61 protein-coding genes are annotated in these 54,011 nt (G+C 64.6%); 38 read left to right on the top strand and 23 right to left on the bottom strand.

The genetic code is table 11. The features are described 5' to 3' along the window. Nucleotides 1–212: 212 nt before the first annotated feature. From nifH to QX135_RS27040, 11 genes are all read left to right on the top strand, one after another. Nucleotides 213–1,100, top strand: coding sequence for a nitrogenase iron protein (nifH, locus tag QX135_RS27090; protein WP_316186527.1), 888 nt, complete (start codon nucleotides 213–215; stop codon nucleotides 1,098–1,100). Nucleotides 1,101–1,183: 83 nt separating this feature from the next. After that, nucleotides 1,184–1,918 carry a nitrogen fixation protein NifQ gene (locus QX135_RS27085; RefSeq protein ID WP_316182351.1) on the top strand — a complete coding sequence of 245 codons (735 nt, stop codon included), beginning with the start codon at nucleotides 1,184–1,186 and terminating at the stop codon, nucleotides 1,916–1,918. Between the two features lie 17 nt (nucleotides 1,919–1,935). Then, complete coding sequence (gene irr, locus QX135_RS27080; RefSeq protein WP_315756201.1) at nucleotides 1,936–2,430, top strand: Fur family transcriptional regulator Irr; 495 nt, start codon at nucleotides 1,936–1,938, stop codon at nucleotides 2,428–2,430. Between the two features lie 316 nt (nucleotides 2,431–2,746). Further along, the gene (gene nifV / locus QX135_RS27075; RefSeq protein WP_316182348.1) at nucleotides 2,747–3,886 is read left to right on the top strand and encodes a homocitrate synthase; all 1,140 of its coding nucleotides are present in this window, start codon (nucleotides 2,747–2,749) and stop codon (nucleotides 3,884–3,886) included. A gap of 2 nt (nucleotides 3,887–3,888) precedes the next feature. Beyond that, nucleotides 3,889–4,680: a serine O-acetyltransferase gene (gene cysE, locus QX135_RS27070; RefSeq protein WP_316182346.1), complete on the top strand. Its 792-nt coding sequence runs from the start codon at nucleotides 3,889–3,891 to the stop codon at nucleotides 4,678–4,680. Beyond that, complete coding sequence (gene nifW, locus QX135_RS27065) at nucleotides 4,677–5,015, top strand: nitrogenase stabilizing/protective protein NifW (RefSeq protein ID WP_315740990.1); 339 nt, start codon at nucleotides 4,677–4,679, stop codon at nucleotides 5,013–5,015. The genes cysE and nifW overlap by 4 nt, the downstream gene beginning before the upstream one ends. A gap of 262 nt (nucleotides 5,016–5,277) precedes the next feature. After that, nucleotides 5,278–6,123: an electron transfer flavoprotein subunit beta/FixA family protein gene (locus QX135_RS27060; protein WP_315740991.1), complete on the top strand. Its 846-nt coding sequence runs from the start codon at nucleotides 5,278–5,280 to the stop codon at nucleotides 6,121–6,123. Nucleotides 6,124–6,159: 36 nt separating this feature from the next. Beyond that, entirely contained in the window at nucleotides 6,160–7,266 is a 1,107-nt protein-coding gene (locus QX135_RS27055; protein WP_315756198.1) for an electron transfer flavoprotein subunit alpha/FixB family protein, read from the top strand. A 22-nt stretch (nucleotides 7,267–7,288) separates the two neighbouring features. Continuing rightward, nucleotides 7,289–8,596, top strand: coding sequence for an FAD-dependent monooxygenase (locus QX135_RS27050; RefSeq protein ID WP_315740993.1), 1,308 nt, complete (start codon nucleotides 7,289–7,291; stop codon nucleotides 8,594–8,596). A gap of 41 nt (nucleotides 8,597–8,637) precedes the next feature. Next, nucleotides 8,638–8,934, top strand: coding sequence for a ferredoxin family protein (locus tag QX135_RS27045; protein ID WP_172112536.1), 297 nt, complete (start codon nucleotides 8,638–8,640; stop codon nucleotides 8,932–8,934). A 169-nt stretch (nucleotides 8,935–9,103) separates the two neighbouring features. Continuing rightward, complete coding sequence (locus QX135_RS27040) at nucleotides 9,104–9,310, top strand: molybdopterin-binding protein (protein ID WP_315741026.1); 207 nt, start codon at nucleotides 9,104–9,106, stop codon at nucleotides 9,308–9,310. A gap of 27 nt (nucleotides 9,311–9,337) precedes the next feature. Here QX135_RS27040 and QX135_RS27035 read toward each other — a convergent pair whose 3' ends face one another. Further along, nucleotides 9,338–9,901, bottom strand: a complete 564-nt coding sequence (locus tag QX135_RS27035; RefSeq protein WP_316182441.1) for a DUF2478 domain-containing protein — start codon at nucleotides 9,899–9,901, stop codon at nucleotides 9,338–9,340. A 73-nt stretch (nucleotides 9,902–9,974) separates the two neighbouring features. Between QX135_RS27035 and modD the strand changes: the two genes are divergently transcribed. Continuing rightward, nucleotides 9,975–10,850: a ModD protein gene (gene modD, locus QX135_RS27030; protein WP_316163556.1), complete on the top strand. Its 876-nt coding sequence runs from the start codon at nucleotides 9,975–9,977 to the stop codon at nucleotides 10,848–10,850. Between the two features lie 13 nt (nucleotides 10,851–10,863). Here modD and QX135_RS27025 read toward each other — a convergent pair whose 3' ends face one another. From QX135_RS27025 to QX135_RS26995, 7 genes are all read right to left on the bottom strand, one after another. Continuing rightward, the gene (locus QX135_RS27025; protein ID WP_316182343.1) at nucleotides 10,864–13,209 is read right to left on the bottom strand and encodes an ABC transporter substrate-binding protein; all 2,346 of its coding nucleotides are present in this window, start codon (nucleotides 13,207–13,209) and stop codon (nucleotides 10,864–10,866) included. A 103-nt stretch (nucleotides 13,210–13,312) separates the two neighbouring features. Next, a complete protein-coding gene (locus tag QX135_RS27020; protein ID WP_315740996.1) occupies nucleotides 13,313–14,230 on the bottom strand; it encodes a sel1 repeat family protein in 918 nt (305 codons plus the stop codon). A gap of 503 nt (nucleotides 14,231–14,733) precedes the next feature. Next, nucleotides 14,734–15,279 carry a carboxymuconolactone decarboxylase family protein gene (locus tag QX135_RS27015; protein WP_316182341.1) on the bottom strand — a complete coding sequence of 182 codons (546 nt, stop codon included), beginning with the start codon at nucleotides 15,277–15,279 and terminating at the stop codon, nucleotides 14,734–14,736. A gap of 2 nt (nucleotides 15,280–15,281) precedes the next feature. Then, on the bottom strand, nucleotides 15,282–15,836 hold the full coding sequence (locus tag QX135_RS27010) for a peroxiredoxin (RefSeq protein WP_315713058.1): 555 nt from the start codon (nucleotides 15,834–15,836) through the stop codon (nucleotides 15,282–15,284). 645 nt (nucleotides 15,837–16,481) lie between these two features. Beyond that, nucleotides 16,482–17,192, bottom strand: a complete 711-nt coding sequence (locus QX135_RS27005) for a DUF1045 domain-containing protein (protein WP_316182337.1) — start codon at nucleotides 17,190–17,192, stop codon at nucleotides 16,482–16,484. Nucleotides 17,193–17,198: 6 nt separating this feature from the next. Then, nucleotides 17,199–18,383: an alpha-D-ribose 1-methylphosphonate 5-triphosphate diphosphatase gene (locus QX135_RS27000; RefSeq protein WP_316182335.1), complete on the bottom strand. Its 1,185-nt coding sequence runs from the start codon at nucleotides 18,381–18,383 to the stop codon at nucleotides 17,199–17,201. Beyond that, nucleotides 18,380–19,042 (bottom strand): chloramphenicol acetyltransferase, encoded by a 663-nt coding sequence (locus QX135_RS26995; protein ID WP_316182333.1) that lies wholly within the window; start codon nucleotides 19,040–19,042, stop codon nucleotides 18,380–18,382. Before QX135_RS26995 ends, QX135_RS27000 begins: the two co-directional genes overlap by 4 nt. A gap of 181 nt (nucleotides 19,043–19,223) precedes the next feature. On the opposite strand from QX135_RS26995, the gene phnC reads away from it, so the two are divergent. The 9 genes from phnC to QX135_RS26950 all read left to right on the top strand — a co-directional run bounded on the left by phnC (nucleotide 19,224) and on the right by QX135_RS26950 (nucleotide 27,601). Beyond that, nucleotides 19,224–20,033: a phosphonate ABC transporter ATP-binding protein gene (gene phnC, locus QX135_RS26990; protein ID WP_315741001.1), complete on the top strand. Its 810-nt coding sequence runs from the start codon at nucleotides 19,224–19,226 to the stop codon at nucleotides 20,031–20,033. A gap of 79 nt (nucleotides 20,034–20,112) precedes the next feature. Beyond that, nucleotides 20,113–21,045: a phosphonate ABC transporter substrate-binding protein gene (gene phnD / locus QX135_RS26985; RefSeq protein ID WP_315741002.1), complete on the top strand. Its 933-nt coding sequence runs from the start codon at nucleotides 20,113–20,115 to the stop codon at nucleotides 21,043–21,045. Between the two features lie 95 nt (nucleotides 21,046–21,140). Further along, a complete protein-coding gene (gene phnE, locus QX135_RS26980; protein WP_316182332.1) occupies nucleotides 21,141–22,025 on the top strand; it encodes a phosphonate ABC transporter, permease protein PhnE in 885 nt (294 codons plus the stop codon). After that, nucleotides 22,022–22,870: a phosphonate ABC transporter, permease protein PhnE gene (gene phnE / locus QX135_RS26975; protein ID WP_315756190.1), complete on the top strand. Its 849-nt coding sequence runs from the start codon at nucleotides 22,022–22,024 to the stop codon at nucleotides 22,868–22,870. The genes phnE (QX135_RS26980) and phnE (QX135_RS26975) overlap by 4 nt, the downstream gene beginning before the upstream one ends. 159 nt (nucleotides 22,871–23,029) lie before the next feature. Then, nucleotides 23,030–24,037 carry an ABC transporter substrate-binding protein gene (locus QX135_RS26970; protein WP_316182331.1) on the top strand — a complete coding sequence of 336 codons (1,008 nt, stop codon included), beginning with the start codon at nucleotides 23,030–23,032 and terminating at the stop codon, nucleotides 24,035–24,037. A gap of 52 nt (nucleotides 24,038–24,089) precedes the next feature. Further along, on the top strand, nucleotides 24,090–24,905 hold the full coding sequence (locus tag QX135_RS26965; RefSeq protein ID WP_315796507.1) for an ABC transporter permease: 816 nt from the start codon (nucleotides 24,090–24,092) through the stop codon (nucleotides 24,903–24,905). Between the two features lie 4 nt (nucleotides 24,906–24,909). After that, the gene (locus tag QX135_RS26960) at nucleotides 24,910–25,695 is read left to right on the top strand and encodes an ABC transporter permease (RefSeq protein ID WP_315741007.1); all 786 of its coding nucleotides are present in this window, start codon (nucleotides 24,910–24,912) and stop codon (nucleotides 25,693–25,695) included. Between the two features lie 5 nt (nucleotides 25,696–25,700). Continuing rightward, nucleotides 25,701–26,762 carry an ABC transporter ATP-binding protein gene (locus QX135_RS26955; RefSeq protein ID WP_316182440.1) on the top strand — a complete coding sequence of 354 codons (1,062 nt, stop codon included), beginning with the start codon at nucleotides 25,701–25,703 and terminating at the stop codon, nucleotides 26,760–26,762. Continuing rightward, nucleotides 26,759–27,601 carry a phosphodiesterase gene (locus tag QX135_RS26950; protein WP_316182329.1) on the top strand — a complete coding sequence of 281 codons (843 nt, stop codon included), beginning with the start codon at nucleotides 26,759–26,761 and terminating at the stop codon, nucleotides 27,599–27,601. Before QX135_RS26955 ends, QX135_RS26950 begins: the two co-directional genes overlap by 4 nt. A gap of 36 nt (nucleotides 27,602–27,637) precedes the next feature. Here QX135_RS26950 and phnF read toward each other — a convergent pair whose 3' ends face one another. Further along, on the bottom strand, nucleotides 27,638–28,363 hold the full coding sequence (phnF, locus tag QX135_RS26945) for a phosphonate metabolism transcriptional regulator PhnF (protein WP_316182328.1): 726 nt from the start codon (nucleotides 28,361–28,363) through the stop codon (nucleotides 27,638–27,640). A 118-nt stretch (nucleotides 28,364–28,481) separates the two neighbouring features. Here phnF and phnG point away from each other — a divergent pair, with 118 nt between their 5' ends. From phnG to QX135_RS26900, 9 genes are read left to right on the top strand one after another with little or no spacing between them, the layout of a single operon-like run. Further along, nucleotides 28,482–28,937, top strand: a complete 456-nt coding sequence (phnG, locus tag QX135_RS26940; protein ID WP_316182437.1) for a phosphonate C-P lyase system protein PhnG — start codon at nucleotides 28,482–28,484, stop codon at nucleotides 28,935–28,937. After that, entirely contained in the window at nucleotides 28,937–29,548 is a 612-nt protein-coding gene (gene phnH / locus QX135_RS26935) for a phosphonate C-P lyase system protein PhnH (RefSeq protein ID WP_316182327.1), read from the top strand. The genes phnG and phnH overlap by 1 nt, the downstream gene beginning before the upstream one ends. 3 nt (nucleotides 29,549–29,551) lie before the next feature. Then, on the top strand, nucleotides 29,552–30,655 hold the full coding sequence (locus tag QX135_RS26930) for a carbon-phosphorus lyase complex subunit PhnI (protein WP_316182325.1): 1,104 nt from the start codon (nucleotides 29,552–29,554) through the stop codon (nucleotides 30,653–30,655). Then, complete coding sequence (locus tag QX135_RS26925; protein ID WP_316182323.1) at nucleotides 30,652–31,536, top strand: alpha-D-ribose 1-methylphosphonate 5-phosphate C-P-lyase PhnJ; 885 nt, start codon at nucleotides 30,652–30,654, stop codon at nucleotides 31,534–31,536. The genes QX135_RS26930 and QX135_RS26925 overlap by 4 nt, the downstream gene beginning before the upstream one ends. Then, a complete protein-coding gene (phnK, locus tag QX135_RS26920; RefSeq protein WP_315756180.1) occupies nucleotides 31,529–32,323 on the top strand; it encodes a phosphonate C-P lyase system protein PhnK in 795 nt (264 codons plus the stop codon). The genes QX135_RS26925 and phnK overlap by 8 nt, the downstream gene beginning before the upstream one ends. A 19-nt stretch (nucleotides 32,324–32,342) precedes the next feature. Then, nucleotides 32,343–33,041, top strand: a complete 699-nt coding sequence (phnL, locus tag QX135_RS26915) for a phosphonate C-P lyase system protein PhnL (RefSeq protein ID WP_316182321.1) — start codon at nucleotides 32,343–32,345, stop codon at nucleotides 33,039–33,041. A 15-nt stretch (nucleotides 33,042–33,056) separates the two neighbouring features. Beyond that, entirely contained in the window at nucleotides 33,057–34,214 is a 1,158-nt protein-coding gene (locus QX135_RS26910) for an alpha-D-ribose 1-methylphosphonate 5-triphosphate diphosphatase (RefSeq protein WP_315756178.1), read from the top strand. Beyond that, nucleotides 34,211–34,852 carry a phosphonate metabolism protein/1,5-bisphosphokinase (PRPP-forming) PhnN gene (phnN, locus tag QX135_RS26905; RefSeq protein WP_316182320.1) on the top strand — a complete coding sequence of 214 codons (642 nt, stop codon included), beginning with the start codon at nucleotides 34,211–34,213 and terminating at the stop codon, nucleotides 34,850–34,852. Before QX135_RS26910 ends, phnN begins: the two co-directional genes overlap by 4 nt. Beyond that, entirely contained in the window at nucleotides 34,830–35,441 is a 612-nt protein-coding gene (locus QX135_RS26900) for a pyridoxamine 5'-phosphate oxidase family protein (RefSeq protein ID WP_315785889.1), read from the top strand. Before phnN ends, QX135_RS26900 begins: the two co-directional genes overlap by 23 nt. A 46-nt stretch (nucleotides 35,442–35,487) precedes the next feature. Here the strand turns inward: QX135_RS26900 and QX135_RS26895 are convergent, their stop codons facing one another. From QX135_RS26895 to QX135_RS26885, 3 genes are all read right to left on the bottom strand, one after another. Continuing rightward, nucleotides 35,488–35,709 (bottom strand): hypothetical protein, encoded by a 222-nt coding sequence (locus QX135_RS26895; protein ID WP_315741029.1) that lies wholly within the window; start codon nucleotides 35,707–35,709, stop codon nucleotides 35,488–35,490. 1,288 nt (nucleotides 35,710–36,997) lie between these two features. Next, nucleotides 36,998–37,321 (bottom strand): multidrug efflux SMR transporter, encoded by a 324-nt coding sequence (locus QX135_RS26890; protein ID WP_316182317.1) that lies wholly within the window; start codon nucleotides 37,319–37,321, stop codon nucleotides 36,998–37,000. Between the two features lie 177 nt (nucleotides 37,322–37,498). Beyond that, complete coding sequence (locus QX135_RS26885) at nucleotides 37,499–37,759, bottom strand: hypothetical protein (RefSeq protein WP_316182315.1); 261 nt, start codon at nucleotides 37,757–37,759, stop codon at nucleotides 37,499–37,501. 213 nt (nucleotides 37,760–37,972) lie between these two features. Here QX135_RS26885 and QX135_RS26880 point away from each other — a divergent pair, with 213 nt between their 5' ends. Beyond that, on the top strand, nucleotides 37,973–38,947 hold the full coding sequence (locus QX135_RS26880) for a quinone oxidoreductase (protein ID WP_316182313.1): 975 nt from the start codon (nucleotides 37,973–37,975) through the stop codon (nucleotides 38,945–38,947). A gap of 95 nt (nucleotides 38,948–39,042) precedes the next feature. Here the strand turns inward: QX135_RS26880 and QX135_RS26875 are convergent, their stop codons facing one another. The 3 genes from QX135_RS26875 to QX135_RS26865 form a co-directional block, all read right to left on the bottom strand. Then, entirely contained in the window at nucleotides 39,043–39,318 is a 276-nt protein-coding gene (locus tag QX135_RS26875) for a hypothetical protein (protein WP_315741022.1), read from the bottom strand. A gap of 217 nt (nucleotides 39,319–39,535) precedes the next feature. Further along, nucleotides 39,536–40,372 (bottom strand): hypothetical protein, encoded by an 837-nt coding sequence (locus QX135_RS26870; RefSeq protein WP_316182436.1) that lies wholly within the window; start codon nucleotides 40,370–40,372, stop codon nucleotides 39,536–39,538. Between the two features lie 1,110 nt (nucleotides 40,373–41,482). Beyond that, nucleotides 41,483–42,100, bottom strand: coding sequence for a helix-turn-helix transcriptional regulator (locus tag QX135_RS26865; protein WP_315739119.1), 618 nt, complete (start codon nucleotides 42,098–42,100; stop codon nucleotides 41,483–41,485). A gap of 151 nt (nucleotides 42,101–42,251) precedes the next feature. On the opposite strand from QX135_RS26865, the gene QX135_RS26860 reads away from it, so the two are divergent. After that, a complete protein-coding gene (locus QX135_RS26860) occupies nucleotides 42,252–42,782 on the top strand; it encodes a GcrA family cell cycle regulator (RefSeq protein WP_315771519.1) in 531 nt (176 codons plus the stop codon). A 52-nt stretch (nucleotides 42,783–42,834) separates the two neighbouring features. Next, nucleotides 42,835–43,434, top strand: a complete 600-nt coding sequence (locus QX135_RS26855) for a DUF6456 domain-containing protein (protein WP_316182310.1) — start codon at nucleotides 42,835–42,837, stop codon at nucleotides 43,432–43,434. Between the two features lie 69 nt (nucleotides 43,435–43,503). Here QX135_RS26855 and QX135_RS26850 read toward each other — a convergent pair whose 3' ends face one another. Then, nucleotides 43,504–43,860 (bottom strand): hypothetical protein, encoded by a 357-nt coding sequence (locus tag QX135_RS26850; protein ID WP_315739114.1) that lies wholly within the window; start codon nucleotides 43,858–43,860, stop codon nucleotides 43,504–43,506. Between the two features lie 249 nt (nucleotides 43,861–44,109). On the opposite strand from QX135_RS26850, the gene QX135_RS26845 reads away from it, so the two are divergent. After that, nucleotides 44,110–44,526 (top strand): hypothetical protein, encoded by a 417-nt coding sequence (locus tag QX135_RS26845; RefSeq protein WP_316182308.1) that lies wholly within the window; start codon nucleotides 44,110–44,112, stop codon nucleotides 44,524–44,526. Between the two features lie 36 nt (nucleotides 44,527–44,562). On the opposite strand, the gene bamA is transcribed toward QX135_RS26845, so the two are convergent. Beyond that, nucleotides 44,563–46,887, bottom strand: a complete 2,325-nt coding sequence (gene bamA, locus QX135_RS26840) for an outer membrane protein assembly factor BamA (RefSeq protein ID WP_316182306.1) — start codon at nucleotides 46,885–46,887, stop codon at nucleotides 44,563–44,565. A 231-nt stretch (nucleotides 46,888–47,118) separates the two neighbouring features. On the opposite strand from bamA, the gene QX135_RS26835 reads away from it, so the two are divergent. Beyond that, nucleotides 47,119–48,174, top strand: coding sequence for a hypothetical protein (locus QX135_RS26835; protein WP_316182304.1), 1,056 nt, complete (start codon nucleotides 47,119–47,121; stop codon nucleotides 48,172–48,174). Between the two features lie 223 nt (nucleotides 48,175–48,397). Here QX135_RS26835 and QX135_RS26830 read toward each other — a convergent pair whose 3' ends face one another. Both QX135_RS26830 and QX135_RS26825 read right to left on the bottom strand, forming a co-directional pair. Further along, nucleotides 48,398–48,631 carry a DUF6894 family protein gene (locus QX135_RS26830; protein ID WP_315712992.1) on the bottom strand — a complete coding sequence of 78 codons (234 nt, stop codon included), beginning with the start codon at nucleotides 48,629–48,631 and terminating at the stop codon, nucleotides 48,398–48,400. 224 nt (nucleotides 48,632–48,855) lie between these two features. Next, the gene (locus QX135_RS26825; RefSeq protein ID WP_315739109.1) at nucleotides 48,856–49,086 is read right to left on the bottom strand and encodes a hypothetical protein; all 231 of its coding nucleotides are present in this window, start codon (nucleotides 49,084–49,086) and stop codon (nucleotides 48,856–48,858) included. Between QX135_RS26825 and QX135_RS26820 the strand changes: the two genes are divergently transcribed. Then, entirely contained in the window at nucleotides 49,067–49,255 is a 189-nt protein-coding gene (locus tag QX135_RS26820; RefSeq protein ID WP_315782872.1) for a hypothetical protein, read from the top strand. The two genes, QX135_RS26825 and QX135_RS26820, sit on opposite strands and share 20 nt — an antisense overlap. Before the next feature lie 2 nt (nucleotides 49,256–49,257). Here the strand turns inward: QX135_RS26820 and QX135_RS26815 are convergent, their stop codons facing one another. The 4 genes from QX135_RS26815 to QX135_RS26800 form a co-directional block, all read right to left on the bottom strand. Then, nucleotides 49,258–49,584: a cupin domain-containing protein gene (locus QX135_RS26815; RefSeq protein ID WP_315739106.1), complete on the bottom strand. Its 327-nt coding sequence runs from the start codon at nucleotides 49,582–49,584 to the stop codon at nucleotides 49,258–49,260. Beyond that, complete coding sequence (locus QX135_RS26810) at nucleotides 49,581–50,243, bottom strand: YqcI/YcgG family protein (protein WP_315782868.1); 663 nt, start codon at nucleotides 50,241–50,243, stop codon at nucleotides 49,581–49,583. The genes QX135_RS26815 and QX135_RS26810 overlap by 4 nt, the downstream gene beginning before the upstream one ends. Nucleotides 50,244–50,359: 116 nt before the next feature. Continuing rightward, on the bottom strand, nucleotides 50,360–51,652 hold the full coding sequence (locus tag QX135_RS26805) for an MFS transporter (RefSeq protein ID WP_316182301.1): 1,293 nt from the start codon (nucleotides 51,650–51,652) through the stop codon (nucleotides 50,360–50,362). Then, nucleotides 51,652–52,362 carry a hypothetical protein gene (locus tag QX135_RS26800; protein WP_316182299.1) on the bottom strand — a complete coding sequence of 237 codons (711 nt, stop codon included), beginning with the start codon at nucleotides 52,360–52,362 and terminating at the stop codon, nucleotides 51,652–51,654. Before QX135_RS26800 ends, QX135_RS26805 begins: the two co-directional genes overlap by 1 nt. A 65-nt stretch (nucleotides 52,363–52,427) precedes the next feature. Between QX135_RS26800 and QX135_RS26795 the strand changes: the two genes are divergently transcribed. Next, the gene (locus QX135_RS26795; RefSeq protein ID WP_315739102.1) at nucleotides 52,428–53,447 is read left to right on the top strand and encodes a GlxA family transcriptional regulator; all 1,020 of its coding nucleotides are present in this window, start codon (nucleotides 52,428–52,430) and stop codon (nucleotides 53,445–53,447) included. A 197-nt stretch (nucleotides 53,448–53,644) separates the two neighbouring features. Continuing rightward, a complete protein-coding gene (locus tag QX135_RS26790; protein ID WP_315812938.1) occupies nucleotides 53,645–53,884 on the top strand; it encodes a hypothetical protein in 240 nt (79 codons plus the stop codon). Nucleotides 53,885–54,011: the final 127 nt, after the last annotated feature.

Here is a 54,011-nt window from a genome sequence, read left to right as displayed (position 1 = left end):
GAAACATGATCGTTTTGGCGCTGTGCGCGTGCTGGCACAGCGGTTGCAAAACTGCGCTCAGGCAATGGTTGAGGGCTGAGTGCACGCCGACGCTTCGGACGAGCGATGCTCTCCTTCCCAACAACCCGTCTGCCGGTTCGGACACAAAGAGGACGCGGTCACGCTCTGCTGCAAGCGGACGGGACATAGGCAATCGGTTGATGGAGAGCAGAATGTCATCACTGCGACAAATCGCATTCTACGGCAAAGGCGGCATCGGCAAGTCGACGACGTCGCAAAATACCCTGGCCGCGCTGGCCGAGATGGGTCACCGGATCCTGATCGTCGGCTGCGATCCGAAGGCGGATTCGACCCGCCTGATCCTGCACGCCAAGGCGCAGGACACGATTCTGAGCCTGGCCGCTGCCGCCGGCAGCGTCGAGGACCTCGAGATCGAAGAGGTCATGAAGGTCGGCTATCGCGACATCCGCTGCGTCGAGTCCGGTGGTCCGGAGCCGGGCGTCGGCTGCGCCGGCCGGGGCGTCATCACCTCGATCAACTTCCTGGAAGAGAACGGCGCCTATGAGGACATCGACTACGTGTCCTACGACGTGCTCGGCGACGTGGTCTGCGGCGGCTTCGCGATGCCGATCCGCGAGAACAAGGCGCAGGAGATCTACATCGTGATGTCCGGCGAGATGATGGCGATGTATGCCGCCAACAACATCTCCAAGGGCATTCTGAAGTATGCCAACTCCGGCGGCGTGCGCCTGGGCGGCCTGGTCTGCAACGAGCGTCAGACCGACAAGGAGCTGGAGCTGGCGGAAGCGCTGGCCAAGAAGCTCGGCACCAAGCTTATCTACTTCGTGCCGCGCGACAACATCGTGCAGCACGCCGAGCTGCGCCGCATGACGGTGCTGGAATATGCGCCGGATTCGGTCCAGGCCGGCCACTACCGCTCGCTGGCGGAAAAGATCCACAACAACGCCGGCAAGGGCATCATCCCGACCCCGATCACGATGGACGAGCTCGAAGACATGCTCATGGAGCACGGCATCATGAAGGCGGTCGACGAGAGCCAAATCGGAAAGACTGCCGCCGATCTCGCCGCAACGGCTTAAGCAGTCTTGGTACCGGCCTTCCTCCCGTCGGAAGGCCGGTACCTCATTGCATGTCCCGCCGGCAGGCGGCAGGGGATCACGCTATGACCATCGCAATCGCGGGCGTCTCGGAGTCCGTTGCCGCTGGCCTGCAACCGTCGCCGCGCAACGGATCCTTCGAAGAGGACAGGCGGCACCACGGCCGCCAGATTTACCGCCTGCTGACCGGCGTCGATCCCGACGATGCGCTGATCGACAGCGACATCGGTTTCGACCGTCACGTCATCGCATCGATCCTCGCCGTTTCAGCGATGGAGCATGGCGCGCTGGCGGAGCGAGCCGGGCTTTCAACCGTCGAGCTGATCGCACTGCTGGCGCAGCTGTTTCCTGCAGCCTCGATCGACTCCTCATGGCTGCCGATCACCGGGGCCGTGGCCGCGCCGGACGACGACGAAATCGCGATGGTGCGCGATCTGCTCGCCGCGCAGTGCTCCACGGACGGCGAGGTCGGCCGCTGGCTCGCAGCCATGGTGGCGCGTCGCGCGATGGAGCCCAACCATCTCTGGGAAGACCTGGGCCTGCGCGAGCGCTCCGAGCTGTCGCGGCTCCTGACGCGTCATTTCGCGCCGCTCGCAAGCCGCAACACCAGGAACATGCGCTGGAAGCGCTTCTTCTACCGCATGCTGTGCGAGGACGATGGCTTCGTCATGTGCACGACGCCGGTCTGCACCCAATGCAACGATTTCGCGCTCTGTTTCGGCGAGGAGAGCGGCGAGAGCCGGATGGCCGAGCGGCGACGCGAGGTGGCGCTGCAGGAGGCGGCGGGCGCCGCGATGTGAGTTCGAGGACCGTGACGATGTTGATGGACAGCCAGCTTCGATCCCCGTGCAACTCCGACGGCGGACCTTGTCCCCAGGCAGAGACCTGCGAAGCTGGCGAGATCCTGATGCGTCGATGCGAGGACGCGCTGCGTCGGGCCGGGTTGCGTCCCACCCAGCAGCGTCAGCAACTGAGCCGGATTCTGTTCGGCAGCGGTGACCGCCACATCACCGCCGATGCGCTCTATGGCGCCGCCGTCGCCACCGGCATGAAGATCTCGCAGGCCACCATCTACAACACGCTCAATCAGTTCGTGGAGCTCGGGCTACTGCGGCAGATCGGCGTGGACGGCTCGAAATCGTTCTTCGACACCAATACGACCGTGCATCCGCACTTCTTCTATGAGGATGAAGGCGAGCTCGTCGATGTGCCCGAGCATGTCGCGTTCGAGCAGCTGCCCGAGCCGCTGCCGGGCTATCGCATGGAGCGGATTGACATCGTCATCCATCTGCGCCGCAGGCGCCACGCCTGACGGCAGCGCAGGTCGCCGCGGCTTGGCGCTGGGCGACCGAGTCACTTCACCTCGACGTCTGATTCCCGACCCTGTTACGAATCCGACAATCCGTTTTCGCGCAAAAAGTGAAGTAAATTCAATTTATTAGCTTCGGGTCCGGCGGTGGCATGGCCGTTGCTGAGTGAATTGCTGGCCGTGATGGAGCGTCGTGCTTCTGGCGGCCGCACACAGGTTGCGACGGAGCGAGTGAATGCCAGACGTCTCCGGACAGCGCGGGCCCAGGAATGCCCGAGAGGCCGGCTCTGCCCACGGGGGCACGGTCTCGGGGAGCCCGATGCCCCGGGTCATCCTGAACGATACCACGCTCCGCGACGGCGAGCAGGCGCCGGGCGTCGCCTTCGCCCTCGGAGAGAAGGTCGCGATCGCCCGTGCGCTCGCCCGTGCCGGTGTTCCCGAGATCGAGGCCGGCACCCCGGCGATGGGGGCCGACGAGATCGCTGCGATCAGGGCGATCGTCGAGGCCGGTCTGCCGGCGACCATCATCGGCTGGTGCCGGATGCGCGAGGCGGATGTCGATGCGGCGATCGCGGCGGGCGTCTCGATGGTGAATGTCTCCATCCCGACATCCGATGTGCAGATCGCCGCCAAGCTCGGTGGCAGCCGCAGCGCCGCGTTGGAGCTGGTCAAGCGCGTGGTCGGCCATGCGCGGAGCCGCGGACTGGCCGTTGCCGTCGGCGGTGAGGATTCGTCGCGCGCCGATGTCGGCTTTCTCGCCGAGGTGATCGCGACCGCGAAGTCGCTCGGCGCCCGGCGCTTCCGCGTTGCCGATACCCTGAGCGTGCTCGATCCCGAGGCGACGTCGGCGCTGGTCGGCGCCTTGCGAGCGACCACGGACCTGGAGATCGAGTTTCACGGCCATGATGATCTCGGTCTTGCCACCGCCAACACGCTGGCGGCGGTCAAGGCGGGCGCGACCCATGCATCGGTCACCGTGATCGGCCTCGGCGAGCGCGCCGGAAATGCTCCGCTGGAGGAGGTCGCGGTCGCGCTGCGGCAGCTCTATCGGCGTGAGACCGGCATCGTGCTGGCCGAACTCGATCACGTCGCCAATGTCGTGGCGGCCGCCGCGGCGCGCGCCATTCCACTCAACAAGGCCATTGTCGGCGAGCACGTCTTCACCCATGAATCCGGCATTCACGTCGACGGGCTGCTGAAGGATCAGCGCACCTATCAGGCCCTCGATCCGGGACTGTTCGGCCGCTCCAACCGGATCGTGATCGGGAAGCATTCCGGGCTGTCGGCGATCACCTCGCTGCTGTCGGATCTACGCCTGCCGGCGAGCGTCGACCAGGCCCAGCGCATCCTGGCGCGCGTGCGCAGGCATGCCGTCACTCACAAGGGGCCAGTGCCGAAAGAGGCCGTTGCGGCCATCTGGCGCGAAGTCTGCGATCACCCGCTGGCGAGCTTTGCCTGATCATGAGCGACATCGTCGACACACCCATTGCAAAGCCGATCGTCGCAGAGGCGAGCCGGCCTTCGCTGCTCCGCCTGATCCGCGAGGACATTGCGTGTGTCCGCTCGCGCGATCCGGCGGCGCGCAGCGAAATCGAGACGCTGCTGACCTATCCCGGCATTCACGCGCTGATCTGGCACCGCCTGGCGCATCGGCTGTGGATTCGCGGCTGGCGTTTTCCGGCACGCTTGTTGTCGTGGCTCGGACGTTTCCTGTCGAATGTCGATATCCACCCGGGCGCGGAGATCGGGCGCCGCTTCTTCATCGACCACGGCGCCTGCGTCGTGATCGGCGAGACGGCAGAGGTCGGCGACGACGTCACGCTCTATCACGGCGTCACCCTGGGCGGCACGTCGTGGTCGCCGGGCAAGCGGCATCCGACGCTGGAAAGCGGCGTCGTCGTCGGCGCCGGCGCCAAGATCCTCGGACCGATCACGATCGGACCGCGCACCCGCGTCGGTGCCAACTCCGTCGTCATTCAGAGCACGCCGCCCGACGTCACCGTGGTCGGCATCCCCGCCAAGGTGGTGCGGCCGGAGTTTACCCATCGTCGAACCGTCGGACGCATCGACCTGGATCATCATTTGATGCCTGATCCGGTCGGTGAGGCACTTTCCGTGATGCTGGACCGGATCGAATTCCTCGAAGCGCAGCTCGCTCACATCAGGCAAAAGATGCGCCAGGGACCGCCGCTTCCGGCGCCGACCTCTTTCTGCGAGGTTGATCCGATTTTGAGCCAAGGAGCAAAGCAATGACTGCGGCATCGCCGAACGTTCTGGACGAACTGAAGAAGACCTCCGCTGCCGAGGAGTTCTTCAAGCTGCTCGGTGTCGACTACGATCCGAAGGTGCTCAACGTCTGCCGGCTGCATATCCTCCGGCGAATGGGGCAGTATCTCGTCAGCGAGGACTTCTCCGACGTTTCCAACGAGGATGTCGCAGCCCGCTGCAAGTCGTTCCTGGAGCAGGCCTATCAGGACTTCCTCGTCTCCACGCCGCTCGATCAGCGGGTGTTCAAGGTGCTCAAGGAGGCGGTGGCGCCGCCGAAACCGGCTCCAAAGCCGTTCGTGTCACTGACGACGCTCAAGTAACGGACGAACTGAGGATCACTCCTACGAGCGCCGCCAGCACGACTGGCGGCGCTTCTGCTTTCAGGCGAGCCGTGCGCTTTCAAGCTCCTGTCGCATTCCCGACGCGTGTTGCTTGCGACGTGTCGGGCCTTGGCGGCGAGTTCTCAGCAACAGAGATCAGGTTCATGCGCCAAGGTGTTGAATCCGTGCCGATAATCATTGCGGCCGAAACTGGTACGACAATTGCTGTCCTGATCGCAGACCTACACACCGGAGTGATCGCATGCATATCGTCGTCTGCATCAAGCAGGTTCCGGACTCCGCGCAGATCCGCGTTCATCCGGTGACCAACACCATCATGCGCCAGGGTGTGCCGACCATCATCAACCCCTACGACCTGTTCGCGCTTGAGGCCGCGCTGCAGCTGCGCGACAAGTTCGGCGGTGAAGTGACCGTGCTGACCATGGGACCGCCGTCCGCCGAGGACTCGCTGCGCAGAGCGCTGACCTACGGGGCTGACCGCGCCGTGCTGCTGACCGATCGCTTCTTCGCCGGCGCCGATACACTGGCGACCACCTATGCGCTGGCGACAGCCATTCGCAAGGTCAGCGAGACCTTTGGCGCGCCCGACATCGTGTTCACTGGCAAGCAGACGATCGACGGCGACACCGCGCAGGTCGGCCCGGGCATCGCCAAGCGGCTGGGCCTGCTGCAACTCACCTATGTGGCGAAGATCAGCGAGGTCGATCCGGTGGCGCGCACGATCGAAGCCGAGCGTCGCTCCGAGGGTGGTGTTCAGGTGCTGAAGACCAAGCTGCCGTGCCTGGTGACGATGCTGGAGGCGACCAACGAGATCCGCCGCGGCGCCATGGCCGATGCGCTCCGTGCAGCGCGCGCGCAGATCGTCACCTGGAGCGCCAAGGACGCCGGCGTCGAGGACATCTCGAAGTGCGGCCTGAAGGGCTCGCCGACCATCGTGAAGCGGGTATTCGCGCCGTCGGCCCGGGCGGAGAAGGCAACCATGGTCGACTTCTCGAGTCGCGCGCCGGCCGACGCCCTGATCGAGGAATTGTTCAAGCGGCAGCCGAAGCTCGAAGCCGAACTGACGACGTCAGCGCACGGCTTCTGATCCATACGGCTTTTGACGGACCAAGGGACGACGATCATGAGCGAACCCACCAAAGCACCGCCCGCCGCAGCCGGTCGCGCCGCGACCAAGAAGGAGCTGCCGGAGCATTTCAAGGCCTACAAGCACGTCTGGGTATTCATCGAGCAGGAGCGCGGGCAGGTTCACCCGGTGTCCTGGGAACTGATGGGCGCCGGACGCAAGCTTGCCGACAAGCTGAAGGTCGATCTCGCGGCCGTCGTGATCGGGCCTCCCGGAGAAGCCGTGCAGCACGCTGCCGCGGAGTCGTTCTGCTATGGCGCCGATCTCGCCTACATCGTCGCGGACAGCGTTCTCACCGACTATCGCAACGAAGCCTACACCAAGGCGCTGACCGACGTCGTCAACACCTTCAAGCCTGAGATCCTGCTGCTCGGCGCCACCACGCTCGGCCGCGACCTCGCAGGCTCCGTTGCGACGACGCTGCTCACCGGTCTGACCGCCGACTGCACCGAGCTCGACGTCGATGCCGACGGCTCCCTGGCCGCGACGCGGCCGACCTTCGGCGGCTCGCTGCTCTGCACGATCTACACGCTGAACTATCGGCCACAGATGGCGACCGTCCGCCCGCGCGTGATGCCGATGCCGGACCGCGTCGAGAAGCCTGCGAGCCGCATCATCGAGCACAAGCTCGGTCTCGTGGAAGAGGATATCGTCACCAAGGTGCTGTCCTTCATTCCGGATCGCGATTCGGCCAAGTCCAATCTTGCCTATGCCGACATCGTCGTGGCCGGCGGGCTCGGGCTTGGCTCGCCGGAGAACTTCCAGCTCGTCAAGGGGCTCGCTTCGGTGCTCGGCGCCGAATTCGGCTGCTCGCGGCCGCTGGTGCAGAAGGGTTGGGTGACCTCCGATCGGCAGATAGGCCAGACCGGCAAGACCATCCGGCCCAAGCTCTACATCGCCGCAGGCATCTCCGGCGCGATCCAGCATCGGGTCGGTGTCGAGGGTGCCGACCTGATCGTTGCCATCAACACCGACAAGAACGCGCCGATCTTCGACTTCGCGCATGTCGGCATCGTCACCGATGCGATCCGGCTGCTGCCGGCGCTCACCGAGGCATTCCGCGCACGTCTGTCGCCGCATTCGCGCGACCGCATCGCGAGCTAGGCACCAGAGAGGGAGCAGGGCAATGATCGAGGAACGGTTCGACGCGATCGTCGTGGGGGCCGGCATGGCCGGCAATGCTGCTGCGCTGACCATGGCCAAGCGCGGCATGAAGGTGCTGCAACTCGAGCGCGGCGAGTATTCCGGCTCGAAGAACGTGCAGGGCGCGATCCTCTACGCCGACATGCTGGAGAAGCTGATTCCGGACTTCCGCGAGGAAGCACCGCTGGAGCGGCATCTGGTCGAGCAGCGCTTCTGGATGCTCGACGACAAGTCGCATGTCGGCCTGCACTACAAGTCGGACGACTTCAACGAGGAGAAGCCGAACCGTTACACGATCATCCGTGCCCAGTTCGACAAATGGTTCTCGTCCAAGGTCAAGGAAGCCGGCGCCACCGTGCTGTGCGAGACCACTGTGACCGAGCTGGCGCAGGATGCCTATGGCAAGGTGATCGGCGTCAAGACCGACCGGCGCGATGGCGAGATCCATGCCGACGTGGTCGTGCTCGCGGAAGGCGTCAACGGCCTGCTCGGGACTCGCGCCGGCCTGCGTGAGCGGCCGAAGCCGGAGAACGTCGCGCTGGCTGTGAAGGAGATGCACTTCCTGCCGCGCGAGACGATCGAGGCGCGCTTCAACCTGAAGGGCGACGAAGGTGCCGTCATCGAGGCCGTCGGCACGATTTCCCGCGGCATGACCGGCATGGGCTTCATCTATTCCAACAAGGAGTGCATTTCGCTCGGCATCGGCTGCCTCGTCTCCGACTTCCAGAAGACCGGCGAGACGCCCTACGGCCTGCTCGAGCGGTTCAAGCAGCACCCGTCGGTGGCGCCGCTGATCGAGGGGTCGGAAGTCAAGGAGTACTCGGCGCACCTGATTCCCGAGGGCGGCTATAATGCGATCCCGCAGCTCTGCGGCGATGGCTGGGTCGTGGTCGGCGATGCCGCCCAGCTCAACAATGCTGTTCACCGCGAGGGCTCCAATCTCGCGATGACTTCCGGACGCATCGCGGCTGAGGCGATCTTCCAGGTCAAGTCGCGCCGCGATCCGATGACCAAGGAGAACCTCTCACTTTACAAGAAGATGCTGGAGGACTCCTTCGTCATCAAGGATCTGAAGAAATACAAGGACATGCCGGCGCTGCTGCACAACCAGTCGCAGAACTTCTTCCTGACCTATCCGCAGCTCGTCTCCAAGGCGATGCAGAACTTCGTGCGCGTCGACGGGACACCGAAGAAGGAGAAGGAGAGCAGCACCGTGCGCTCCTTCGTGAATGCAAGGTCATGGACCGGCCTGTTCGGCGACGCCTTCAGGTTTGCTCGGGCGTGGCGATGATTGGTGAATGAACGAAACAGCTTAGGCGAGGGAGATCAGACATGAGCACGGACGTCGCAGTCAGGGTCGAAGACAAGCTGTTCTACAATCGCTATCAGGTCGATCCCGGCCGGGCCCATATCAAGGTCCGTCCGCATACGACGCCGACGCCGCAGTTAAAGGCGCTTCTCAAGGCCTGCCCGGCACGTTGCTACGAGCTCAACGACAAGGGCCAGGTCGAGATCACGGTGGACGGCTGCATCGAATGCGGCACCTGCCGGGTCATCGGCGAGGCCAGCGGCGATATCGAGTGGAGCTATCCGCGCGGTGGCTACGGGGTGCTGTTCAAGTTCGGCTGATGTCCGGCCGCCTGAGAGCGCCCCCGGGGCGGCGTGCTGTCGCAAATGCGACAAACGTTCCGCCGGTCGTCAATGCTATATCGTGACTGATATAGGTCATTGAGTTCGGTCGAGCTTTCTGTTTACATCTCGTTGCAGCAACGACGCTGCAATGGATGAGGAACAGCACGTGAAGCTGAGTGCACGAAACGTCTTGCCGGGAAAAATCATCTCTGTTGAGAAGGGCGCGACCACGGCCCACGTCAAGGTGGAGCTCGCCCCGGGACTCACGGTCTTCTCGGCGATCACCAACGAGGCGGTGGAGGAGCTCGCGCTTGCCGTCGGCGACAGCGTCTCCGCCGTCATCAAGTCGTCGGATGTGATGATCGGAAAATAGGAACGTGGTGCCGAATCGCTGCGCCGATCAGCCGGTCGACGCGTGGTGCGCGCGCAGGTCGAGCCACCAGGTTTCCATCGCGGAACGTGACGGCTGCAGCAGCGTGCCGAAGTCGCCCGCAAAGGTCCGCCAGTCGTCGATGCATTTCTGCGGCACGGCCGTCAGCACCGGAATCCCCGACGTGATTGCGTCGGCCAGCTCGCCACGCAACCCGCTTCCCGAGGCCTCCTGCTTGGAGAACTTGTTGATCACGATGAGGTCGGCGTGGGCCGCGATGGCGCGGTGAACGGCCATGCCGGCTTCGGCAAGGCCCGCAGTGTCGAGCTTGCAGGCGGTCGATCCGGTGCCGAGGTCCTGACAGATCGAGATCGTGTCGCCATTGGCGAGATCGATCACGTCCATTCCGCTTTTCTTGCCGACTTCGTCTCTCGTATTGCGCTGAACGATGCCGCCGACGCGGACGCCCCGTTGCAGCAGCTCCTGGGCAAAGGCGTCCAGCAAGGCATCGGCATCGTCGCCCGGTCCGTAGAGAATGGCGGCGAGACGGGGCTGATTGGGCTCAGCGGAAGCAGGAAGATCGTGCGGGATCATACGGGGCCTGGCGATCGGGGGCGGGCGGCGACCAGGGTTTATATAGAGAATGCAGCCTGTGGAGAAAGAGCAGATGTCGCGCGCGCCGACCACCGCTACGCACCATGATCTGGAAGCGCTGCTCCGCGACGATGTCCCCTATGGCGACCTGACGACGGAGACGCTCGGGATCGGCGCCGAGCCGGGCCTGATGCACTTCGCTGCGCGCGACCGCATGGTATTGGCCCTGGCCGAGGATGCGGCGGCCTTGATCGAGCTCACGGGCTGCCATGTCGAACTATTCGCCGGCAGCGGAACGGTGCTGGAGGAGGGGGCCCCGATCCTCCGTGCAGAGGGCGCGGCGGCAGGCCTGTTGCGGAGCTGGAAGGTGGCGCAGACGCTCATCGAGATCTGGTCCGGCGTCGCCACCGGGGCGGCTGCGATCGTCGGCGCGGCGCGCGCGATCAAGCCTGGCATTGCGGTCGCCTGCACGCGCAAGAGCGTCCCCGGAACCAAGCCGTTCGCCGTTGCCGCGGTGAAGGCGGGTGGCGCGGTGATGCATCGGCTCGGCCTGTCGGAGACGGTGCTGGTGTTTCCGGAACACCGGGCGTTTCTCGGCGATGCGCCGCTTGCCGATGTCGCCGAGCGGTTGCGGCGGAGCGCGCCGGAGAAGCGGCTCGTGATCGAGATCACCACGGTCGAGCAGGCCGTCGCCGCCGCCGTGGCCGGCTTCGACGTCATCCAGGCCGAGAAATTTTCGCCTGCCGACATCGCTGCGCTGACGGAGCGTATCGCCATCAGCGCGGCGCTGCCGCGGCGGCCGATCATTGCGGCCGCGGGTGGCGTGAATGCGCAGAACGCCGCTGCCTATGCTGCGGCGGGGGCAGACGTGCTGGTCACCTCGGCGCCCTATCTCGCGCGTCCCTGCGACGTGCAGGTGCGGATCAGCCCTGCCTCGGCCACGGCTTGACCGCGCGACCCGGCTACTGTGGGTGCCGCGGAGCGGCGCGCTTCTGGCGGTTGGCTCGCCATTCCATGAATTCACGGAACAGCCGGGGATCGGCTGAAACGCCGCTCGCCTGCAGATCGTTGGCCTGTGCATTCGCCCCCAGCATCTGGGCGGGCGGTGTATTGCGATCGAGCCAGTCCTGTGCCGTCTTGAATCTTGTCCAGCCCGCGATCGGCGCCAGCGGCGCCACCTCCTGCCATTTCGGGTGATATGGCGGCCGTTGCAGCGCCTGCATATTGCTGAAGAAGGCCTCGACGAGCAGAGACAGCCGGCGGTGACGGTCGCTGCCTGCCGGCCAGTTGAACGACGCCAGCACGGCCTCGGCCGCGATCGTGTTCACCGGCGCCGAGGCGCCGACGAGGTTCGGATAGTCCTCGGCGGACAATTGCGCCGGCAGATAGTCGTCGTGCAGAGCCTTGTCGTAGTCGACGGGCACGAGATGCAGATTGGGATCGCTGACCTGGCTCAGCCATTGCACTGGCTTGCCCTCGACCGTGATGATCGCGTCGATGTCGCCCTTGCGCAGCATGTCCAGCGCCAGCCGCGGCTCGATATAGAGCAGATGCGGCCTGATCCCGAGGCGCTCGAACACGTTGATCGAGGTGACGAAGGTGCCGCCGTCGGGCAGGTCGACGGCGATGGTCTTGCCGTCGAGCTCGTTCAGGCTGGTGATCGATCTCGGCGCCAGCACGTGCATCTCCTCGTTGAACAGCTTGGCGACATAGACCAGTTGTTCGCGGATGTTGTTGGCGAAGTCCTTGCGCTCGAGAAAGGCCAGGGTGTCCTTGCGGATGATGCCGGCGTCGACGCCGCGCAGCAGCAGGATGTCGGCGACCGATTGCACCGAGCCGCGGCCGATCACGGGAAGGATGCGCAGCTCCGTCCCCTTGTCGAGCGCGGATGCGAGGTCCGCGCCCATGTTGGCGTAGGTGCTGCCGAACGAGCCGGTCATCAGCGTGACGGTATTGGCATTCAGCTGGTTGGCCAGATCGCGCTTCGCCGTGCCGTAACGGAAGATGGTCTTGAAGGAATCGCTGACGCTGCCGGGATCGATACCGCTCCGGACCGGACCGAAGCGCTGCCACTTGCCGCCGGTAAACTGCATCATCTGCATCTGCTCCAGCGGCGCGTGATCATGGGTGCTGGTGTTGACGGTGATGCCGGGCGTCAGCATCGGCAATTTGAGGCTCTTCAGGGATGCCGCCTGCTTCATGATATTGTTGCGCGACAGGTCGTCGCCGCAACTCCGCAGCACTGCGACCATCGCGTTTGCCGCGAGGTAGCCGAAGGTCGCAAGACCATTGCTTCTCGGTACGTCGGGCAAATAGCGGTCCATGAAGGTGGACCATTCGCGGTAGGATGGATCGCCTGCAGCCGCGGCCTCCTCGCCCTCGTAGTAATAGCCCGCGGATAAGATGCCTTCGGCATTCTGCAGGCCGGCCGGCTGCATCACGGCGGAGACCGATTCCGAGACCGTCGAGATGATGTGGTCCGGACGCCAGCCGAGCTCGGCCGCGCGGCGGATCGCCATCACGGCGAACTTGGGCGTGGTCACGTCGAAGAAGATGTCGGCGCCGGATGCCTTCAACGTGGCGATCTGCTGATTGACGTTGGCGTCCGTCACCTTGTAGGTGGCTTCCGCGACGATCGGAAGCTTGCCACCCAGGCCGTCCTTCAATCCCTTGACGTAATCCTTGCCGAAATCATCGTCCTGATAGAGAAGCGCGATCTTGCCGCGGCTGTGGGTCTCCAGCAGGTACTGGGCATAGACGTGCGCCTCGGCCTGGTAGCTCGGCTGAAAGCCCATGGTCCACGGAAAGTCGTGGGGCTGGTCCCATTGCGAGGAGCCGGATGCCACGAACAATTGCGGAACTTTGTTGGCGTTGAGATAAGGGCGGACCGCCAGGTTGGGAGCCGTGCCCAGGCTGGCGAACATCAGGAGGACATTGTCCTCCTCGACGAGCTTGCGGGTCATCTCGACCGTCTTCTGCGGCGCATAGCCGTCGTCGTAGGAAATGAAGTTGACGCGCCGGCCGTTGATGCCGCCTTCGGCATTGATCTTGTTGAAGTAGGCCGCGATCGTCTTGCCGATGACGCCATAGGCGAGAGCCGGGCCGCTGTAGGGCATGGTGTTGCCGATGCGGATCTCGTTGTCCGCGGCGACCGCTTGATGTCCGGTCAGCGCCAGCGGAGCGGACAGAGCCAGCGCGAGGCATGCGGCTGCTCGAGGGGGGCTGTTCTTTGCATCCCGTGGTCTGCGACGTCGGCTCCATCTGGCGGCCAAGCAGGCGCGAACTGCAGCATGGATGCCGTGCATCATCAGTCCTCCCATCGATATTTGGTTCTCGGGCGCAGCAGATCGCGGCCGACCGTCTCGCAGGGAGCGGTCCGGGTCGCGTCTCGAGCGCTTCGAGATTTATGCGTTAGCGCGCAGCCGAGATGCGTCGGCTGGCTTCCGGCGATCCTTGCTCCGCAGCCCTGAGATACCAGGCGCGCGCCTTGGCTGCGTCGGGAACGGCACCGAGCAACCGCGATTTCGTTAGTTCGGCCGGGTCATAGGTGCGTGCGAGCAGGAGGGAGGCGTCCGCAATCCCGGCGTCGGAAAGCCGCGTCAGGATCAGGCGCGCGCTGGCGACGTCGCCCGCGGCGAGCAGGTCGCGTCCGCGCTTCATCAGGGCATCGACCTCGTCTCGCGGCAACGGAACGGTCGGGCGAGGCGAGGCCATCGGGAGCGCAGGGGAGGGGGGCGAGACCGTCGGTGCTGCCGCGGCCGGCGCAGGCGACGTGGGCGCCGAGGGCCATGGCCGCATCGTCAGTTCTGTACTGCTGGGAGCCGCGAGCGCGGCGACCGTCTGCGGCGGGTCTTCCTGGGCGACCTTGGCTTCCGCGGGATCGATCTGGGCCAGGCTTTCCAGCACGGCGGTCGGCATGATCGGGCTCTTGCCGCCCGGCGTCGGCCCGCCGTTCTCGAAGGAGACCATGTTGACCACCATCAGGGCAATGGAGGCCGCGATGCCGACGGCGGCGCCGATCTTGATGATGCTGCCCAGCCGCAACGATTTGTCCGGATCCTCCGGCGGCAGGGGCATCACCACGGGATCGAGCTTCGCGCTCCAGGCGCGGTGCACCTCCTCATCGTCGAGGTCAAGGGCCGCTGGCCGCGCCGGCAGGAAGCTTGGCCGGGACACCAGATGATGCGGCAGGGGGACGCCGTCGGCGGGCGGATCGAATGCCGTCGGGCCGGCCTCCGTCTGGCGGCGGCGCGGCGCATATCTGCGGAGCTCTTCGTTCGCCCAGGGCGGCGCTGGTTTCGCCGGATCGTTCTGATCTGGAGCACTCATCACTAGCCTCCTGTCTCCGACGAACGTGTCGTGGGAGATAGCTTCAGGACGTCGGGCGCGCGCGGTCCAACCGAAGCGCGCATGATGCGACATCGGGGACATTGCATCAACGCTTCCGTCGAGACCGACAGGTCCGGTTTCCTTCCGACATGCACGCCATCGTTTTCGCGCGCCCTGGTCACAATCGATGTTGCTTGGTCTCTAAGCTGATCAATGTTCTTGTCGGGAAGGGTGAGTAGGTAAGGCTATTTGATGGAAATTTCCCGGCGCGCCGCATCGGTGATTGCTCGCGATGCGCGAGACCGAGGCCGAGTTCTGCGCTTTGCGGAAAGATCGGCTGGAGTATCAGGATGCCGCAGTCATCTCGACTTTGCCGCGAGGTCAGGGGCTTAGCGGACCGAGGAGTTGCAGGCGTGCCGCGAAACTCTGCAACTCAGGCGAGAAAGCGCGAAAAACAAATGCGGCCGGACAATGCCGGCCGCATTCACATATCCGATCGATTTTTATTCCGCCGCCAACGCGACGGACACACAAGCGGCTTCGATCGCAACGGCAACCGACTGGATGATGGCGGCAAAGCGTACGGCGGTCTGGATCGTGGCCGCGGGCACGCCCGCGTCCTGCAGGACCTTCTCGTGCGAATCGATGCAGGTGCCGCAGCCGTTGATGGCGGACACCGCGAGCGACCACAGCTCGAAATCGGCCTTGTCGATGCCGGGGTTGGCGATGACGTTCATCCGCAGCCGGGCCGGCATCGTCGCGTACTCCTTGTTCGAGGCAAGGTGCACGAAGCGGTAATAGACGTTGTTCATGGCCATGATCGCGGCGGCCGATTTCGCCGCCGCCAAAGCGGCGGGCGACAGCTGCGCGGCCGCAACCGATTCCAACGCCGCCACGACGCTCGGATTGCGAGTCGCAATCGCGCAGGCGACGAACAGGCCGTACTTGGCCTGCGGCGGCAGCGTCTCGTCGGACGCCATGGACGACAGGTTGAGCCTGACGTCCTTGGCGAAGTCCGGGATCTGGTCCTTCAGCTGCTCGATCGACATGATCAGGCGACCTTCAGGGTCTCGCCGCCGACTTCGCGGTTGCACGGGCAGAGCTCGTCGGTCTGCAGCGCGTCGAGCACGCGCAGCGTGTCCTTCGGAGCGCGGCCGACATTCAGGTTGGTCGCATAGACGTGCTGGATCGTGTTGTCGGGATCGACGATGAAGGTGTAGCGGTAGGCGACGCCGTCGGGCGAGCGGACGCCGAGGCCGTCGACCAATGCGCCCTTGGTGTCGGCGAATTGCCAGATCGGCAGCTTGTGCAGATCCTTGTGGTCGCGCCGCCAAGCCAGCTTGCAGAACTCGTTGTCGGTCGAGCCGCCGAGCACGACGGCGTCACGATCCGCGAAATCCTTCGCAAGGCGCGCGAACTCGGCGATCTCGGTCGGGCAGACGAAGGTGAAGTCCTTCGGATAGAAGAAGATGATCTTCCATTTTCCGGGGAAGCTGGTCTCGGTCAGGGTCTCGAAGGCGCTCTCGCCCTTCTCTTCCTGAAGATGAAAGCCGGGTTTCACGCCGACGATTTCAAACGATGGCAGCTTGCTTCCGATTCCGAGCATTGGGGCACTCCAAGAAAATTATTGCGCTGCAATAGCGAGGCTCATTGTGCATTGCAAGCGATATGCCATTCGTTTTTAGTAGCAGTGGATTGTCGAAAACCCGACACTTGGCGGCAACATGCTGCAAGTGCGAGGTCGTGGCGATGGGGAGCTTGTGGATGGAGCTGGCTTAGAGCGTCGGCTTCGTGACATTGCGATCGGGCATCGAGCGACGACAGCCGGAGCGTGCGCGTCGTCGCCACGGCAAAAGGAGGTTGATGTCCCGCTGAGTCGGAGTGCCATGCGACCTCGTGTTGACGGTCTCGACGGCGGCCGACGTGCAATTTCTTTGTGCGGCCGAAGTGGCAAAATTGACATTATCGCCTTAGTAGCGATGCACGTTTGACCACGGCGACTCCTGAAGCGGCAGCAAGGCGACAAGCCGTCGGCAGATCGCGGCGCGGCACGGCGCAAGGTGTCGCACAGCGCACAGTGTTGTCAGCTTTTCAGCAGATCGCGTCTGTTATTTCGCCTTGCTGCGCGATGATCTGACCATAGTCTCCTCGCAGATTTTCATCACCATGAGCGAAACTGTCTCGGCATCAAAATCAAGCGCGAGCCTGTCGATCGATCGACAATGATTTCTCGCGACCTCAGCCGCGCTCGCTAGCTGCCTTGGACGGTCGTGAGCGGCCAGTCTCCGATGATGCGGAAACGCTGGTGGGCATTGGGCTGGCGGAACAACACAATCCTGTCGATCCGGAGCTCTGTCAGTGACAGTGCCGCGAATCTCTCCTGCAGCATCGTCAGGATCGGCCGGCGCCGTTCGTCGGACAGCCGGCAGGTCAGCGTCATGTGGAAGCGGAAATCCTCCATGACATAGGGATAACCCCAACGATCGAGATGATCGCGCTGCCGTGGTGTCAGCAGATCCGGCTTGCGCCGAGCACGGTCGTCGGCGGTCATCGGTGCGCGAAACGGCTCGAAGGCCTGGACACAATCGGCCGCGAACTGCTGCAGGATGGGGGACAGCTCGCCAGGGATCATCGCGATGAATCCGCTGATCGCGTCCACGATCGGACGGATGGCCGGGACGGCTCGCGGCGTGGCCGCGAACTCAGCGCAAGCGGCGCAGAGCGCGGCTTCGCTCTCCGCATCCGCCAGCTCGAACGGAGCCTTCAAGGTCGCGTGAAAGCCGTATTTGCGCGGGTCTGCGGTCAGCTCAGCCCAGTCTGGAACCGTGCGGACGATCTCGCTCGGAAAGCTGCGGTCATCGCCGCTCCACGCGTCGTAACCGAGCAGGCGCGCGCCGAATTCCGCCAGGTCGGCTGTTGCTGGTGGAGCATAGTAGATCGCATAGCGCGGAAATTTGGCCATGGTTCGCTACTCCGCCGCCATGGCACGCGCCGGCCGGGCGTTCAGCCGGTCCATCTCGGTGAGATAGACCAGCCGGCCGGACGCGATCACAGCGACGACGCGGGGGCGCAAAGGCATGCGGTCGTCGACCAGAATGATATCGGCGCGGCGGCCCTCGGCGAGCACGCCGCGGTCCGCCAGCCCGGCTGCGCGTGCAGGGCCGCCCGAGATCAGATCCCAGGCGCGCACCAGCGGAAGAACGCCGTCGGCCGCAAGCCGGTACGCTGCCAGCAGCGGCGCGGGATAGTAGTAGTCGGAGGCCAGCACCGAGCAGAGGCCCTTGGCGATCATGTCGCTGGCCTTCGTCCACCCGGTATGGCTGCCGCCACGGACGACGTTGGGCGCGCCGAATACGATCGCGTCGCCCCCTTGAGCGGCCTCGCGTGCAGTCTCCTCGTTGACCGGAAATTCTGCAATGGTCACTCCCTGGCTGCGAAACGCCTTGCGCATGGCCGGGCTGTCGTCGTCGTGCGACAGCATGCGGACACCAGCCTTGCGTGCGATCTCGGCCAGCCGCGCGATCGAGGCCGGAACAGCATCGGCGCGAGCGGCGATGCGCGCGACCAACCGGTCGAACTCCGCGCCGGGCAGGCCGGTGCGATCGACCATGCGCTGGCGCTTGTGCGGCTTGTCCAGACTCGCCACCGTCGAGTCCATGTGATCGTTGAAGGCGAACAGGTCGACGCGCCGGTCGGCGAGCCATTGCCAGATCTCCTCCTCGTCGTCGAGATTGAAGGTCTCGTGGCGCAGATGGAAGCGCGTGTCGGCTGCGAGCCGCGGGCGAAGCGCTTCGATCGATTCGAGCAGGCGCCGCGCATTGTCGGCGCTGCGCAGGCCCGGCTCCCATGACCAGGTCGTCGCGTGAAAGACCGTGGTGATGCCATTGCTGATGGCCTGGCGGTCGCTGTCGATCAGCGCAACGTCTGTCGGGAAATCGACCCCGGCGCGCGGCATCATCTGGCGCTCGAACGCATCGCCGTGGATGTCGACGATGCCGGGGAGCACGGTGAGCCCCTCCGCATCGAGTTCGAGACCCGACCGGCGTCCCGGTGTCCCGATGCCAGCGATCACGCCGCCGGATATGATCAAGGAAGTGTCTACGAGGTCGGTATCGGCGAGGCAGCGGCCCCGCGAGATGGAGATATCGGTCATGGGGCGGCACTCTGCCGCACCGCGACGCGCGCGTCGAGGGCAGCCTCGTATTTGTCCAGGAAGTCGGTGATCTCGAGCTTGCGGAAATCGGGAAGCGCCGCGCGCAGCGCCTCGTGATTCCAATCCCACCACGCCAGATCCAGCAGCCGCTGCTCGACCTCGCGCGGAAACCGGCGCTTGATCGGGCGCGCCGGATTGCCGGCGACGACGGTATAGGCCGGAACGTCCTTGGTAACGATGGCGCCAGCCGCCACGACCGCGCCGGTGCCGATGTTGCGGCCCGGCAGCACGATCGCGCCATGGCCGATCCAGACGTCGTGTCCGATCTGGACATGATGCTCTCTCCGCCAGGCGAAGAACTCCACATCGTCGGGCTCTCCTGGAAAATAGGCGCTGGCGCGATAGGTGAAATGGGCCTGCGTCGCCCGCTGCATCGGGTGGTTGCCCGGATTGATCCGGGTCATCGCCGCGATCGAACAGAACTTCCCGATCGTCGTGTAGGTGATCTGGGAATCGTTGACCACATAGGAGTAGTCGCCCATCGTCACCTCCTGCAGGATGGTGCGGGCGCCGACCTCACAATAGGCGCCAAGCGTCACGTCCTGGAGCTTGGCCGAAGGGTCAACGGTTGGTTCAATTGAAAGCGACTTGCCGGCCATCTCACGTCCTGACTCTACTCTCTACATCTGTGAAGGTGTCGGATCTCCCCTATGACAGGCGCGTGACATCTGCATGACTGCGACCGGCGTGTGGACGAGTGCGGCGCTGCGGTGTCGCTGTCACATAACTGTAGAATCCAGACGCTAGCGATAGGCCAGAGCGAGGCGTCTGGAGAATTCAATGCTGGTGGTGGATGGCCTGACGTGCCGTTTTGGCATGAAAGCCGCAGTCGACAATGCTTCCTTCTCAGTTGCACCCGGCAGCTTCGTCGGCGTGATCGGGCGTTCCGGCGCCGGCAAGTCGACCTTGCTGCGGTCCATCAATCGTCTGAGCCCGGTGAGCGGCGGCCGCATCCTCTTCAAGGATCTCGACGTGACGGCGCTGCGCGGCCGCGATCTGCGGCAGTGGCGTGCGCGCTCGGCGATGATCTTCCAGCAGTTCAATCTGGTCGGCCGATTGGACGTGCTGACGAACGTGCTGATGGGGCGACTCGCCGAAATCCCGTCGTGGCGCTCGCTGGCGCAGCTCTGGCCGGCGGAGGATGTCGCCATGGCGCTGTCCGCGCTCGAGCAGTTCGACATGGCCTCCCTCGCAGCGCAGCGCGCCGATCAGCTCTCGGGCGGGCAGCAGCAGCGCGTCGCGATTGCGCGCGCGATGGTGCAGAACCCCGAGATCATTCTCGCAGACGAGCCGATCGCCTCGCTCGATCCCCGTAACACCAAGATCGTGATGGACGCGCTGCTGCGCATCAACAAGCATTTCGGCATCACCGTCGTCTGCAACCTGCATTCGCTCGATCTGGCGCGCAGCTATTGCGATCGCCTGATCGGCATGGCGACCGGACGGATCGTGTTCGACGACGTGCCGTCGGCGCTGACGGCGCAGATCGCACGTGAGCTCTACGATCTCGAGGCGGACGAGGTGATGGGTTCGATCCATCCGGCACCGGCGGCAACGGTGCCGGCACTCGGCGAAGCCGCCGTGGCCTGAGACGCGGATTTCTGCAAGCTCGAGCGTCCGCATGGCGCGGGGGCGAGACCTGTTACTTACTGCAACAAGAGGGCATGTTATGATCAATCGTCGCATCGTTCTGGCGGGCGTCGCTGCGCTGGCTTTCACGGCCTCGGCGTCAGCCGAGGACTGGAAGGCGAAGTATCCTGAGCTGACCTTCGCCGTGGTCCCGGCAGAGAACGCTTCGGGTGTCACCGAGCGCTGGACGCCTTTCGTGAACTATCTCTCGAAAGAGCTGGGCGTGAAGGTGACGCTGCGTATCGCCAACGATTACGCGGCCGTGATCGAAGGTCAGCGCGCCGGCAACATCCACATCGCGAGCTATGGCTCGGCGTCGTTTGCCCGCGCCCGGCTCACCGGCGTCAAGACCGATGCCTTCGCCAACGACATCAACTCCGACGGCAGCACCGGCTATTATTCGGTGTTCTTCGTCAAGGCGAGCAGCCCGTACCGGAAGGTCGAAGACCTCAAGGGCAAGAATCTCGGCCTCGTCGATCCGAACTCAACGTCGGGCAACAACGTGCCCCGCTTCGAGCTCAACAAGATGGGCGTGACCGACGCCGAGACGTATTTTGGCAAGGTTGTCTTCACCGGCAGCCACGAGAACGCGGTGCTGGCCCTGTCCCAGGGGACTGTCGACATCGCGGCCAACCAATGGACGAGCGACAACGATTCGACGTTGGCCCAGATGCTGACCAAGGGCATGCTGAAGAACGCTGACGGTTCGCCGATGAAGAAGGACGACTTCCGCATCATTCACAAGTCGGCGCCGATCATCAACGGCCCCTACGCCTACAACACGGACCTGCCGGACGATCTGAAATCGGCGATCGCCAAGGCCTTCTTCGATGCGCCGATCAAGGACAAGGCCGCCTTCGACCGTCTCTCCGACGGCCAGAAGAAGGGCTTCCACCCTGCCACGACGAAGGACTGGGACGGCACGATCGACCTGATCAAATTCGTCGACAGCCTGCGCAAGAAGGCGTCCTGATCGACGATCCATCGATGGTGAGCCGGGTCCCGTGGGGCCCGGCTCGTCCGTTGAAGAATCCCTCACACGTCCGAACCAAGAGCAGCACGAAGCCGATGGCTGTTGCCGTTTCGATCCTTCCGAGCCAGCAGCTTGCGGCTCTGAACGAGACCTATCGGCGGGCCGTTTCGCGCCGTCGATTGCGTCTTGCCCTGTCCGCCATGGTATTCCTGGCGGTGCTCTTCGCCGCGGCCATCGGTGCCGAGGTCAATCTGCGGACGTTCTATACCTACTTCGGCAACTTCATCAGCTACTTCGATCGCATCTTCACGCTCGACGACGGGCAGCGGGTCTGGACCAATCTGCCCGAATGGTTCTGGGGCTTCAAGAAGTGGATCAAGCTGCTGGCAGAGACGCTGCTGATCAGCTACGTCGGCACGATGGCCGGAATGCTCGTCGCATTCGGTCTCAACTTCCTCGCCGCCGAGAACACCTCGCCCGCGCCGTGGATCCGCTTCACGGTGCGCCGGCTCCTGGAATTCGCCCGCACCGTTCCGAGCGTCGTGTTCGCCCTGATCTTCGTCATTGCTTTCGGGCTTGGGCCGATCCCGGGCGTGCTCGCCATCGCCCTTCATTCGAGCGGTGCGCTCGGCAAGCTGTTCTCCGAGGTCGTTGAGAATGCCGACATGAAGCCGGTCGAGGGCGTGCGCGCCACCGGCGCGAGCTGGCTGTCTTGCATGCGATTTGCCGTGCTCCCTCAGGTTATTGCGGGTCTCTCCAGCTACACCTTGCTGCGCTTCGAGATCAACGTGCGCGAGGCTTCCGTGATGGGCTTCGTCGGCGCCGGCGGCATCGGCCAGGAGCTCGTGGTCGCGATCCGCAAGTTCTACTATTCCGACGTCAGCGCCATACTCGTCATGATCGTGGTCACGGTGTTCCTGATCGATATCGGCACCGGCTGGCTACGCGGCCGCCTGTTCGGCTCGGAGGCCCGCACATGAGCATCTCCGGCTCACCGGACGCGAAGCAGCTTGCCGAGCGCTACCCGCATATTTTCAATCGGTCCCTGTCCGCACGTTTCGCAACGCCGGTCGTGCTGCTGCTGGCTCTGGCCATCTTCGTCTTTGGTCTCGTCGATCTCGACTTCTCGCCGTCGCGGATGCTGTCCGGCCTCGGCCAGCTCGGCTGGATCGCGCGAATGATGCTGCCGCCAGATCCTGGCTCGTCGCTTCCGATCTATCTCAAGGCGCTCGGCGAGACGCTCTCGATCGCGGTGCTCGGCACCACCTTGGCGGCCGTCTTCGCGCTTCCGGTCAGCCTGCTTGCGGCCAGGAATATCGTCCCGTCGGCCGTCTTCCGCTTTCCGGTGCGTCGCCTGTTCGACACCATTCGCGGCGTCGACACGCTGATCTGGGCGCTGGTCTGGATCAACGTCGTCGGCCTCGGGCCCTTCGCCGGCGTGCTGGCGATTGCGGTTTCGGATTTCGGTGCGCTCGGCAAGCTGTTCTCGGAGGCGATGGAGAGCGCCGACCGGAAGCAGGTTGAGGGCGTGCGTGCGGCCGGCGGCAGCGCGTTGCACGAGATCCGCTTCGGCCTGCTGCCGCAGGTTCTTCCGGTGATTGCCGGCCAGGTGCTCTACTTCATCGAATCCAACACGCGCTCGGCGACGATCATCGGCATCGTCGGCGCGGGCGGCATCGGGCTACAACTGGCCGAGCAGATCCGCGTGCTGGAATGGCAGAAGGTGTCGTTCCTGATCCTGATGATCCTGGTGGCGGTGGCCGCGATCGACTGGATCTCGGGCAAGCTGCGCTTTGCGATCATCGGTCGCCGCGCCGTCGCTTGAACGTCGCGGCATCTGAAGGTTGCGATCGTTCGTTGACGAACGATCAAGGTGCGGCTTTGGCTGTGTGCACTGCACTTTCTGTCGCAAATCCTTCATGTGCGGCCGTTAGGGGAAGCTCCGGAACTGGCCGCCGTGCCAGGGAATACGGAGTCTGTCTTCATGAAGGTCACCCGCCTCGTTCTCGCTCTTCTCGCGCTGTGTGTTGCCGCGTCGTGGCAGCCGGCCAAGGCCGCGGACGTCATCTGCTACAACTGCCCGCCGGAATGGGCCGACTGGGCCTCGATGCTCAAGGCGATCAAGACCGATCTCGGCTACGACATTCCACACGACAATAAGAACTCCGGCCAGGCGCTGGCGCAGATCCTCGCCGAAAAGAGCAACCCCGTCGGCGACATCGGCTATTTCGGCGTCACCTTCGGCATGAAGGCGAAGGCGCAGGACGCGCTTGAGGCTTACAAGCCCGCGAACTGGGATCAGGTCCCCGCCGGCTTGAAGGATGCGGATGGCTACTGGACTACGATCCACTCCGGCACGCTCGGCCTGTTCGTGAACAAGGACGCGCTCGGCGGCAAGCCTGTTCCGGCCTGCTGGAAGGATCTGCTCAAGCCCGACTACAAGGGCATGGTGGGCTATCTCGATCCGAGCTCGGCGGCCGTCGGCTATGTCGGCGCCGTTGCCGTCAACCTCGCGCTCGGCGGTTCGCAGGCCGATTTCGAGCCGGCCCTTACGTTCTTCAAGGATCTGCGCAAGAATGATCCGATCGTGCCGAAGCAGACGTCCTATGCGCGCGTCGTCTCGGGCGAGATCCCGATCCTGTTCGACTACGACTTCAACGCCTACCGCGCGAAGTATACCGAGAAGGGCAATTTCGAGTTCGTCATTCCCTGCGAGGGCTCGGTGGTCTTCCCCTATGTGGTCGGCCTGGTGAAGAACGCGCCCGACAAGGACAAAGCGAAGAAGGTCATCGACTATCTGCTCTCCGACAAGGGCCAGGCGATCTGGACCAATGCCTATCTGCGTCCAGCGCGTCCGATCGAGCTGCCGGGCTCGGTGAAGAACAAGTTCCTGCCGGACAGCGACTACGCTCGCGCCAAGAGCGTGAACTGGGGCGATATGGAAGCCGCGCAAAAGGGCTTCGTCGATCGCTATCTGTCCGAAGTCCGTTGAAGGAGCACCGCGCCTCCGCCGGAGACGATCCGGTGGAGGTGCACTTGATCATATGTCGCACAAATCCTTCGTCCGGCTCTGTTTGCTGCCCCTGGGAGCCGTCACCTCGGCATTCTTTCTGTTGCCGATGGCGAGGCTGCTCGTCACCGGCGCCGAGGGACCGCACGGTCTGGCCGAATATCTCGCGATCATCCTCGAGCCGCGCTACCGCACGACACTTCTCAACACGCTGACGCTGGCGGCGGCCACCACGATTGCAACCCTGGTCATTGCGACGATCGCCGGCCTGTTCCTGCAGCGTCACCGGTTTCCGGGCCGCGCGGTCCTGGTCGCGATCCTGACGTTTCCGCTCGCGTTCCCGGGCGTCGTGGTCGGCTTCATGATCATCCTTCTGGCTGGCCGCCAGGGGATGATCGGGGAGGTCTCGTCCCGGCTCACCGGCGACAAGCTCGTATTCGCTTATTCGATCTACGGGCTGTTCCTCGGTTATCTCTATTTCTCGATTCCGCGGGTGATCCTCACGATTATGGCTGCCGCGCAGAAGCTGGACCCCGGTTTGGAGGAGGCGGCCCGATCGCTCGGCGCGAGCCCCTGGGCCGTGCTGCGCGACGTGATCCTGCCGGCGCTGACCCCGGCGCTGATCGCGTCCGGCGCGATCGCGTTCGCGACGGCGATGGGCGCGTTCGGAACGGCATTCACCTTGGCCACGAACATCGACGTGTTGCCGATGCTGATCTACACGGAGTTCACGCTGGCCGGAAACCTGGCCACCTCGGCGGCGCTCTCGGTCGGCCTTGGCCTGATGACCTGGCTGATGCTCGCATTGGCGCGCTCCTTCGCCGGCAGCTCGGTGGCAGCGGCAGGGTAGGCACGTGCGCGACAGAGTCATCTTCATCCTTCAACTGCTGTTCACACTTCTGGTCGCCGCCTTCCTGGCCGTGCCGGCCGGCCTTTCGATCGCCGCGGGCGTGACCGTCAACTACTTCCGCGGCATTCAGTCCGGCGTGACGCTGCAGTGGGTAGCCCAGGTCTGGGAGCTCTACGCGGGCACGATCATGGCATCGATCCTGATCGCGCTGGGCACGCTGGCGGTCACGCTCGTGGTCGGTGTTCCCGCTGCCTACGCGCTCTACGTTCGCGGCGGACGGCTGGCGCGGCTGGTCGAGGAGATCATCACCTTGCCGCTCGCGATTCCCGGGCTCGCCATCGCGCTGGCGCTGCTGCTCACCTATGGTGGCTTCGGCAGCTTCCGTCGCTCATGGCTGTTCATCCTCGCCGGCCATGTGATCTTCACGATGCCTTTCATGGTGCGCTCCGTGATGGCTGTGTTCGCGACCATCGACGTCAAGTCGCTCGATGAGGGCGCCGCGTCGGTCGGGGCGGCGCCATGGCGCCGCTTCATCGATGTCATCGTTCCCAATGCCGCGCCGGGGATCCTGGCCGGCAGCCTCATGGTGGTGACGCTATCCCTCGGAGAATTCAACTTGACCTGGATGTTGCATACGCCGCTGACCAAGACGCTGCCGGTCGGCCTCGCCGACAGCTACGCATCGATGCGGCTGGAGGTCGCATCCGCCTACACGCTGATCTTCTTCGTCATGATCATCCCGCTGCTGGTGGCCATGCAATGGATCGGCGAGAGAGGGAGCCTGCGGTGAGCACGATGACCCGGCATGGAGCCGCGCTGAAGGTCGAGAATTGCGGCAAGACCTTTGCCGACGGGACCTGCGCGCTCGCGCGCGCCACGCTCGACATCGCGCAGAGCGAGACGCTGGTGCTGCTTGGGCCGTCCGGCTGCGGCAAGACCACGTTGCTGCGGATCGTGGCCGGGCTCGAAACACCCGATGCGGGCGGGCGCGTGCTTTTCGACGGCAAGGATCTGACGAGGCAGCCGATCGAGAAGCGCAACGTCGGCATGGTGTTTCAATCCTACGCGCTGTTCCCCAACATGACCGTCGCGGACAATATCGGCTACGGGCTCAAGATCCGCGGCGTGCCTAAGCCGGAGCGCGCCGCGCGGGTCGCGGAGCTGGTCACGCTGACCAACCTCGCCGGCCTCGAAGATCGGCGAATCGATCAGCTCTCGGGCGGCCAGCGCCAGCGCGTCGCGCTGGCGCGCGCGGTCGCGATACGGCCGAGCGTGCTGCTGCTCGACGAGCCGCTCACCGCGCTCGATGCGGCCTTGCGAGAGCGCCTGCGCGGCGAGCTCAACGGCCTGTTGCGTACGCTCGGAATCACGGCAATCTACGTCACGCATGACCAGGCCGAAGCCATGGAGCTCGGGGACCGCATCGTGGTCATGCGCAAGGGCGCCATCGCCCAGGTCGGGACGCCGCGCGAGATCTATTTCACGCCAGCCGACCGCTTCGTCGCGGAGTTCGTCGGCGCGGCCAACATCATCGAGGCTCCGATCGACGGCGACCACCTCGTTCTGCCCGGAGGGAGACAGCGGATCGCCGAGGCTGGCTCGCGCAGCAAGGCGATGGCGATGGTTCGACCGGAAACGATCGGAATCGTCGACGCGGCGGCATCGTGCCTGACCGGCCTCGTCGACAGCGTCCGCTTCGCCGGTGATCGCCAGCGGATCATCGTCCGCGACGCCGCCACCGTTCCACTGACGGTGGACGCACCGAATACGATCAAGGTCAGCGCGGGTGAGCGGATCGGCCTGTCGATTGAGCCGAGCGCCATTCGTCTGCTGCCGGAGCAAGGCGGATCAGCATGACCAGGCGTCCCGTCACCATCGCACAGATTTCCGATCTGCACATCAAGGCGCCCGGCCGGCTCGCCTACCGCCGGGTCGATACGGCGCGTGCGCTGGCCCGTAGCATCGCGGAACTCAACCGGTTCGAGCCGAAGCTCGATCTGGTGGTGATCTCGGGCGATCTCGCCGATACGCCGTCGCCGGCCGAGTACGATCATCTCAAGGATCTTCTCGGCGAACTCGAGATTCCATTCGCCGCCGTGCCCGGCAATCACGATTCACGCGAGCTGATGCGCGCGGCGTTTCCGGGCACTCTCCATGGTGGACCTACCGGTCCGCTGAACCGGCATGTGGCGTTGGCCGATCTCGATCTGCTTCTGCTCGATTCCAGCGTGCCCGGCCATCCGCATGGCGAGCTCGATGAGGCGAGTCTCCAATGGCTCGACGCCACGCTGTCCGCCTCCAGCGAAAAGCCGGCCTTGCTGTTTCTGCATCATCCGCCGTTCGCCACTGGCATCTGGCACATGGACCGGCAGAACCTGCGCAACGCCGACGATCTCGCGGCCATCCTCACGCGCCATCCGCGGGTGCAACTGATCGGATGCGGTCACGTCCACCGCGCGGCACTGACCCGGTTTGCCGGCATTCCCTGTGCGATTTGCCCGGCACCGAACCATGCCGTCGCGCTCGACCTGGCCGAGCTTCGACCCCCATCCTTCCGGATCGAGCCGCCGGCCTTTCACCTTCATGCCTGGTTTCCAGGACCGGGATTCGGAACGGTCGTCACTCATCAGGTGCCGATCGGGGATTTCGACGGGCCGCATCCGTTCTTCAATCAAGACGGCACGCTCATCGACTAAGCGCACAAGCACATGACAAGGCGGTGGACGTCTGGTCTAGCTCTCGACCTCGAACGTCACGCGCTCCGCGGCGAAGCGCGAGCGCTTGCTGACGAGTGGCGTCGCATCGGCATCGATGTCGATGCTGTCGACGACCAGCACCGGGCGCCCAATCGCGAGGTCGAGCCGTGCGGCGTCGCTTGCGTCGGCGATGGCTGCCGTGATCCTGGTCGTGCCGCGGCGATAGTCGCGAATGCCGTAATGCGCGAGCAGCGCCGTCATCGAGCGGACCGACGCGAAGATGTGACCGGCCTCGGGAAATCGCTCGGACGACAGCCAGGACGTGCTGACGCAGATGGGGGTCTTGTCGGCAAGACGCAGTGCATCGATTCGGACCAGCGGAGCACCCGTCTTCAATCGCAGCTCGCGCGCGAGTTCGCGCGTTGCGGGCTCTTCGGACGCTGCGATCAACTGCCCGCGAGGCTCACGCCCGCCGGCGCCCACGATCTCGGAGAACCTGGTTCGCGATCTCAGGGGATATGACAGACGAGGCGCTTCGACATAGGTGCCGCTGCCGCGCTCGGCGCGCACGAGGCCGCGCTGCGCCAAGGTCGCGAGCGCGCGTCGTACCGTATGACGGTTGACGCGGTAGGTTTCGGCGATCTCGGTCTCGCCGGGCAGGCGCGTGCCGGCGGCGAAGCGGCCGTCGGCGATGTCGCGCTCGATGCCGTCGGCCACCCGCCGCCACAGCGCCACGCCCGAATCCGCGCCAAGCATGCTCATCGCGGCTCCCCGCTCTCCGGCCTCGAAATCACGTCCATGTCATCAAACAGTCATGGCGCTTCGTTACGAAGTTGTCTATTAACATAGACAACTTCGTAACGGCAAGATCGGGATGAAGATGGACGGCAAGACTGCGATGCAGGACCGGCGCAGGGCGGCGATGAGGGTATTGGCGCATGCCTCGCATGCGGACATCCGCGCCAGGCTCAATGGCCTCGCGCTGCCTGAGCATCGCGACCTGCGCCCGGCGGAGAATGGCCTCGTGATGCTGCGGGGCCGGATCGGCGGTGATGGAGCGCCGTTCAATGTCGGCGAGGCGACGGTGTCGCGCGCCGCGGTACGGCTGGAGAGCGGCGAGGTCGGGTTCGGCTATGTGCTGGGACGCGACGCCGCCAAGGCGCGTCTGATGGCGCTGTGTGACGCGATGATCCAGTCATCAAGCCACACGCGATCGATCGAGACGCAGGTGGTTGCGCCGCTGCAGGCGCAGATGCGCACTTCGCGCCAGCACCGCGCAGAGGAGGCTGCGGCCACGCGTGTCGATTTCTATACGATGGTGCGAGGAGAAGGCTGATGGCTGCTGCCGCTTCCGATCTGCAGCCTGGTTTCGCCGACAATGTCCTGTCCGCGCAATCGACCTTCCGTACCGTCATGGAGGCCATGGCGCGTCCGGGAAATGTGCGGCAGGTCGAGGTCAATGTCGGCCGGCCGTCGTCCTTGATGCCTGGTGCCGCCGCGATCGCGTTGACGCTGTTCGATCACGATACGCCGATCTGGCTCGATGCGCCGCTCGCCGGCACGCCCGAGGTCGGCGCCTGGCTCAAGTTTCACACCGGGGCGCCGATCGTCGCCGATGCCGCGCTCGCCTGCTTTGCAGTGGCGGCGGACCCCGAAGCGCTGCCTGATCTGAATTCATTCGCGCTCGGCAGTGCTGAATACCCCGATCGCTCGACGACGCTGATCCTGCAGGTGCCGAGCTTGTCCGGAGGGCCGGTGTTCAAGCTGCGCGGTCCAGGCATCGACGGGACGACATCGTTCCGCGCAACGGTCGCACCCGCCGACCTGTTCGAGCGGCTGTCGATCAATGAGAAGCTGTTTCCGCGTGGTGTCGATGTGGTGCTGGTCGATGGTTCGTCCATCGTCGCCATCCCGCGGACGACACGACTCGTTTCCGCAGGAGAGTAAGGCATGTATGTCGCCGTGAAAGGTGGCGAGCGCGCCATCGAGAACGCGCACCGGCTGCTGGCGCATGAGCGCCGGGGTGATCGCGACGTGCCGGAGCTGTCGCTGGCGCAGATCTCCGAGCAGTTGGGGCTTGCCGTCGATCGCGTGATGAGCGAAGGCTCGCTGTACGACCGCGAGCTCGCGGCGCTCGCAATCAAGCAGGCGCGTGGCGATCTGATCGAGGCGATCTTCCTGGTGCGCGCCTTCCGCGCGACCTTGCCGCGCTTCGGCGCAAGCGAGCCGGTCGACACCGGCGCGATGCGGGTGCAGCGGCGCGTCTCGTCGACCTTCAAGGACATTCCCGGCGGCCAGGTGCTCGGGCCGACCTTCGACTATACGCATCGGCTGCTCGATCCGCAGTTGGCGGCAGGCGCCGAGCCGGAGCCGCCGGCCCGCGCCGAGGCGCCGAATGCGCCGACGCCACGTGTCACCGACATTCTCGGCCAGGACGGCTTGATCGAGCCGTCGCCGCAAGCCGAGGTTGGCGCGCCGGTCGGCGATCTCACCCGCGATCCCCTAGGCTTTCCCGCCGATCGTGATCTGCGGTTGCAGAATCTCGCACGCGGTGACGAGGGGTTTCTGCTCGCGCTCGGCTACTCGACCCAGCGCGGCTATGGCCGCAACCATCCCTTCGCCGGCGAGATCCGCTTCGGCGAAGTCGAGGTCGAGTTCGTGGCCGAGGAGATTGGCTTTGCGGTGCCGCTCGGATCGGTCGAGCTGACCGAATGCCAGATGGTGAACCAGTTCAAGGGGTCGGCCACCGAGCCGCCGTGCTTCACGCGCGGTTACGGTCTCGCCTTCGGGCAGAGCGAGCGCAAGACGATGTCGATGGCCCTGGTCGACCGCGCCCTGCGCGCGCGCGAGCTGGGCGAGGATATGGTTGCACCGGCGCAGGATGAGGAGTTCGTGATGTCGCACTCCGACAATGTGCAGGCGACCGGGTTCGTCGAGCATCTGAAGCTGCCGCACTATGTCGACTTCCAGTCCGAGCTCGGCCTGCTGCGCAAGCTGCGCCAGGAGTTCGCCGAGGCCAATGCCGCTCCTGAATTGAAGGAAGCTGCGGAATGAACGCGCCGACGTACAACTTCGCTTATCTCGACGAGCAGACCAAGCGGATGATCCGCCGCGCGATCCTGAAGGCGATCGCGATTCCCGGCTATCAGGTGCCGTTCGCGAGCCGCGAGATGCCGATGCCCTATGGCTGGGGCACCGGCGGCGTACAGGTCACCGCCGCCATTCTCGGTCCCGACGACGTGCTCAAGGTCATCGACCAGGGCTCGGACGATACGACCAATGCGATCTCGATTCGCAAGTTCTTCGCCAAGACCGCGGGCGTCGCGACCACGACGTCGACGGAAGAGGCGAGCGTGATTCAGACCCGTCACCGAATTCCCGAGGCGCCGCTTCACGAGGGGCAGGTGCTGGTCTATCAGGTGCCGATCCCGGAGCCGCTGCGCTTTCTCGAGCCGCGCGAGACCGAGACCCGCCGCATGCATGCGCTGGCCGAGTATGGACTGATGCACGTCAAGCTCTATGAGGACATCGCACGCTTCGGTCACATCGCGACGTCCTACGCCTATCCGGTCAAGGTCAATGCGCGCTACGTGATGGATCCGTCGCCGACGCCGAAGTTCGACAATCCCAAGATGGACAATTGCCCGGCGCTGCAATTGTTCGGCGCGGGACGCGAGAAGCGAATCTACGCCATTCCGCCCTATACGTCGGTCGTCTCGCTGGACTTCGAGGACCATCCGTTTACGCGTTACAAGTTCGACGCGCCCTGCGCGCTGTGCGGCGCGGAGGATTCCTATCTGGACGAGATCGTGACCGACGACAAGGGCAGCCGCATGTTCGTCTGCTCAGACACCGACTACTGCGAGGGCCGCCAGGCGTCCGGACATCATGGCGCGCAGAGCGCCGCCCCGCACAAGGAGGGCGCCCATGGCTGAGATGATCAGAGCCTCCGATCAGCCGCTGCTCGTCGCCGAAGGGCTTGCAAAGAGCTATGGCCGGTTGGCGGCGTGCCGCGATGTCTCGTTCGTGCTCTATCCCGGCGAGGTGCTCGCCATTGTCGGCGAGTCCGGCTCGGGCAAATCGACGCTTCTGCAGATGTTGTCGGCGCAACTGGCGCCGACGGCTGGCCGCGTGTCCTATCGGATGCGTGACGGGGTGCTGCGCGATCTTGCCGGGCTCGGCGAGGCCGAACGCCGTTTTCTGTTCCGCACCGATTGGGGCTATGTCCATCAGGACCCGGCGCAAGGCCTGCGCATGGCGGTTTCGGCGGGCGCCAATGTCGGCGAGCGGCTGATGGCGGTCGGCTGGAATAACTATGGCAGGATCAGGCAGACCGCCTCGTCATGGCTCGCGCGCGTGGAGATCGACGTCGCCCGCATCGACGATGCGCCGCGGACCTATTCCGGTGGCATGCGGCAGCGGCTGCAGATCGCGCGCAATCTCGTGACCGAGCCCAGGCTCGTGTTCATGGATGAGCCGACTGGGGGGCTCGACGTGTCCGTGCAGGCGCGCCTGCTCGATCTGATGCGCAGCCTCGTCAACGAGCTTGGGCTCGCTGCCATCGTCGTGACCCACGATCTGGCCGTGGCGCGGTTGCTGTCTCATCGTGTGATGGTCATGAAGGAGGGGCGGGTGATCGAGACCGGTCTCACCGACCAGGTGCTCGATGATCCGCGCGAGCCTTACACACAGCTCCTCGTGTCCTCGATCCTGCCGCCATGATGCAATTGGGCCCAATGCGATGACCGTGATGATCGATGTCGAGAATGCAGAGAAGACCTTCACCATGCATCTGCAGGGCGGCATATTGCTGCCCGTGGTGCGCGGCGTGTCGTTCCAGGTCAAGGCGGGCGAATGCGTCGTGTTGTCGGGACCGTCGGGCGCGGGCAAGTCGTCCATCCTGAAGATGATCTTCGGCAATTACCGTTGCGATGGCGGCCGCATCGGCGTCCGGCACCAGGGCGAGATGACCAATCTCGCCGGCGCCGAGCCGCGTCTGGTCCTGAATGCGAGGCGGCAGTCCATCGGCTATGTCAGCCAATTCCTGCGCGCGGTGCCGCGCGTCCCTGCACTCGATGTCGTTGCCGAACCGCTGCTCGCGGCCGGCCTGCCGCGCGACGATGCGCGGGTGCGGGCGGGTGGGCTGCTGCGACGGCTGAACATTCCCGAACGGCTGTGGTCGCTGCCGCCGTCGACCTTCTCGGGCGGCGAGCAGCAGCGGGTCAACATCGCGCGCGGCTTCATCTCCGAAGTTCCGGTGCTGTTGCTCGACGAGCCGACCGCGTCGCTCGATGCGGCGAACCGCGCGGTCGTGGTCGACCTGATCGCAGCGAAGAAGAAGGACGGAGTGGCGATGCTCGCGATCGTGCATGATGACGAGATCCGCGCGCAGATTGCGGATCGCATGGTCGACGTCATGACATTCGCCGCGGCGGCGTAAAGGGACAAATTGCAGATGAGCGCGAACATGTCCGATCTCGTGATAGGAAATGCCAGGCTGGTCCTCGCCGACCGCGTCGTCGAGCAGGGCTGGGTGGCGATCGCGGGAGGCCGGATCGCCGAACTGGGCGAGGGGGCAGCGCCGGTTGGCAGCCTGGATGCCGGCGGCGACCTGTTGATGCCCGGCCTGGTCGAACTGCACACTGATCACCTCGAAGCGCATTTCGTGCCGCGCCCGAAGGTCTACTGGGATCCCGTTGCTGCCGTCATTTCCTATGACGGGCAGCTTGCGACCGCGGGCATCACGACGGTGCTGGATTCGCTGCGGGTGTGGAGCGAAGAGGGCGCCGAGGGCGTCGACGGCCAGGCCAATGTGCTCGCGGATGCGATCGCGACGGCGCGCGACGGCGGGTTGCTGCGGTCCGATCACTTCCTGCATCTGCGCTGCGAGGTGCCGATGCCGACCGTGGTCGAGGAGGCGCGGCAACTGGCGGGGCGTCCGGATGTGCGGCTGATGTCGCTGATGGATCATACGCCCGGGCAGCGCCAGTTTCGCGACGAAGGCAAGCTGCGCGACTACTATCGCGGCAAGAGCGGCGGCAAGACCGATGCAGAGCTCGACGTGATGTTCGCGCGGCGATTCGCCTATCAGCAGGCCTATGCGGCGCCGAACATGCGCGACATCGTTGCGCTGGCGAAGACCCATGACGTGCCCCTGGCCAGTCATGACGACACCACCGAGGAGAACGTCGCGGACGCGATCAAGGACGGCATCGCAGTCGCGGAGTTTCCAACCACGATGGAAGCCGCGCGGGGCCTTCACCAGGCGGGCATCAGCATCCTGATGGGCGCTCCCAACGTCGTGCGCGGCGGGTCTCACTCCGGCAACATCGCCGCCGTGGACCTCGCGCGCGAGGGCCTGCTCGACATTCTGTCGTCGGACTACGTACCGTCGAGCCTGCTGATGGGCGCGCTGCAATTGCCGCAGCGGGTGCCTTCCATCGATCTTGCCGCAGCCGTCCGCACCGTCACCAAGGCGCCCGCCGATGCCGTCGGCCTGCATGATCGCGGCGAGATCGCCGCAGGCAAGCGTGCGGACTTGATCCGCGTTCATGTCGCGGGCCAGTTGTCGGTCGTGCGCAGCGTCTGGCGGGAAGGGCAGCGGGTGGCATGAGCGGAACCGAGGTTGCATCGGCGAAGACATCCGAGAAGCTCGGTCCCGGCCGCCTGATCCTGGTGGTCGGGCCGAGCGGCGCGGGCAAGGACACCTTGCTCAACGTGGCGCGCCGCGAATGCGCCAGCGATGACCGGATCGTTTTTCCGCGGCGGATCGTCACGCGCGAGGCCTCGGCTTTCGAGGATAATCTCGAGATGAGCGCGTCCGCCTTTCGTGAGGCGCTCGGCGCCGGTGAGTTCGCGCTGCATTGGGAGGCCCACGGACATGACTACGGCGTGCCGCGCGCGATCAAGGATGACATCCTGGCCGGCCGCACCGTGGTCGTGAACGTCTCGAGAACGATTATTCCCGCCGCGCGCCGGGACTATGCCGACGTCATCGTCGTCGCCATCACTGCGCCGGCGGATGTTCTCGCCGAACGGCTCGGCAAGCGGCACCGTCCGAGCGACGGCGATATCGGCGAGCGTCTTCACCGGGCGGTGAGCGAAGACGCCGTGGCGGACATAACGATCGTCAATGTCGGCGATCCCGAGCCGCACGGTCGCAGGCTGGCGGAAATCATCAAGCGGCCGATCGACGCAGAACCGATCGGATCCGAGGGAGGAAGCGGCCATGTCGATCATCACCACGATTGAGCAGCTCGAGGCGATCTATGGCGAGACGGGGCTCGCATCGACGGCGAAGGTGGCTGATCGCGTGACGCCGCACTACCGGATCATGATCGAGAAGTCGCCTTTCGTGGCGCTGGCGACGTGTGGTCCCGAAGGTCTCGACTGTTCGCCGCGCGGCGATCTTCCCGGCTTCATCCGCATCCATGACGACAAGACGCTGATGATGCCGGATCGCCGCGGCAATAATCGCGTGGATTCCTTGCGCAACGTTGTGCGCGATCCGCGGATCGCGCTGCTGTTCCTGATTCCGGGATCGGGCAATACGCTGCGTGTGAACGGGCATGGTCACCTGTCGACCGCTCCCGATCTGTTGGAGTCGTTCCGGATGGAAGGCAAGCTGCCGCGCTCCGTCCTGGTCATGACGGTGGAAGAGATCTACTTCCAATGCGCCCGCGCGATCGTTCGTGCCGATCTCTGGAACCCGGACAAGCGCGTCGACCCACAGCAACTGCCGACGCCGGGACAGATTCTTGCGGCGATGACGGCCAACGATATCGACGGCGCGGCGTACGATCGCGAGTGGCCCGAGCGCGCGCGGAAATCCTTGTGGTGAATTCGGCGCGCGGCTCTTCAAAAAGGGAAGGCCGGGCTCCGAAAGATCAGGCTGCGACGTCGAGCAGGCGTGAGGATCCTCTGATGAGAACCTTGCGCCCGGCGACGGTGAGCGTCGCGGCGCCATTGTCGATTGCGACGAGTCCAAATGCAGTGAGCTCGTCGACAATCACGCCGTTCAGCCTGCGGCGTTCACGCGCGGGAATGCGAAGCGCCTTCAGCGTCTCCCATTGGTCCGGCGTGAGCTCGTGTTCGATTTCCGCGTTCATGCTGCCTCGAATGTTGACGTCCCGCACCCGTCTTAGAAAGTCCGCGTGACGAAGATGCGACCTTCATGCATCCGTACTGATACGGTTCACGTCATTACGCTCGAACCCGCCGGCGATTAATTCAAATTTGAATGATCGCGAATGTGGTGCTGCATTGCAGCTCGCCGTGTTGGTAGCGGTGAACGATCGTCCGGCGTTAACAGATAATTAAGGTGTGTGGGCGGCGCACAACGGTAACGCCTCTGTCACATCGGTGTGTCAAACGGCGCCATCGTCCTGCTCGAATCGGCCGGCGCATGTTTGAAACGAAACACGTTGAATGGCTGACCTGACCGACGTTTCGCCGCTGCAGTCGAACCGCAGAATCTGGTTGCGCAGCCTGGGCGGACTGGCCCTGAGCCTCTCGATTGCGGCTGTGGCCGTGTATGTCCTGGCACGCGCCGTCAAGAAGCTCGACTTCGCTCATGTTCTGTCGATCGTCGAGGCCACGGACCTTCATCTGATCGCGATGGCGCTGGCGTTCATCGTCCTCTCCTACGCCAGCCTCACGCTCTACGACGTGTTCGCGTTGCGGACGATTGGCCGGCGGGACATTCCCTATCGCGCGGCCGCGCTCGGCAGCTTCACGAGCTACCCGATTGCGCACGGCATCGGCGCGGTCGCGTTGATCTCACCGCTGGTTCGATATCGGATCTACGCGCCGTACCGGCTCGGTGCGATCGACATCGCCAATATCAGCTTCCTCACCGGACTGACCTTCTGGCTCGGAAATCTCACCGCGCTCGGCCTGAGCTTGATGATTGATCCGGACGCCTTCGGATGGGTGGAGTATTGGCCGCCGGCGCTCAACCGTCTCGTTGCCGCGGCACTGCTTTGCGCCGTTGCCGCCTTCGTCGTGTGGAGCTGGCCGGGGCGGCGAAGCGCCCGCTGGCCCGTTCGATTGCCGTCCGGGCCCGCTGTGCTGCTGCAGATCCTGGTCGGACTGGTCGAGCTCAGCACCGCGGCGCTGGCAATGTACGTCCTCATGCCGGCGGAACTCGGCATCGATCTCGCGCGGTTGATGGCGGTCTTCATTGCCGCGACCTTGCTTGGATTTGCCAGCCATGCCCCGGCCGGCATCGGCCTGTTCGATGCAACGATCCTGCTGGGCCTGGGCGGCGATCAGGAGCGGCTGCTCGCGGCGCTGCTGATCTTCCGCGCGCTCTATCACCTGCTGCCGTTCGTGCTCGCCCTGGTCGTGTTCGGCAGCGTCGAGCTGTCGCGCTCCTGCCGGAGGTCGTCGATGGTGTCAGACCGGCGAGTTCAGCTTCAACCCGATCATGCCGGTGATGATCAGCGTGAGGCAGATCAGCCGTGTCGGGTCCGCCGGCTCGCTGTAGAGGATCATGCCGGCGAGGATGGTCCCGGCCGCGCCGATCCCGGTCCATACCGCATAGGCGGTGCCAAACGGCAATGAGCGCAGCGCGAGCGACATCATCGCGAAGCTGAGCAGAATGGCGATCACGGTGGCGACGCTGGGCCAGAAGCGCGTCAGGCCGTCGGAATGCTTCAGGCCGAGCGCCCAGACGATCTCGAGAGCTCCAGCCGCGAACAGAGCAAGCCAGCCGTTCATGAGGGCCGCGCGCCCAACGGCGTAACATCGTCCACCGATCCGAGGCCGGCGTCGCGAAGTTGCGGATCGCCTGCACCCAGCAGTCCGGCCATTTCGTCATCTCCGCGCCGGTCGAACCTGCCGTCCATCTGCATGGTTTGCGCGACGCGCATATGACAAGCTGGGCGCGCGTCGGGTCTATCTCTCCTCCATCATCGTGAATACGAATCCTGTCAGCGTTGCGCCGACAGCAAAGGACAGCGTCAACACACCGACGAAGATCACGAACGTCACATGCGGATCGAGACTGTGGGCGATCAGGATCGAGACGCCGAACGCATCCAGTTGGATCAGCGCGAAGGCGAAGCCGAGCCCCATGGCGATGCCCATCAAGGTGTGGGAGGCCAGCTCGATCAGCATGGCCAGATTGACCGCTGCGCTGCGTCGTTTGGGCGCCATGGGCTCGGACTCCATGCCTATGGCCCATGAACGCTGGAACGGCAAACGTTGTTCCTGTGCCGGCTGGCAAAGCCGATTGCCAAACCGAGCCGACAGCGGCTACGGATGACCGAGGTTCGGCCGCGGAAGAACAAGGGCTCGAACGGCCCGCGAGGGCGCCGGCGCGGCCGGGCGGCGCGGCGTCGCGCAATCCGACAGGGAGGATGACAACCCATGACGAACGCCATTCGTTTCCACAAGACCGGCGGTCCCGAGGTCCTCGCTTGGGAGCAGATCGAGGTCGGCAAGCCCGGCCCCGGCGAGGCGCGCATCCGCCATACGGCGGTCGGGCTCAACTTCATCGACATCTACAATCGCTCCGGGCTCTATCCGGTCCAGCTTCCGAGCGGACTGGGCAGCGAGGGCGCCGGTGTGATCGAGGAGCTGGGCGAAGGGGTGACGGACCTGAAGGTGGGCGACCGCGTCGCCTACGGCTCGTCGCCGCTCGGCGCCTATTCAGAGGCGCGGCTGATGCCGGCCGCGCTGCTGCTGAAGCTGCCCGATGACATCGACGACAAGACCGCCGCGGCGATGATGCTCAAGGGCCTGACCGCCCAGTACCTGATCCGGCAGACCTACCGCGTCAAGGCGGGCGAGACCATCCTGCTGCATGCCGCCGCCGGCGGTGTGGGCCTCATCCTCGGCCAGTGGGCCAAGCATCTCGGCGTTCACGTCATCGGCACCGTATCCAGCGATGACAAGGCGCAGCTGGCCAGGGCGCGTGGCTGCGAGCATACCATCATCTATACGCGCGAGGACTTCGTCGCGCGCGTCGGCGAGATCACCGGCGGCAAGAAGGTGCCTGTCGTCTATGACTCCGTCGGCAAGGACACGTTCCTGAAGTCGCTCGATTGCCTCGCGCCGCTCGGCTACGCCGTGCTGTTTGGCCAGTCCTCGGGCGCCGTCGATCCGCTCAATCTCGGGCTGCTCGCCCAAAAGGGCTCGCTGTTCGTGACCCGGCCGACGCTGTTTACCTACGCGGCCAAGCGTGAAAGCCTGGTCGCGATGGCCAACGAATTGTTCGACGTGGTCAAGTCGGGCGCGGTGAAGATCGAGGTCAATCAGACCTATCCGCTCAAGGACGCGGCCCGGGCACACGCCGATCTCGTGGCGCGCAAGACGACCGGCTCGACCGTCTTTCTGGTTTGACTTGGTTTGAGGCATCCGTCCGAGGTGAGCCTGTGGCAGACGCAGGCTCACCCGTTTCGTTGGCGCGGCGTGCGACACGGGCCGGCGCAGTCCGGTCAAACCTGCTCGTGCTTGCGCAGATCGCGAAGGTGATCGAACTGGACCGCCTGCAGGTCGGCGTCCCGCCCATCGATCTCGGGCAGGGCGGCTTCGGACATGATATCGGCCGTGACGTCCGCAACCGACCGGTCCACGATCTCGTGGATGAAGCTGACGTTCGAGTATTCCCCCGACGCGATACGCGCAACGACGTCGCGCCGGGTCATTTCAGGATCGACCACGGCCTCGCGGCCGCGCCGGCCGTAGTCGATCATCACGACGAAATACTGCATGGAGCGCCGGTTCGCCTTCGGCTGACTGTGATCGCGCCATTATTTCTTTAAATCAGAATTTTGTCAAGGCTGATTCGGTCCACCCTCGCCTCACCGACTCCATCCCCAGCCTGCGCGGCCGTGACCACACCGGCATCAGCACAGAAATAGTCCAGGCGATGTGACGTGGCGTGCGGAAGCATGTTCCTGCACGCCATGAGGACCGCGTCGTCGCCCATCACTGCACGTTGAACGTCGCGCCGGGACATTCGGTGGTCACGCTGATCGGGATCCCCTGCGCCGCCGCCGCGGTCGGCTTCGGCTTCGCAACCACCTTCCAGCGGCCGGGCTTGTTCAGCCAATATCTGTGCCTCGATGTCGCAATGCGGCGCTCGGTATAGGTCGTGCCCTTCCAGATCAAAGGGCCCTTCGGCTTCGGTGCAGCGACCTCATGCCACGGTCCGAACTCGCCGAAGTCCATGAACCACAGATGCCATTCGAGCTTCTGATATTCATGATGGGACGCGACCACCTCGACGATGGGGCGGCCGTTCAGCCACGACACCTCGTCCTCGAGTGGCTTGATCTGCTGGCAACGGGTATGCAACGGCTCCTGAACGCGAAGCAGATCGTCTCGCTGGCTTTGCGTGAGCATCGCCGAGGTGACGGGCAGTCCCACGTTCGGATCATCGGCCGGATATGAGCAGATCGGCACCGTCGGCGGCCCCTGGCCCGTCCAGGGATTGTTGCTGCAATAGACTCGCCTCGTCACCGACGAAATGCCGGTGGTCGCCGTTTCCTCCGCCTTTCCGGTTTCCCGGTCCCAGACACCGCTGAACGTTGTCTTTTGATTCGGCGGACAGGCCACTGTCTTGTGGGCCGTCCACCAGTGCGAAACCTCGAATTCATAGTACGAGTAGCGCGGTTCCGGATACAGCACGGCTCTGACGCTGGTCAGCGCGTGGTGCGCTTCGCACGCCGTCCCATAGGTATCCAGCCAGCACACGAGGTGGAAGTTTTCGTTCGGCCAGCATCCCGCACGCGCCGACGACGTGAAGCCGAGTGCGGCGATCACCAAGGTAAAGGCAAGAAGATATCTCCGCATGGCGTTTCCCATGATGGCGTTTCCCCATGTCCCGCCTGTGCAGCCACAGGTTGACGATGAGTTTGCTCCGGCGCGGCGCCTGGTCCTTGATCGGGATCAATCCGCTTGCGCGACGTCGGCAACGTCGGCCGGATATCGGCGATGAGGCGACGGCGCAGCAGGTCCGGCTCGCTGGCAGCCCCTGGATCGTCGGGGCGGGTCCCCGCTTGGAGCCGAGATAGCGGAAGACCAGCCTGTCCCACCGCCGCCTCCGAATGCCGACTGCTACGTCCATAGCGATGAGCTGCGGGTCGAGGACTGATCCGGGCGCCAGGCGCGGCTAGCGGCAAGGCGTCACGCCCGTCGGGCAAATCAGGGTCGATGCGCCCGCACGATGGTCCGTTTCATGGCCTTCGATCGCCTGCAGACGACGTGTGCGGAAAACGCTTGTTTTGGGCGAGGCTTCAACGCATTGCCCCGGTCCGGCCCGCCGGGCCGAAAAATTCTTCTTTCTATTTTTCAGAACTCGTGATTGTCTACGCGCATCCCGCCTCATGGAGAGGGGCGTATCGCGGTCGTCACGACACGTGGAGGCGGGGAGTGATGGGCGAGCCGGTTTGCAGCGTGGTCATTCGCGCCGACGAACAACACCGGCTCGTACGGTCAAGTCGCGTGGTCCTGATACTCCGATGCCGGTATCAAGCCTGCGCCGGCGCTGACAGCGCCGCGTGGGTGACGGTGACCAACAAGCCCGGCGCACCGGGGAGAACGCGAAGCAGCCGTGAAAACCATCGCGCAGGGAGGGCCGGATCGTTCCGGCTGGACCTGTGGTACCTGCCGCCTGCATTTTTTAAGCAGGCGGGCCACGGGCCTCAGTCGAGGTCCGGCCTTCCCTGCCCCCTCTCGTTTGAAGAGGGTGAGACCACTGTATCACTCGGACGCCTGGGGCGCCGCGAGGCTATGGACGCACATCCCCATATGTCGCTCAGAATTGTTGATCACGACGGCGCAACAGGCGCGGTGCCCACCCTTCCCTGGAGGGGGCCTGGAGGGGGGATGCAGGGGGAGCGCCTCGGCGTCCCCCGCATCCGGTCTCGAGTCTTACTTGTTCGCCGCGCGGGCGCGCGACTTGGCGGCCGCCTTGGCGCGGATCCGCGAGATCTGGCCGCGCGGCAGGGTGACGAAGATCTCGCCGATCCAATCCAGCTTGACCCCCACGATCGGCTTGGCGTTGAAGCTCTTCAGATTGACCACGGACGGCGATTTGCCGCGTTCGATCGTCTTCAGGTAACGCTCGCCGGACTTGAGGCGTACCACCGCCTCCTCGCCGTAGAAGCTCGACAGCGGGTGGCGCTGCTCGCGGTAGACCACGATCACGTCGCCATTCTCATATTTCGGCAGCATCGAATCACCGGAGACCTCGAAGGCGATGGTCTCCTCGGAGATCGGGAAGGGCAGGGCGACCTCGCCGAGGCCCTCGACCGGCACCTGCTCGTAATCCGGCTCGATCACCGAGCCGGCGCCGACGCGCCCCATGACGGGGACGGAATTGAGCTCGAGATACTCCGTAATGAGCGGAATCTCGGCCGCCTTGATCAGGCGCTGGCCGCCGAGGATCTCGGAGACCGCGCCCGGCCGCACGCCCATGGCGCGGGCCAACCCTCCTTTCGTCTTTCCTGGCTTCTCGAGTGCACGCTCGATCATGGCGACGTCCAACATGGCTTTGACCTCTTTTGCGAATCTCGGAAGGGATTATATGTTTCGAATAATCAGAACTCAAGCTTGACTTTTTGTTCGGAATATCGGAAGATTTGGCCGTCGGGTGGAGCCGGCGGGTCCGGCGGCCCCGACCCAGAAGGAAGAGGCGAGAATGCAATCCACCGATTGGCCAGACCAACATTCCAAAATGCTGTGCGAGCTTCATGCCCAGGGGCGGTCCTATGCCGAGATCGCGCGCGCCCTCAATGCGCAGTTCGGAACCGCCTATACGCGGAACGCGACGCTTGGCCGCGGCAAGCGGATCGGGCTGGTGGCGCCGGGCGGGCCGAAAGCCGCTCGATCCGAGCCCCGGCCGATGTCCGCGGCGACCCGAACCCGGCGGCGAAGCCCGGACGCGGCGGCGTGGCCGATGCCGTCCCCGCCGAAGCCTGCCGCGCCGGTCAGGCTGCGCTGCGTCGGCCTCAGCCCGCGCCTGCTGTCCCTCGACCAGCTCGAACGCAACGATTGCCGCTACCCCTATGGAGGCGACCGGGACGACGATCCCATCACTTTCTGCGGTCATCCGCGCCAGCCCGGCTCCTGCTACTGCACGCCGCATTACCATCTCACGCGGCTTCCGCCCGAGGAGACCGCCGTGCGCTCCGCCGGCCCTTTGATCCTGCGGCTGGTCGCCGCCGCGTAGAGCGCGGCAAACCCGACCCGAACTGACCCCATCCATTTTCCGGAGACGAGACATGGCGCGCCCCAGACGCAGCAAGCCCCATCGCATGTCCAAGACCCACGACCGGAGAGGTCACGACCTGCCGCGAAATGCAGACGTGATTCCCGTAGAGATCGACGATCCGCAGGCGCTTGAGCCCGGCGATAAGATCGTCGCATTGCGATCGGTCCGCAGCGACCCGCTCGGCCGGCTGCACGCGCACAAGCAGCTGGATGACGCCCAATACCGGGCCGGACGGGCGTTCCAGAATGATTGGGAGCGGGCCGAGCGGGGCCCGCAGGCGATCGATCCCTCGCGCGAGCACGTCGACGGCGCCCGTGGGCGCGAGCCGGTCACCGAAAGCCAGAGGCAGGCGGTGCTGCGGCTCAACCGCGCCGAGCGCGAGCTCGGCGCCGACGGGGCGGCGATCACCCATGACGTCCTGGTGCACGGCCTGACCATGGAGCAGATCGGACACAAGCGGGGGCTCGCCAGCCAGCGCTGGAATGATTATTTCGCCCGGCGCTTCAAGGAGTGCCTGGACCGGCTGGCCGTGGTCTACGGGTTTTCCACCGACAGGATCGCCAGGAAATGCGATGGGGCCGTGCGATCGGGCCGTCGGGGCGAGAGCTAACGGCCGGCACGACCGGCGCTCGTACCGTCGTCGACGGGGTACGAGCGCCGGTCGGACAATCGTTTTCCCTCAGGGATGCGGCGTCACGACATAAGTGGTGCTGTAGGGCTCGACGCGCAGCGAGGCATGCGACAGCAAACCGATCTTGGCCGAAGGCGTCATCTGCAGCTCGCCGTTCGGGCCGCGATGAACGTTGTACTGCCAGGCCGCGAGGTCGCCTTTCTGCGCCAGTGCGCGCGCAACGGCGCTGGCATCGCTGCCGCCGATCGTCGCCAACTCGTCGCTATTGAGACCGATGACGATCTCGTCCTTGACGGTCACCACCTTGAACAGCGAGGTCGCGCTGTCGCCGGCCTTCGCCATCGAGGCAGCGAGCGACAGTGTGGCGACGGCGATGAAGATCGGGCGTGTCAGTCTGGAAGGCATGAGGACTCCTGTTGCCGATGGCATGATGGACGGCGTCGGTGTGCAGCCATTGGTTCCCGACGGGCGGCCATCGGTTCGCAGAAATCGATGCGGCGGTGGGTTGAACCAGGGGGCGTGACGTCGCGTCTAAGCGCGATTGCGGGATGCGTACGTGCCGCCTGATGGCCGGGTTGGTCCTGAGTTGACACAGGTCAAGCTGCGCGCCCGGGCATGTTGTATCTGGGAACGAGTGAAGTGAAGGGTGATGCCATGTTCAGCGGGAAATATCGATCTCCTTCGGCCGGTGGAAAAATCGCGATTGCGGCCGTCGCGGCCATCGCCGCGGTGGCGAGCGCGCCGGCGCCAGCCCATGCGGGGGCGGCGGGTCCGGCCAACAAGAGGGCGGTCGCGACGGCGACAGCCGGCGATTTGACCGATCTCAGCGCTCGCCGGCGCTATCGCCGCGTCTACAGGGGCAATCCAGCCGCCGGCTTGGCCATCATGGGTGCAATGATCGGCACCATCGGCACAATCGCCGCGCATCAGCACGACGACTACTATTACTATGGGCCCGGCTATTATCCCGGACCCGGCTATTACGGGCCGCCGCGGGTGTACTACGCACCGCGGCCATACTATGTTCGCCCGTATTACGGCCCGCCCGGTTACTACTACAGTCCGTACTGACGTGACGCGGCGCTCCGTCCATGTTGCGGTGTCGGCTCAGAAGCCGCCGGCGCTGAAACGGAGCGGCTGCACGACGTCGTACGCCGCCTTGCTGATCGGGACCGCATAGTCGATCGTGAGCGGTCCGAATGGCGATGCCCAGGTCATGCCGACGCCGACCGAGGAGCGCAGCACGTTCCTGTTCGCCACCTGGACATTCTGGGTCGGGCCGCGATAGCCGAACACGGTTCCTGCGTCGACGAAGGCCGATGCACGCAGGCCGTATTCCTGCGGCAATCCAGGAATGTTGCCCTGCAGCTCCGCCGTGGTCGCCCAAAACAGGCTGCCGCCGACATTGTCCATCGTCGATCCTGGCGTCAGATCGCGCGGCCCAAAGCCGCCCGGCGCGAAGCCGCGCACCATGGTGGGACCGCCGAAGAAGCTGTTGAGCAGCGGCGCCTGCTGGCCGCCCCATCCGGTGATATAGCCGCCTTGCGCGCGCACCATGCCGGTCAGGTCGCTGTTGATGGACCGATAGTAGCGGACGTCGCCCGTGGTCCGCAAAAAGCGAACGTCGCCGCCGAGGCCGGCGAGATCCTGCGTCAACTGTGAACGAATGCCGCTGGTCGGCACCTTGTTGTTGTCGAGCGAGCTGTAGGTGACGGTATTGCCGAGCGAGGACACCGTCTGCCGTCCGGCCGCGACCGCTTGGCGGACCGGGAGGGACACCGCTGCCGGCGAGATCCCCGGCGCGAGCACCACCCTTTGGTCGTAGAGCGAATAGCGCCACAGCATGGCAGTCTGCTCGCTGACCGGCATGCCCAGGGTGAGGGCTCCGCCATAGGTATTGCTGCCGAAGGATTGGAACGTGCTGACCATGCTCTGTCGCGCGAACAGCTCCATGCCAGGTGTCGTTCGACCGAGGGCGTAGGGCGAGGTGAAGGACAGGCTGGCGCCTCGCGCGAACTGGCCGTAGGTGAAAGTGGCCTGCGCAGTGTTGCCGGTGCCGAGCACGTTGCGGTCACCGATCTTCACCTCGGCGAGCAATCCGTCCGTGGACGAATAGCCGCCCGAGACGTTGAAGTCGCCGGTCGCCTGATCGACTGCCTCGACATCCAGCACCACGCGATCCCTGGCCGAGCCCGGCCGCGTCGAGATCTTGACGGTCTTGAAGTAGTTGAGGTTGCGCAGGCGACGTTCGGCGCGGTCGATCAGCGTCCTGTTGTAGGCATCGCCTTCGCTGACGTCGAACTCGCGCCGGATCACGTCGTCGTGCGTGCGCGTGTTGCCGTGGATCTCGATGCGCTCGACATAGCTGCGTCGTCCCTGCTCGATCTGGAAGTTGACGTCGGCCAGCCGATCCGGCGCATGCCGATTGATCCTGGGCTCGACCTGCGCAAACGGAAAGCCGAGCTTGCCAAGTTCAGCCGCCAGGAGTTCGGAGGTCTTGTCGATCTTGCTCTGGTCGAACGTGTCGCCCTGCTGCACCAGCAAGGATGTGCGCAGGCGGTCGCAGGCCAGCCCCTGCACGTTGCAGGAGACGTCGACTGCGGCGAATTTATAGAGTCCGCCTTCCTCGATCGCAAAGGTGAGGTTGTAGCCGCTATTTGCCGCGTCATAGTCGACGCTCACATTGGAAACCTCGGCATCGGCGTAGCCGTGGTTACGATAATATTGTCGCAGCAGCTCGCGGTCCTCGTTGACGCGATCTGCGTCGTAGACGTTGCCGCCAGTCACGAAGCTCAGCACGTTGGTGGCCGAGGTCTTGATCACCGCGTGCAATTGTCGGGCGCCATAGGCGCGATTGCCTGTGAAGTTGATCGCCCTGACCGGCGTCTTCTTGCCTTCGGTGATGGTGAAGACGAGATCGACGCGGTCGTTGCCGCGATCGATGATCTCCGGGACGACGCGGATGTCGTCGCGTCCAGCGCGATGGTACGTCTGGATGATGCGGGCGACGTCGCCCTGGACGGTTGCGCGCTGCAGGCCGGCTCGCGGCTTTGATAGCACCGCGCCCGTGAGCTCCGCATCCTTCACCTTCTTGTTACCTTCGAAGGCGACGCGATCGAGCACTTTTGCTTCCGAGACACGGACCACGGTCCGTCCGTCGGCGCGGCTGATCTTCGCGTCGTCGAACAGCCCGGTCGCAACCAGCGCCTTCAGGCCGGCGTCGAGCGCGGCGGCGTCGTAGCGCCCGTTGGCGTCAGTGTGGAAATAGGATCGCACGGTGTCGGCATCGACGCGCCGATTGCCCTGTACTACAAGGGCTTCGGCCGCCACGGCCGGCGGCGCGGACGTCACCACCAACAGCGTCGCAACGATCAATGCGACATGTCGCGATCTGCTGTCTCCACGGTGACGGCTGTCTCGGGCGGTCAACATGCGCGCATCTGCCTGCTCGTCATGCCGGGATGCAAGAGCCGGTGGGCGGCCAAATCATGTCGAAGCCGTGGAGACTTGGCGGCCTGCGATCACGCCTGCGAAGGGTGACCGGCAGGGAATCGAGCGCGGCCGCAGAATCGACGCAGAGTCGATTCAAACGGCGTGCAGCATCGTCCTCATCCGTACGCGCCAGCAGATGCTGATGCGGCGAACGTTTGTCGGGAGCAGACCATGCGCGCGATCGCCTTGGCCCTCATCGCTTGCACTTTCGTTCAATCAGCCCTTGCTGCTGCGGTCGTCCCAGAGATCGACCCACGCGCGTCGCTCGGTGTCGTCCAGAATTGGATCTACAACTATCGCACCAAACCCGACTACGCCCATGTGCCGGCGGCGGTGCGGGTGCTGTTTCACTCGCAGACGTTCAAGGAGCCGGAGAACGCGGGCATCTATCTCGGCTTCATTGCGGGGGCGATCGGCTCCAATCCGGCCAAGGCGGAACAACTGGTCAACAGCTTCTTTCCCGTGCCTCCCGAGGAGGAGTGGGTGGTCGTGCGGGCCATCGCTTATTCAGGTCTGCCGGATTGGCGCAATCTCATGCGCAGGGTCGCGCCGAAGATGTCGGGCCGCCGCGTGATGATCGACGGCTATCTCAGCGGCGCACAGCCGACCTTGATGGACATCCCATTGGAGGAATCGAAGCCTGGCGTGATGGACAAGCTGCGTGGCGCATTGACGCAGAATCCGTTCAAGAAGGAGGAACGCAAGCTCGACACGCGGCTCAGCTACGCGACCCACCAGGATCTGCTCGACATCCTCTGGGGTTATTACTTCGCGACCGGCTCGCGCGTGCCGATCCAGCGCATCGTGCAGATGCTGCCATGGTCGAAGAGCCGCGACACGGTCGACAAGCTGACCATCGGTAGCATGGCGCGCTATACGCTTGCCAGCTACTCGGTGCGCGATGCCAGCCTGCGCGACTATCTCCGGGAGGAGCTGGCGCGGCAGTCGGGACCGGTCAAGGAGCCGCTCAGGGAGGTGGTTGAGGCCGCCGATACGGTGCAGCTCGGCGCCGTCCGCAAGGATGCCGTCGCCGCGGTCGAGGAGCTGAAGACCAAGGGCTCTGACGCCCGCCGCAACATGGATTTCTGGGGACAGCTCGGCGTCGGCGCCCTTGCGCTCGGCTGCGTCTCGGCTGCGGCGCTGGGGCAGGTCGCCGTCGGCATCCCCTGCGTGATCGGCGGCTCGGCCTCGCAGGGCCTGCTCTCGTTCTGGGAGAAGCAGCAATAGGCCGTCGGTGGCGCAGCGGTGGCGTTCGTTGGCGGACCGGGGGAAGGGGAGAGCCGGTCGAGCGGAGCGGCGGGGGGCTGACACTCAGGGCGCTCTTGATGCCGAAGCGGCCTGATCGCGCGCCCAACGTGCACACTCAAGGGTTGTTCGGCTTTTCGTTTCCTCTACGAAAAGTAGAAAAAGTAGTCGGCGCGCAGTCTCTGCTGGCACGCCTATGAAAAAATCAGGACAGGCTGGCCTTCACTGCAGCCGGATAAACCGGCTCACGGTGAACCTCCGCGCCAGATTCGTCGACGACGACGATGGACAGCCTGCGGTCGGTGATGCGCGGGTCGTGCCGGAGTCGCCGGGCCAAATCCCGGCTGTGCTCGATCGCCCCCGCACTCGTCGCAAATTCCAGGCCGGTCCGGTCTCTGGTCGGAATGCCATCCTTCATATCGAAATAATAAGTGCGCATGGTCTTCCTGCAGCCGCTGTGTGGCGGGAGTGGGCACGGAGCCCGAGCGGGATCCGCAACCCATTCTTCCCCCAAAGCAAACTATAGAAGACCTCTAATGTGGAGGACAAGCTTACCGCTGCCGTAATCCCCGCGCATTGTTCGGTAAACGACCGTTTCCACTGGTATCGTCAGCCAGAAACTGCCAGAAGACCCAAATTGTGACGCCGAAATCAACCCACCGGTCAGTTCGGCTTGCTGCGAGAGTTGTTCCCTGGCATACTTTCAACCTCATCGGGTTCCGCACGGTCGATTTCCAGGCGGGCCATCCTGAGGATCAGGGTCGCAGTCGTCAGACCGAGACTTTCAGCCTCGATTGCTGCAGTATCTACCTTGCGTGCAAGGCCTTCACGTTTGCTAAGGACTGGCATTACCGTTTCCTGCCAAAGGTGCGAGATGAAGAATTCAACATTCATCGCGGAGCTGCACACGAAGCTCGGAGCCCCATCGAGCGAAGCCGTGGAAAGCCTTCGTCTGCTGAAGGCGTTCCTGAAGCTGGCTCCGGGCCAGCGCATCGAGGTGATCGAGATAGTCGAGCGGTTGACCGCAGACGCCCTTTCGGAGACCGACCGCCCTCTGTCCTGACCTCATCCCTCCCGATTGCATGCAATGGTTGCGGGTGGTCGCGTGGCGATCGCGTAGATTGCATCATCCAGCGCTTCCGATTCGTGCAGCGTCCCGGCCGGCAACAGGATCTTGTCGCCGGCGGTACAGATGCGCTCGCCGCCTTCCCAACGAAACGTGAGCCGTCCCTTGATCACGACGAGGATTTCGTCGACGGGGTGGGTATGGAAGGCGTGAACCTTGCCGGCTGCATCGTGCTGCAGCTCGATGCAGCCCTGCGCCGGCAACAGCGCCAGGATGTCGGGATCGATCGCGAAGCTGGTCTTGGTTCCAGCGATGATCTGGGTCATGCAGCCTGCTCCTTGTCTGTAATGGACGATGGCTTGGTCTGCGCCAGCTTGTGGAAGGGACAGGCCGGCGGCGGCTGGTTGTCGTCGTAGAGGAAGTACTGTTTGAACTCCCGGCCCTCCGGATTGCCGTAGCGTCCGAGCTGGGGCGAAGGCGCCGTCGTGTCGAACGGGACCAGCCGTTTGCGCACCTCGCCGAAGGCCTTGGCCGCCGCCTCGTCCGTGCCGAGCATCCGTTCGAACACCCAGCGCGGCTGGAAGGTCAGCATGAATGCGCTCGATCGGCGGCTTTGCCGCATCACATGTGCGGGCGTGCTGCAGACGACGAAGATCGGCTCCCCGGCGAACGAGAACTCCCACATCGGATGATCGACGGTCTCGGGAATTTCGGCGGGCCACGGCTGGCTGTCGACGCGCGCCAGCTGATCGAGGATGTGCCAGAATTTCTTGTAGTAGGAGTCGATGGTCTGGACCGGGCGCGGGCGCGTGAACAGCACCAGCGAGGTGTTGGGCCCGTGCGAGCGGCTCTCCGAGACGAACAAGGCGAGCTGCTGGCCGAGCACGTCGATGTCGATGGGGTCGAGAAACAGATAACGAAGCTGATCGTGACGATAGCCCGCGACGCCGAATACGCACGGAAAGGGTCTTGCTTCGCTGCTCATCTGAGCCTCGAATTCCGAAAACAGGACGCTCTGCCAGGTGCCGGCCTGATGGCCGGATCGGACTTCGTCCCTTCTCAAATACAAACGCGACATACTGACCCTCTCTGTTCTTATGCTTAAGTACGAAGTATCAATTCGCGCCTCATCATCAGCGGCCCAAGGAGTCCAGGAAGCGACATCAGGAGAAGAATCTCGATCAGGGCTGCGTAGCCGGAATCGCTGGCGGCACTGCGCAGGCTTGATCCGATGTCGGGGTCGAGGCCGCTTGCAGTCACCATGGCAAAGGCGATCGCCGGCTGAGCCAGCCCGGCAAAAATGCCGGCGGCTGTCGTATTGATCGATGCGCCGACGCCGATGCGCTCCGCCGTGTAGAGATGCTTCGTGCTTTTCAGGATCAGCGGCACGGTGCCCCCGGCCACCAGACCGAGCACGGCGAACACCGCGCCGACATAGAAGAAGCCGAAGCTGTGCGCCAGTGCCGGCAACAGCATCCCGACGAGCAGCATGCGCAGCAGGGTGATGGAAATCAGGGCTGCATTGAGCGACTGCATCCGATCGGCGGCATGGCCGAGAAAGATCGATCCGATGGCGTTGCCGACCATGAAGGCGAGCAGAGGGCCGCCGGCCGCTGACGGCGAGATGCCGAAATAATGCGCGACCATCGGGATGCCCCACACCCCCGCGAGCGTGGTCACGACCGCGAAATGCGCAGCGAAGCTCATGGCGCAGCCCCAGGTCGCGGCCGATCCGAGCGCATGCCAGCTTGTGACCAGGACGCTCTTCAGCGTCCGGCTGGTGTAGTTCGCAGGTGCGGATTTCAAGGTCGCGGACGCGCAGGCAAAGTTCGCGACGCCGACGCAGGCGATGAAGAGAAAACAGGCGCGCCAGCCGAAGCCGCTGACCGCAGCGGCAAGCGGGGTCGTGGCGAGGACGCCGCCGACATAGCCCGACACCTGGGAGATGCCGGACATCAGGCCGAAACGCTGGTCGGAAAAGTTCTGCGCGACGAGCTTCAGCAGCGCCGTGAACACCAGCGCGTCGCCGCACGCCACGACCACGCGTGCGACGAAGACGTCGAACAGGGTAGGCGACAGCGCGAAGGCGGCGCTGCCGAGCACCGACGCCGTCATGCTGCACAGGACGACGCGCTTCACACCGTAGCGGTCGACCAGAACGCCCGCGGGGATCTGCATCAAGGTGTAGCCCCAGAAGTAGCTGGAGGCGAGCATCGCGACGCCGGAGGCGTCGGTGCCGAAGTCGCGCATGAAGTCGAGGCCCACGGTCTGCGGCGACATCCGCTGCAGGAAGGCGACGGCGTAGGCAAAAGCGACCGTTCCCCACGCAACATAGGCGCGATCGAAGAACCGGAGCGGAGAGGACGCGACCGCTTGTTGTCCGAGCGCCGCCATCACACCCTCGCATAGCCGACGGAGAACAGGGCGTCGGCGGAATCCGGGATGATCCGCGACATCGCGGTCTCGACCAGCGAGGCCCTGCCGTGATAGTCTTGCCTGATGTGCTGGATGTGTCCGTAGGCGCCGCGCATGATCATGCGGGGCACCTCGAGCGGCTTTCCCGGATAGATCGTCGCGCACATCTCGACGCAGGCGGCCTGCAACTCCGCATCCGCCGCCTCATCGAGCAGCGACGGCGCGACCCTCTCGCAGATCTTGGCGTTGGCAGCCCACACGATCGGGTTGCGCGTACGCCATCCGTAAAGAATTTCTTCACCGGGCGTGGCCGACCCAGGATGCTTGAGGATCTGCGACGTAAAGAACCCATACAGGCCACGACCCTGATGTGCGGGTAGTACTTCGGTCCCACTGCGATAGATGGCCAGCCGCTGCGCGATGGTCATCACGCGATAGACCGAGAACGCGACCAGTCCGATGTGATCGTAGACTAGAACGAGGCCGTATTTGCTGTTGAACGGCGATGAGGCCGCGGTCCAATGGGGGTCGATTGCTTTCCAGTTAATGGCAATGATCGAATTCATCGCATCCATGATCGGCTGCCGATCAGGCAGCTCGATCTCCGACGCGTCGGAAAAGCTGTAGACGGTGTAGTCGTCCCATGGCGAGGCGATGGTCTTGTATCGGCCGTCCAGGTTGCGCGACATCACGTGAACTCCAGCACTGCAAGGTCGAGCTATACAGGCGGTCCTCCGATGGCTTAAAGGACAATATGCCCTCGAATCCTGCCAACTCTCCCCGGCGTGCTGCGGTGCGTCGAGATGGTGCCGAAAGGCGGCTCGCCATCTTTGCCTTTCCCGGAGTGACGCTGCTCGACGTTTCCGGCCCGGCGCAGGTGTTCGCCGAGCTCAGCGAGATCGAGCTGCCGGGGCCGGGCTATGCGCTCAGCTACGTGTCCAAGGAGGGCGGACTGGTGCCGACCGATGTCGGCCTGATGATCGACACAGCGCCGCTCTCGTCCGTGAAGCCGGATGAGGTCGACACGCTGCTGATCCCTGGGGGGCCGGGCATCTGGAAGCTGCGGCAGGACGAGACGGTGATGCGGTGGATCGGGGAGGTGCTCCCGGGCGCCCGGCGGATCGCATCCGTCTGCCTCGGCGCCTTTGCGCTGGCCTGGGTCGGCGCGCTGGAGGGCAGGCGGGCCGCTACACATTGGCGCTACTGCCCCCGCCTGCAGGACAGTTTTCCGAACGTGAAGGTCGAGCCCGACGCGATCTTCGTGCAGGACGGCCGGGTCTGGTCATCCGCAGGCGTGAGCGCCGGCATCGATCTGGCGCTGGCGATGATCGAGGAGGATTTCGGTCATACGATCGCGCTCGACGTGGCGCGCCGGCTCGTCGTCTTCCTGAAGCGTCCTGGCGGCCAGAGTCAGTTTTCGACCGTCCTGGCGGCGCAGGCGTCCGACGTCGAGGGTCGGTTCAGTGCGCTGCATGCCTGGATCATCGAGAACATCGCGAGCGACCTGCGCGTCGAGGCGCTGGCCGCGAGAGCCGGCATGACGCCGCGCACCTTTGCCCGCACCTATGTCAGCCGCACCGGGATGACCCCGGCACAGGGAGTCGAGGCGCTCAGGGTCGAGACGGCGCGCCTCCTACTCGAAAGCCGCCAGGTCGAAAACGTGGTCGAAGTCGCCAAACGGGCGGGCTTTGGCGACGACGAGCGCATGCGGCGGGCGTTCCTGCGGCATCTCGGCGTGTCGCCATCGGAGTATCGGCGCCGCTTCTCGGGCTGAGCGGCGCTTGCCGCAACCGGGGCTGACAAGATTCGCCGGAGTCGACGCCTTTGCCTTTGCTTTCGGGTTAGTCTCGCCGCTCGCGTTGAGGCCAGAGCGGCCATGCCTTATGCGATCGCTCGAAGGCTTCCGTAAAAGGCCATGTGTATAACGCTGAAAATTTGATGCAGATCCGCCTCCGCGGACGGGAAAGGCCAATGACCAACATCGTTCCCTTTCGCACGAGGACACTCTCTCCTCAGGCCGCCTTTGCGACGGCTGAAGAGAAGGCCGCGGTTGTGGTGGCCGGTGCCGGCCACATGGACACCGTGCGAGCCGGTGCATTCGGTGTCAGGGAGGATGCGAGAAGAACTGTCCTCCTTCTCGATCTTGCCCTGCAGCATGCGCGAGAGCTCTCAGGCCTCGTTACGGACCGAGCGCGCGCGGCGGACCTATGATCGTCACCTCGCTTCGATCGAATACGCGCTGCAGAATACGCGCCAACGTATTGAGCTGCTGCCGGTTTGATGGACACCCGGTCAAGCTAATCCCACCTTGCGCTCGAACTCAACCGGGCTGACGTAG

The sequence above is a fragment of the Bradyrhizobium sp. SZCCHNR1098 genome, assembly GCF_032489375.1.
In the GTDB taxonomy this organism is placed as follows: domain Bacteria; phylum Pseudomonadota; class Alphaproteobacteria; order Rhizobiales; family Xanthobacteraceae; genus Bradyrhizobium.
This window is presented reverse-complemented; position numbering and strand designations above follow the sequence as displayed.

Bases quoted from the DNA above. Each gene is read 5' to 3' on its own strand.
- nifH (WP_316186527.1), top strand. From the start codon at position 213: ATGTCATCACTGCGACAAATCGCATTCTACGGCAAAGGCGGCATCGGC.
- QX135_RS27085 (WP_316182351.1), top strand. From the start codon at position 1,184: ATGACCATCGCAATCGCGGGCGTCTCGGAGTCCGTTGCCGCTGGCCTG.
- irr (WP_315756201.1), top strand. From the start codon at position 1,936: ATGTTGATGGACAGCCAGCTTCGATCCCCGTGCAACTCCGACGGCGGA.
- nifV (WP_316182348.1), top strand. From the start codon at position 2,747: ATGCCCCGGGTCATCCTGAACGATACCACGCTCCGCGACGGCGAGCAG.
- cysE (WP_316182346.1), top strand. From the start codon at position 3,889: ATGAGCGACATCGTCGACACACCCATTGCAAAGCCGATCGTCGCAGAG.
- nifW (WP_315740990.1), top strand. From the start codon at position 4,677: ATGACTGCGGCATCGCCGAACGTTCTGGACGAACTGAAGAAGACCTCC.
- QX135_RS27060 (WP_315740991.1), top strand. From the start codon at position 5,278: ATGCATATCGTCGTCTGCATCAAGCAGGTTCCGGACTCCGCGCAGATC.
- QX135_RS27055 (WP_315756198.1), top strand. From the start codon at position 6,160: ATGAGCGAACCCACCAAAGCACCGCCCGCCGCAGCCGGTCGCGCCGCG.
- QX135_RS27050 (WP_315740993.1), top strand. From the start codon at position 7,289: ATGATCGAGGAACGGTTCGACGCGATCGTCGTGGGGGCCGGCATGGCC.
- QX135_RS27045 (WP_172112536.1), top strand. From the start codon at position 8,638: ATGAGCACGGACGTCGCAGTCAGGGTCGAAGACAAGCTGTTCTACAAT.
- QX135_RS27035 (WP_316182441.1), bottom strand. From the start codon at position 9,901: ATGATCCCGCACGATCTTCCTGCTTCCGCTGAGCCCAATCAGCCCCGT.
- modD (WP_316163556.1), top strand. From the start codon at position 9,975: ATGTCGCGCGCGCCGACCACCGCTACGCACCATGATCTGGAAGCGCTG.
- QX135_RS27025 (WP_316182343.1), bottom strand. From the start codon at position 13,209: ATGATGCACGGCATCCATGCTGCAGTTCGCGCCTGCTTGGCCGCCAGA.
- QX135_RS27020 (WP_315740996.1), bottom strand. From the start codon at position 14,230: ATGAGTGCTCCAGATCAGAACGATCCGGCGAAACCAGCGCCGCCCTGG.
- QX135_RS27015 (WP_316182341.1), bottom strand. From the start codon at position 15,279: ATGTCGATCGAGCAGCTGAAGGACCAGATCCCGGACTTCGCCAAGGAC.
- QX135_RS27010 (WP_315713058.1), bottom strand. From the start codon at position 15,836: ATGCTCGGAATCGGAAGCAAGCTGCCATCGTTTGAAATCGTCGGCGTG.
- QX135_RS27005 (WP_316182337.1), bottom strand. From the start codon at position 17,192: ATGGCCAAATTTCCGCGCTATGCGATCTACTATGCTCCACCAGCAACA.
- QX135_RS27000 (WP_316182335.1), bottom strand. From the start codon at position 18,383: ATGACCGATATCTCCATCTCGCGGGGCCGCTGCCTCGCCGATACCGAC.
- QX135_RS26995 (WP_316182333.1), bottom strand. From the start codon at position 19,042: ATGGCCGGCAAGTCGCTTTCAATTGAACCAACCGTTGACCCTTCGGCC.
- phnC (WP_315741001.1), top strand. From the start codon at position 19,224: ATGCTGGTGGTGGATGGCCTGACGTGCCGTTTTGGCATGAAAGCCGCA.
- phnD (WP_315741002.1), top strand. From the start codon at position 20,113: ATGATCAATCGTCGCATCGTTCTGGCGGGCGTCGCTGCGCTGGCTTTC.
- phnE (WP_316182332.1), top strand. From the start codon at position 21,141: ATGGCTGTTGCCGTTTCGATCCTTCCGAGCCAGCAGCTTGCGGCTCTG.
- phnE (WP_315756190.1), top strand. From the start codon at position 22,022: ATGAGCATCTCCGGCTCACCGGACGCGAAGCAGCTTGCCGAGCGCTAC.
- QX135_RS26970 (WP_316182331.1), top strand. From the start codon at position 23,030: ATGAAGGTCACCCGCCTCGTTCTCGCTCTTCTCGCGCTGTGTGTTGCC.
- QX135_RS26965 (WP_315796507.1), top strand. From the start codon at position 24,090: ATGTCGCACAAATCCTTCGTCCGGCTCTGTTTGCTGCCCCTGGGAGCC.
- QX135_RS26955 (WP_316182440.1), top strand. From the start codon at position 25,701: ATGACCCGGCATGGAGCCGCGCTGAAGGTCGAGAATTGCGGCAAGACC.
- QX135_RS26950 (WP_316182329.1), top strand. From the start codon at position 26,759: ATGACCAGGCGTCCCGTCACCATCGCACAGATTTCCGATCTGCACATC.
- phnF (WP_316182328.1), bottom strand. From the start codon at position 28,363: ATGAGCATGCTTGGCGCGGATTCGGGCGTGGCGCTGTGGCGGCGGGTG.
- phnG (WP_316182437.1), top strand. From the start codon at position 28,482: ATGGACGGCAAGACTGCGATGCAGGACCGGCGCAGGGCGGCGATGAGG.
- phnH (WP_316182327.1), top strand. From the start codon at position 28,937: ATGGCTGCTGCCGCTTCCGATCTGCAGCCTGGTTTCGCCGACAATGTC.
- QX135_RS26930 (WP_316182325.1), top strand. From the start codon at position 29,552: ATGTATGTCGCCGTGAAAGGTGGCGAGCGCGCCATCGAGAACGCGCAC.
- QX135_RS26925 (WP_316182323.1), top strand. From the start codon at position 30,652: ATGAACGCGCCGACGTACAACTTCGCTTATCTCGACGAGCAGACCAAG.
- phnK (WP_315756180.1), top strand. From the start codon at position 31,529: ATGGCTGAGATGATCAGAGCCTCCGATCAGCCGCTGCTCGTCGCCGAA.
- phnL (WP_316182321.1), top strand. From the start codon at position 32,343: ATGACCGTGATGATCGATGTCGAGAATGCAGAGAAGACCTTCACCATG.
- QX135_RS26910 (WP_315756178.1), top strand. From the start codon at position 33,057: ATGAGCGCGAACATGTCCGATCTCGTGATAGGAAATGCCAGGCTGGTC.
- phnN (WP_316182320.1), top strand. From the start codon at position 34,211: ATGAGCGGAACCGAGGTTGCATCGGCGAAGACATCCGAGAAGCTCGGT.
- QX135_RS26900 (WP_315785889.1), top strand. From the start codon at position 34,830: ATGTCGATCATCACCACGATTGAGCAGCTCGAGGCGATCTATGGCGAG.
- QX135_RS26895 (WP_315741029.1), bottom strand. From the start codon at position 35,709: ATGAACGCGGAAATCGAACACGAGCTCACGCCGGACCAATGGGAGACG.
- QX135_RS26890 (WP_316182317.1), bottom strand. From the start codon at position 37,321: ATGAACGGCTGGCTTGCTCTGTTCGCGGCTGGAGCTCTCGAGATCGTC.
- QX135_RS26885 (WP_316182315.1), bottom strand. From the start codon at position 37,759: ATGGCGCCCAAACGACGCAGCGCAGCGGTCAATCTGGCCATGCTGATC.
- QX135_RS26880 (WP_316182313.1), top strand. From the start codon at position 37,973: ATGACGAACGCCATTCGTTTCCACAAGACCGGCGGTCCCGAGGTCCTC.
- QX135_RS26875 (WP_315741022.1), bottom strand. From the start codon at position 39,318: ATGCAGTATTTCGTCGTGATGATCGACTACGGCCGGCGCGGCCGCGAG.
- QX135_RS26865 (WP_315739119.1), bottom strand. From the start codon at position 42,100: ATGTTGGACGTCGCCATGATCGAGCGTGCACTCGAGAAGCCAGGAAAG.
- QX135_RS26860 (WP_315771519.1), top strand. From the start codon at position 42,252: ATGCAATCCACCGATTGGCCAGACCAACATTCCAAAATGCTGTGCGAG.
- QX135_RS26855 (WP_316182310.1), top strand. From the start codon at position 42,835: ATGGCGCGCCCCAGACGCAGCAAGCCCCATCGCATGTCCAAGACCCAC.
- QX135_RS26850 (WP_315739114.1), bottom strand. From the start codon at position 43,860: ATGCCTTCCAGACTGACACGCCCGATCTTCATCGCCGTCGCCACACTG.
- QX135_RS26845 (WP_316182308.1), top strand. From the start codon at position 44,110: ATGTTCAGCGGGAAATATCGATCTCCTTCGGCCGGTGGAAAAATCGCG.
- bamA (WP_316182306.1), bottom strand. From the start codon at position 46,887: ATGTTGACCGCCCGAGACAGCCGTCACCGTGGAGACAGCAGATCGCGA.
- QX135_RS26835 (WP_316182304.1), top strand. From the start codon at position 47,119: ATGCGCGCGATCGCCTTGGCCCTCATCGCTTGCACTTTCGTTCAATCA.
- QX135_RS26830 (WP_315712992.1), bottom strand. From the start codon at position 48,631: ATGCGCACTTATTATTTCGATATGAAGGATGGCATTCCGACCAGAGAC.
- QX135_RS26820 (WP_315782872.1), top strand. From the start codon at position 49,067: ATGAAGAATTCAACATTCATCGCGGAGCTGCACACGAAGCTCGGAGCC.
- QX135_RS26825 (WP_315739109.1), bottom strand. From the start codon at position 49,086: ATGAATGTTGAATTCTTCATCTCGCACCTTTGGCAGGAAACGGTAATG.
- QX135_RS26815 (WP_315739106.1), bottom strand. From the start codon at position 49,584: ATGACCCAGATCATCGCTGGAACCAAGACCAGCTTCGCGATCGATCCC.
- QX135_RS26810 (WP_315782868.1), bottom strand. From the start codon at position 50,243: ATGAGCAGCGAAGCAAGACCCTTTCCGTGCGTATTCGGCGTCGCGGGC.
- QX135_RS26805 (WP_316182301.1), bottom strand. From the start codon at position 51,652: ATGGCGGCGCTCGGACAACAAGCGGTCGCGTCCTCTCCGCTCCGGTTC.
- QX135_RS26800 (WP_316182299.1), bottom strand. From the start codon at position 52,362: ATGTCGCGCAACCTGGACGGCCGATACAAGACCATCGCCTCGCCATGG.
- QX135_RS26795 (WP_315739102.1), top strand. From the start codon at position 52,428: ATGCCCTCGAATCCTGCCAACTCTCCCCGGCGTGCTGCGGTGCGTCGA.
- QX135_RS26790 (WP_315812938.1), top strand. From the start codon at position 53,645: ATGACCAACATCGTTCCCTTTCGCACGAGGACACTCTCTCCTCAGGCC.